Genomic DNA, 53,429 nt, shown 5'->3' with positions numbered 1-53,429 from the left:
AAGTTAGCTTTGAAGTTAAAGGTGAAATCCAAACTGTAGAAGCAGATTACGTATTAGTAACTGTAGGTCGTCGTCCAAACACTCAAGAGATCGGTCTTGAGCAAGTTGGAGTTAAAATGACTGACCGCGGCATCATCGAAATCGATGAGCAATGTCGTACAAATGTACCAAACATCTATGCAATCGGTGATATCGTTCCTGGACCACCATTAGCTCACAAAGCTTCTTACGAAGGTAAAGTAGCTGTAGAAGCAATTAGTGGCCATGCATCAGCTATCGATTACATCGGAATTCCTGCAGTATGCTTCACTGATCCAGAACTAGCATCTGTTGGTTACACTAAAAAACAAGCTGAAGAAGCTGGAATGACTGTAACTGTATCTAAGTTCCCATTCGCTGCTAACGGTCGTGCATTATCATTAAACAGCACTGACGGTTTCCTACAACTTGTAACACGTAAAGAAGATGGTCTTCTTGTAGGTGCTCAAGTTGCAGGTGCAGGTGCTTCTGATATTATTTCTGAGATTGGTTTAGCTATCGAAGCTGGAATGACAGCTGAAGATATCGCTCAAACAATCCATGCTCACCCAACATTAGGTGAAATCACAATGGAAGCAGCTGAAGTTGCTCTTGGAATGCCAATTCACATTGTAAAATAATTTAAGTAATGTAAATAGCCCTTCTCTTATTGTAAGAGAGGGGCTATTTTTATTTTCATCAAATGACTTGCAAGGTCTTTAAACGTACTTGTCGAATGAATATATAATACTTTAACAAATGATTCCGGCTTAACTTACTTCAAAGGTAATATATATCATCCTATAATATGTAATTGATTCAAACTTAACCCCATATATTAATAAAATAGAGCATGTCAAAGGAGAAGGTTCCATGAAAATATTACATGTTATATTTTATCATTTACTACTATGGAGTGGCTTTTCCACTGTATTAACATTATCGAATGGTGATAAGTTTCATTATAAAGTTATTCTTTTTTTCGTATTTCTATATTTAGCCTATGTAATAGCATATTTTGTATTGCACGTAAGAAAGCAAGCTTTATTTCTTACATGTTCGAATTGTATATTATTTTTAATCATATTATCTATTTTTTAAATTAGCGTTTATAAAAATACATTGTTCTTCCATTAAATAATTGTAACTCTCCTTCTAATTTCTTCGCTAAAAAACGGCAAAATTCATTTGCTTTCCCTTTGTCACCAAATGTTGCATTAGGTGGTAAAGAAACTTGGATGAAAGATTGTTCATTTTCTATACCAACACCAATATAAATTGAGTCATACCGGTCGTGAGTGGATTGAAGTTTTAATGTTGTTGTAGATGTATCTAAAATTTCATAAGGAAAAGCGGTATTTGTATACGTGTAATTAATTTGGGCACCAGTTTTAGAAGTAACTATTTTATAATAATGAAAAAGTTGTTTTATATCATCTATTGAAACTGATTGTTGGTTGGATTTCGGTACAAGCGTAATAAAGGCGTGTTGCATATAAGTTCCCCCTAACTTAGTAGAATACTATCATTCTACATCCTACTGAATTTTTTGACAATTAAAAGGAGTATGACATGTTTTGTTTAATATACTATTAATGAAACGTGATGTAGAAAGGTGGAAACCAATGTTTGAAAAATTGTATGATGAGCATGAAAGTGTGAAGGTACGATTTTTAGGGTTTATGACACATGATACACGTTATGATTTTGGTGTTATTTATACAAATATGTTTTTTGGAAAGCCGCTTATTGTTTGTATGCAAACAGGAAGGTCTACTTTACTCGGACGAGATGATGTAGAGAATATTCAATATATACAGGAGATTTTTAAATTAGGATCAGAAGAGGAAGCAAAGGAGTTAGCTCAGTTTTTCAAATTTCTAGTTCCGTCAACTTCTTTACATGCGGAATATGAAGAATAATTATTTTGAAACAGTCGTACTTATAAATATGGCTGTTTTTTATTTGAATATCGCATACTAATTTAAATTAAAAATATTTAATGTGTTATACTGAAAACCTATTGACGTAAAAAGTATAACATATTAAAATGAAGACAGAAAGTTAAGCGGTTACAAAAAGTTTTTGGGATTATAAACTTAGGGGGAAATGAAAAATGGGAACAATCGTATGTCAAGATTGTGAAGGTACAATTGCACACTTCGAAGATGAGAAAGTAACGGTACTTTACGGGAAATGTGGATCTTGCGGATGTGATCACACAGAGCATACAAAAGCCCAATAATTGATAGGAAATGGACAGCTAAAAGTTTTTAGGACCATAAACTTAGGGGGAAATGAAAAATGGGAACAATCGTATGCCAAGTATGTGAAGGAACAATCGGACATTTTGAAGATGAGAAAACGACGGTACTTTACGGAAAATGTGGAACAAATTGTGACTGTGCTAGAAAAGATAATGCGAAAGCTTAATGATAAATAAATAGATTACTATTAAAACTCAGGGGGAAATGAAAATGGGAACAATCGTATGCCAAGTATGTGAAGGAACAATTGGACATTTTGAAGATGAAAAATCAACAGTACTATACGGGAAATGTGGATCTCATTGCGAATGTGACCATAAAGAACATACAAAAGCTTAATAATAAGAAAAAGCGCCTACATGTGTAGGCGCTTTTTTAATAAATTGTAGTTGTATGACCAACTGTTGCAACGATTGCATCATCTCTAATTGGAATAAAACTTATGGATGTCTGTGGTGTACTAGAAGAAGCGTATTGGCTCATTATACGGCTATCGATACGGGTAATAGTATCAGTCAAGAAAGCTGAAATAAAAGCGTAAGGGACTCTTCGTTCATTTAATGAATAAATAATTTCTTCTTTTGTTTTTACACCCACGCCATGTCCGTAAAAAAAGAAATTTCCTAAATAGATTGTGTTTTCTCCTTGCCACTCAATCGTAGCTGGATTCACTTGTGGGTTTTTAAAGTAAACGAGGTCACCTGGAACAAGATCGCCACCGTTTTTTGTTATGAGCCTTAGATCTTGATCGTAGTCCCATGTATAAAGTAAAAGGTTTGCAAATAGACGATTGAAAGTTTCTTCCTCATACAATGATAGTAAAGCTTTATAAAAAATAATGATCATAGCGGTTGCGCATTCAGTTCCATATAGTTTTCCGTTTTTGAAAATATCCTGTATGGCAATAGAAGGTGGTATGTTTGGAAGAAGCTCGAATCCTCCAAGAGACGTTCTTTTCCAATACTGGGGGTTGCAAAAGGATTGTTGAAATGTACGAAACTGAAATCCACTTTGAAAAAGCTCTAGTGCAGAGATAATAATATTAACTCGTAAATTGAGATCAAAGCTGAGTTCATCAGCTGTTCGGAAGGAATAAACTTCTTGATTTCCTGCCATTATTGATAAAATTTGTTGTTTCTCTGCTGCAAATGGCTCATATTCATTTGTAATATAAGGATGTACAATAGAACGGCCTATTACAATCATAATAGTATCCCCACCTATACGTTACATTCTTAAGTATCGTATGAAGAAAAGGAAAAAAGGTGAAAAAAAAAGCCTATCAACTGATAGGCTTGTACTCTTTAATAACACGTAATGTTTGTAATGTCATATCTTCAGGACCTTGTACAGGTAAACCTGCTTCTAAGTTTTTACGAATATACTCTAAGTTTTCTTGTGTAATAATTTCCCCCGGAGTAAAGATTGGAATCCCTGGCGGATAAACCATAACAAAATCAGCTATAATACGACCCGCTGCATTTTCAAATGGAATGACTTCTGTTTCCGAATAAAAAGCATCTCGAGGAGAAAGTGCTAGCACTGGAATTTCTGGAATCTCTACTTGTACTTGAACACCTTTATCTGCCCTATTTCTAAATGTTGCTGCTAAATCGTGTAAAGCTGCAATAAGTGTATTTGTATCACTTTCTGTATCTCCCAAAGTGATAAGACATAGTATGTTGTATAAATCTGAGAGTTCTACTTCAATGTTATATTGCTCTCTAAGCCATACTTCAGCTTGGTGGCCGGTAATACCTAAATCTTTTACAGATACAATTATCTTTGTAGGATCATAGTTAAAGGTAGCATCTGTACCTAACATTTCTTTTCCAGGACAGTAAAGATGCTCAATAGAATTTATAGCATCACGAACATGTTCAGCTAATTGTATTGTTTGTTCTATGAGTGCTGTTCCTTCTGTAGCAAGACGTTTTCTCGCAACATCAAGGGATGCTAACAAGATGTAAGAAGTTGATGTAGTCGTAAGCATGCTAATAATAGATTGGACATGCTTTACATTCACTAAGCCTTCTTTCACATTAAGAATAGAACTTTGAGTTAAAGAGCCTCCTAATTTGTGAACACTTGTTGCTGCCATATCTGCACCAGCTTGCATCGCTGACATGGGTAATTCATCGTGAAAATGAATATGAACACCATGAGCCTCGTCGACTAGTACAGGGATGTCATAAGAATGTGATAATTGTACAATCTGTTCTAAGTCTGCAGCAAACCCAAAGTACGTTGGGTTAATAACAAGTAAGCCCTTTGCATCTGAGTGCTCTTCAAGTGCTTTTTTGACAGATTGAATTGTGATTCCATGAGAAATACCGAGCTTCGGATCGATTTCAGGATGCATGAAAATCGGTTTTGCGCCTGAGAAAATAATAGCTGACATTACTGACTTATGCACGTTTCGTGGTACTAGGATTTTGTCACCAGGACCGCAAACGCTCATCACCATTGTCATAATAGCACCACTTGTACCTTGAATAGAAAAGAAAGTATGATCTGCACCGAATGCAGCGGCTGCTAAATCCTGTGCTTCTTTAATCATACCTTTGGGATGATGTAAATCATCGAGTGGCGCAATATTAATTAAATCAATTGCTAATGCATTATGCCCAATAAATTCGCGAAATGTAGGATCCATGCCCTGTCCTTTTTTATGACCAGGAATATGGAATTGAATTGGATTTCGCTTACTGTGCTCAACTAAAGCGGTAAACAATGGTGTTTCGTATTGGGACAATCTATACACCCCTTCTTCTTCATAATATTTAGTGTAATTTGTTTTATATAATCCTGCTCTAAAAAAGTTTAGTCTTTTTTAGAATAAGGCTTGTTTTTCTGCCATTCAAAAAATCGTTTTTGAGATGGTAGCTTCACTTTATTTTCTATAAAACAAAAGCATTATATCACCAATAATTATAGATGTATAGAAAAAAATGTTTTTAAGGTGAGTATGTTTAATAGTTAGCCTCAACTAATGAATAGAGGAAGACAATTCCATTAAAATGAATAAATAGTGTATAATGCAGAGTGGCTATAATGAAGAATAAAATATTCTCTTTAAGATAGCATAATGAAACAAGAAGAAATGATAAATGAGGTGCGAAATGGAATATCAATATCCGTTAGATTATGATTGGTCAAATGAGGAAATGGTTAAAATTGTTAAGTTTTATGAAGCGATTGAGAAAGCTTATGAAAAAGGGATTATAAGAGAAGAATTAATGGGTTTATATCGTCGTTTTAAAGAGATTGTTCCATCGAAAGCAGAAGAAAAGAAAATTGATAAAGAATTTGAAGAAGTAAGTGGATACTCTATATATCGTGCTATTCAAAGGGCAAAAGAAGTCGAAGAACAAAAGCTTGTAAAAATGTAAAAAATATTTTGAAAAATAAAAACTGAAGTGATATAATGTGATAACAACTAAAAACGGACAATATAAATTGTCCGTTTTCTACTATCGATTACAAAGTGCATATAAAGGAAGGAGTGATTGCATCGTAGATTCAATCTTAGCAAGGAATTGTTCGTTGGTCATTGCTGAAAACTCCTCTGGTGATATATGAATACCAACTAATAATTCTGCCTTTTTTACAGTAGCTAATCGTTCAATCATCTTTTGTAAGTCTTCGGTTTCAAGTGTTTTATGTAATTTCACACTTGGTTTAGTATGGTCAATGGACCAAACGAAGTCATTTGGAATATTTGTTTTTAAATCATTTAAATGTTCTAAGAAGGCATGAGCCGTCTCAACTTTTTGTGGACACTCATAGATTAAACCAAAGTATATGAAGGCATGAGTACCCCATAAGCCGATTTGGAAATGCGGTAGCATTTTATATCCTCGTTTATTTGTTGAAAAAGCAACCCAAGTATCGTTTGGTGGATTGACTTTGCGGCGTGCGTGTTTTGCAACATGATAAAAAAAGTTCTCATCAGTTTGTTTGGATAAGTATTCTGCAAATTGTTCCCCTAAAGCTTCTAGCTTAGGATGAATGTTCGTTTTAATTGCACTCATTCGTTCTTCGAGACCATCAACTGTAAAGACATCAAAATCAGTTGACTTGAATGTTTGTATTGTCATGATTGTTCCTCCAACTCCTATTTTGCTTTTATTTTAGCATAGCTTGTACTATTCATAAAAAAAACAGCACAAAAAAATTTAAATAAAAAAATATAATTTTGTTGCATAGATGATTTATCCAACATAGTATAGTATAAAACAAAAAATCAGAAAATTGAATTAATTCTAGTCCGAGGGCAGACGAATATTGGGAGGAGGCAAATAATATGAGACAGGTGATTAATGCGTTAAAGAGAACAGATGCTGAAAAGAGAATACCGGTGCTACGTTTGGAGCTAGATTATGAATTAGCAACTTTATATGATGCGATGATGGAAGATGATAAACAGAAAAAAGAAGAGTGTGTACAAAAGTTAGAAGTGTTAAGACTTGAAATGATTCGTTTAGAAGCGTAATAATAGTATATGTATAAAAAATTAGTTGGTGCGAACCTTATAAAGGGTTCGTTTTTTCTGTGAACAGTATAGATCGGAGTGTTTAAACATGCAAGAAGTATGGAAAGACATTGATGCACACGCCAAACGGTGGATTCGGGATGCAGGAGAGCATTTAATGGCATCAATGAAAAAAGCACTTATTATAGAAACAAAATCAAATGCAGCTGACTTAGTTACAAATATGGACCGAGAGATAGAACAGTTTTTAATTGGGAAAATTAAAGAAACATTCCCGAATCATAATATTTTAGGAGAAGAGGGTTATGGAGACGAGATAACGTCTTCTGACGGGGTTGTTTGGTTAATTGATCCAATTGACGGCACGATGAACTTTGTTCATCAAAAAAGAAATTTTGCGATTTCAATTGGGATTTATGAGAACGGTATCGGAAAGATTGGACTTATATATGATCCAGTGCATGATGAACTATATCATGCAGTCAAGGGATCTGGAGCTTTTTGTAATGATATATCAATTCCTCCATTGAAAAAAGGAACTGTAGAGCAAGGTATTGTAGCTTTAAATGCGATATGGCTTACAGATAATCCATTGCTTAATATGGAAAGTATGATGGCACTTGTTAAGAAAGCAAGGGGCACAAGATCATATGGCTGTGCAGCGTTAGAGATGGTATACGTTGCAACAGGAAGAATAGATGCATATGTAACGCCGAGATTATCACCATGGGATTTTGGCGGAGGACAGATAATTGTAGAAGAAGTTGGAGGTAAGGTGACGACATTCTCTGGAGCGCCACTTTCTATCATAGAGAAGAGCAGTGTGTTAGTTGCAAAACCAGGAGTGTATGAAGAAGTGTTATCGTTTATATGAGAGCAACAAAAAAAGTAAGAGGCTGTGTATAAGCTTCTTACTTTTTAGCGTTATTGTGATTTGCGCATTTTTCTTTTTGTTACAAAACCGTATCCAACTGTAACAAATGTGCCGATAATGCAAATAATAATACCGATTGGACTATTTTCAGCAATCATAATGCCGATACCGATTAAGAAAATAACACCGATAATTGCAGTTAATAAAAAGCGATATTGAATGTGTTCCATTTCTTCACCCTCCAATCTCATTTTACTTTCACAAAAGTAAGAATACAACTATATTTTCATTCTTGCTTTTATTTTAATTGCTATTGTATCCCCTTCGCTCTTATAATAGAGAAGGATTAAAAAGACATTAGGAGTTGGACATGTTGAAAAAACGACAAGATTTACGTAATATAGCAATTATTGCCCACGTTGACCATGGTAAAACAACACTTGTTGACCAGTTATTACGTCAAGCGGGGACTTTCCGTGCGAACGAACACGTTGAAGAACGCGCAATGGATTCAAATGATCTAGAAAGAGAACGCGGTATTACAATTTTAGCGAAAAATACAGCGATTCACTATGAAGATAAAAGAATTAACATTTTAGATACACCTGGTCACGCTGACTTCGGTGGAGAAGTAGAACGTATCATGAAAATGGTTGATGGTGTTTTACTTGTTGTTGATGCATATGAAGGTTGTATGCCACAAACACGATTTGTTTTAAAGAAAGCTCTTGAGCAAAACTTAACTCCAATCGTAGTTGTAAACAAAATTGACCGTGACTTCGCTCGTCCAGATGAAGTAGTTGATGAAGTAATCGACTTATTCATTGAGCTTGGTGCAAACGAAGATCAATTAGAGTTCCCAGTTGTATTTGCATCAGCAATGAACGGAACAGCAAGCTTAGATTCAAACCCAGCAAATCAAGAAGAGAATATGAAATCATTATTCGATACAATTATCGAACATATTCCAGCACCAATTGATAACAGCGAAGAGCCACTTCAATTCCAAGTAGCACTTCTTGATTACAACGACTACGTTGGACGTATTGGAGTTGGTCGTGTATTCCGCGGTACAATGAAAGTAGGACAACAAGTTGCTTTAATGAAAGTTGATGGAAGTGTAAAACAATTCCGTGTAACAAAATTATTTGGTTACATTGGATTAAAACGTCAAGAAATTGAAGAAGCAAAAGCTGGTGACTTAGTAGCTGTTTCTGGTATGGAAGACATCAACGTTGGTGAAACAGTATGTCCAGTTGAGCATGAAGATGCGTTACCATTATTACGTATTGATGAGCCAACACTACAAATGACGTTCCTTGTAAATAACAGCCCATTTGCAGGTCGTGAAGGTAAATACATTACATCTCGTAAAATTGAAGAGCGTCTTCGTTCACAATTAGAAACAGATGTAAGTTTACGTGTAGATAATACAGATTCTCCTGATGCGTGGATCGTATCTGGACGTGGGGAACTACATTTATCTATCTTAATTGAAAACATGCGTCGTGAAGGTTATGAATTACAAGTATCTAAGCCAGAAGTAATCATTAAAGAAGTTGATGGCGTAAGATGTGAGCCTGTAGAGCGTGTACAAATCGATGTACCTGAAGAATACACTGGTTCTATTATGGAATCTATGGGTGCACGTAAAGGTGAAATGTTAGATATGGTGAATAACGGAAACGGTCAAGTTCGCCTTACTTTCATGGTTCCAGCACGTGGTTTAATTGGTTACACAACAGAATTCTTAACATTAACTCGTGGTTACGGTATTTTAAACCATACATTCGATTGCTACCAACCAGTACACGCTGGACAAGTTGGTGGACGTCGTCAAGGTGTTCTAGTTTCACTTGAAACAGGAAAAGCATCACAATACGGTATTATGCAAGTTGAAGACCGTGGTGTAATCTTCGTTGAACCAGGTACAGAAGTATATGCTGGTATGATTGTAGGAGAACACACTCGTGAGAACGACTTAACAGTTAACGTTGTGAAAATGAAACAACAAACTAACATTCGTTCTGCGACGAAAGATCAAACTTCAACAATGAAGAAACCACGCCTAATGACTTTAGAAGAATCATTAGAGTACTTAAACGATGACGAGTTCTGTGAAGTAACTCCAGAATCAATTCGTCTACGTAAAAAGATTCTTGATAAGAGTGAGCGCGAAAGAGCTGCTAAGAAAAAGAAATCTGTTGAAGCGTAAAAATAAAAAAACAACGCCCTTTATAAAGGGCGTTGTTTTTTTATTTTGTTTATTTTTTAGAATATTTACTCATTTTTGTGGACAGTATTTTTTTTGCGAGTTACTCTTGTATTAAGTGTATAAAGAAAATTGCATTTTACTGCTAGGGGGGAAGAGTGTGTTAGAAAGGATGTCTTTTTTTGCAAAATTGTGTAAGGTAGATGAAAATCCAGAGTTAGGAATGTGGTTACTTTATGGGACGATTATTATATTAAGTGCTCTCGTTTATAATTTAGGATTTGCTAGAAAGTTGTCTGTACTAAAAAATATTGTGATATACATATCATTAGCAATTGGATGCACAGTATTAACCTTTTTTGCTGTGTTTTTACCTGTTGGAGAAGGACTTGTTGTAGCGGCAATTGTACTTGGAATTTATAGATTGCGTTTGCGTCAAGCGAAACAACAAAAAGCAGGATAAGGAAGGGGAGTTTTCATGCGTTCAGTACAAGATGCACTATATAATTGGTTAACAATTAAAACAGTTGCGGAAGCACGTCCAGATGATAGTGCTGCAAAAGAAACATATTTGTTATTTCAAAATATGATATATGAAGAACATAAATTAAGAAATGTGGAAGTCGAAAAGAACGAGGAAATGTATTTAATTACATATGAAATGAATGGAGAACGGAAATCTGCAAGGTTTCCGTTAGAAGCCATTGATTGTTTTTTGGATCAGATGAATCGTGAACCAGAAAAATATAAATAAGTCCTTATCTATATGAGTAAGGACTTATTTACATTTTACCAATCATCTTCGATTTTTTTATCACGATATAATCGGAAATTACCACTTGCATGACGTTCCATTGTACGCTCTGCAATTCGTTCCGAACATTCCATGCACATATATGTATGAATAGGGCGATTACGCAGTTTTTTTGCCATAGGATTTTCATCATCTAACATATCTTTTTTATCACAAATCATACATTTGACTCTCATTTCGTCACCTCAATACGAATTCTATCAGTATAAGTATATCATGGAAGTATAATGTTTTTGAATAATAGCGGGAAAAAATAATATTTTCGCAATTCAAAAAATAAGTTATGATAAGGATATACCAAGTATGTTTGGAGGTGAAAATATGGCGAATGTAGTAGAGCCTACCTTAACAGAGGATTTAGTACAAACGTTGCGTAAAGAATGTATCGTTATGATAGCAACGACAGATTTCGAAAAACAAGTTCCTAACGTAAGTGCTATTTCTTGGGTGTATGCAGTGAGTAAAACTAGTATTCGATTTGCAGTAGATCAACGTTCACGTATTGTGGAAAATATACAGCATAATACAGGTGTGGTATTGACTATAATGGCGAATGAATCCGTATTTTCTATAAGTGGTGCAGGTGAAATTTTGACAGATAGAATGGAAGGTATTTCTCTAAAATTAACTGTAATAGAAGTAAATGTGCAAGAAGTGCGTGATGTTATGTTTTATGGAGCGAAACTTGCAATTGAACCAACATATGAAAAAACATATGATCTTCGGGCAGCGAAAAAGCTGGATAATGAAGTGTTAGTAGGGATAAGAGAATTATAAAGATGCTAAATAGGAAATTTGTTTATTCACTTTTGTAATCGGTTATTGTGATTTAACGTTAATAATTATAATAAAAAGTAATATATTGAATAGAAATGAATAAAGAATAAATAAAAGGTTTAATGACTATGATTTTCGATTCTACCTCGTTTACACGGTACATATAATTATAACAATGGTTCGTCCATATTTTATGGATGAAACCCTTGTTCTACAAATTTAAAAGTGGAGTCAGGGGGTAACAGGTTGGATAAAATTTATGTGTTAGATACGAATGTACTTTTGCAGGATCCTTTATCTATTTTTTCATTTGAAACCAATGAAGTAGTGATTCCAGCAGTTGTATTAGAAGAGGTTGATTCGAAAAAACGTTATATGGATGAAGTAGGACGAAACGCTCGTTATGTATCTAAGTTAATAGATAAATTTCGTGAAATAGGAAAGCTGCATGAAAGTATCCCGCTAGAAAACGGCGGAACATTTCGTATTGAATTGAACCATCGTTCATTTGTGCAACTACAAGATATTTTTGTAGAAAAAACAAATGATAATCGAATTTTAGCTGTAGCAAAAAATCTATCTTTAGAAGAACAGGAAAAAGAGGACGGGAAGTCTGTTATTTTAGTAAGTAAAGATGTACTCGTAAGAGTAAAAGCTGATGCAATTGGTTTGAAGGCTGAAGATTATTTAAGTGATCGCGTAATTGAAGTAGAAAATATATATTCTGGTTTTTTAGAAGGATATATATCAAAAGAACAATTGGATTATTTTTATGAGAAAGGTGAATTGCCTCTATCTGAAATTGCGAATCATCCTTTTTATCCAAATCAATTTGTAGTGATGAAAGATGCATTAGGGGGCTCTAGTTCTGCTCTTGGCATTGTGGATCACTTAGGTAAGAAGGTAAAGAAACTTATTTTTCACAATGAACAAGTGTGGGGGATACGACCACGAAACGTGCAGCAAATTATGGGATTAGAATTGTTGCTTCGTGAAGATATTCCGCTTGTAACGTTAACGGGGAAAGCCGGCACAGGAAAAACGTTACTTGCGTTAGCTTCGGGACTTATGCAAACAGAAGACTTAGGGTTATATAAAAAATTACTTGTGGCAAGACCAATTGTTCCAGTCGGAAAAGATATCGGTTATTTACCAGGAGAAAAAGAAGAAAAGTTAAGACCATGGATGCAGCCAATTTTTGATAACCTAGAGTATTTATTTAATACGAAAAAGCCAGGAGAGTTAGATGCTATTTTAGCTGGAATGGGTTCGATTGAAGTAGAGGCCCTTACTTATATACGCGGGAGAAGTATTCCAGATCAGTTCATTATCATTGACGAAGCACAAAATTTAACAAAGCATGAAGTGAAGACGATATTAACTAGGGTAGGGGAAAAGAGTAAGATTGTATTGATGGGAGATCCTCAGCAAATTGATCACCCATATTTAGATGAATATAATAATGGCTTAACATATGTTGTAGAGAAGTTTAAAGAACAGCGTATTAGTGGTCATGTGAAGTTTGTTAAAGGGGAGCGATCTAATTTAGCTCAACTAGCAGCAGATTTATTGTAAAAAGGAGTGAGCTTAAGCTCACTCCTTTTCTTTAAATAATTGTAAATTTACGGATGTTACGGATTGGATTTTGTTGATTAGATCCATCATTGAAATAGAGATGAACAGGTCCGTCTTCTTTTAATGGTTTTCCTTCTTTTGAAAAGCCTAGTATAGCATTTTTGACAGTTTCTAATGGAAGTGTCATTGTATGATCCACCGTTTCAATTTCAACTTGCGTAGCGTCCTCTAAAATTTCAGCGTTAGCAAGAAATGGATGAAATGGTATACCAAATGTTCCAGTAATCAGCTGTTCTTTTTTATATTTCTTCACACTTTGTTGTATTGGAGGAAAAGCGGCACCATCACGGATTTCGCGATCCCAATGTTCTGAAGTGTTTTTTAAATAAGTTTCTAGTTCAGACGTGTTTTCTCTAGTTTCATCAAAGTAAGTTGTCAAATCTACTTTTCGATCATCAAAGATCCAAACAGTTGGATCAATAGTGATTGGAAAACGTACTTTTCCGTTAATAAATAAAATTTCGCTCATTGTTGTTCCCCCATTTGTGTTATACTCCCACTTTTCAGTATAATAGTATTAGACACTGTTGTCACAAAAAATGTTTCTATTGCAATTTATTAAAACTATCGCTAATATTAATAGATAGGATAGAGGAGAGTAGGACGGAAACGGAGGGAATCAATTTGGCGTCTGAGACAGTAGCAAATCATCAGGAAAAGGCACTAGCCCTTCTACAAGCGGATGCAGAGAAGATTTTAAGACTTATTAAGGTGCAAATGGACCATCTTACAATGCCGCAATGTCCATTATATGAAGAAGTGTTAGACACACAAATGTTTGGACTATCCCGCGAGGTCGATTTTGCAGTTCGCCTTGGTCTTATTGCAGAAGAACAAGGGAAAGCAATGTTAGGTGAGCTCGAACGTGAGTTATCTGCACTTCATGAAGCATTTACAAACAAACAACAATAACGGGTTCAAATAAGGGGGCTCAAACTAAATTAGTTTGAGCTTTTTATTTGTATAATAAAGCAGGAAGAATCAATGTACATATGGAATACAACAATAATTAAATTGAAACAGAAAGAGGAAATGAAATGAAAAAAGTATGGAAATCAATGGATTATTCATTGTTACTTCCTCTTGTTATTTTATGTGTGCTGGGGGTAATAATGGTATATAGTTCGAGTTCCATTGTTGCGATTTCGAGATTTGATAAACCAGCAAATTTCTTTTTTAAAAGACAATTAATTACTTTAGTTGTTGGGACAATGGTATTAATAATTATTGCTACTATCCCATATAAAGTTTGGAGAAAACGAATTTTTTTGTTGGGGAGTTACGGTGCTAGTGTTGCCTTATTAGCTGCAGCTGCCTTTTTCACTAAGAAAGTAAACGGTGCAAACGGGTGGATATTTGGAATACAGCCTGCAGAATTTGTTAAGATAACAGTTATTCTCGTCTTAGCTCATTTTTTTGCGAAAAGACAAGAAACGAATACACCTGTTTTCAAAGGGTCAGGTCCAGTACTTATTGGTGTTGGAATAATCATGTTTTTAATATTAAAGCAAAATGATTTAGGTACTGATTTGTTAATTGCAGGAACAGTAGGAATTATGTTTCTTTGTTCGGGAGTACAGGTTAACTTATGGATTAAACGAATTGCTTTAACTTCTATAGTATGGATTCCGGCACTATATCTTCTTGGTAATTATGCATTAAATCCATATCAAAAGGCACGTTTTTCTGTTTTCCTTGATCCGTTTAATGATCCTCAAAAGGATGGATTCCAATTGGTAAATTCATTTATTGGAATTGCTTCTGGAGGGCTTAATGGTAGGGGATTAGGAAATAGTGTGCAAAAGTATGGTTATTTACCAGAACCACAAACGGATTTTATTATGGCAATTATATCGGAAGAACTTGGTTTTATAGGCGTAGCAATCATTTTGATTTGTTTATTGCTTATAATTATTCGATCATTTAGAGTCGCACAAAAGTGTACAGATCCATTTGGAAGTTTAATAGCTATCGGAATTGCAAGCTTGTTTGGAGTTCAAACGTTTATTAATGTTGGTGGTATGTCTGGAGTAATACCACTTACCGGAGTACCATTACCGTTTGTCAGTTACGGTGGTAGTTCTTTATTAGCTAATCTACTTGCGATGGGGATACTACTCAATATTGCTAGTCACGTGAAACGACAAGAGAAACAACAGAATGGATTAATGAAAGAAAAAGAACAAAATGGACCACATCTTGTAGTTGTAAAATAAAAACACATTGTGCTTTAGAGCATGATGTGTTTTTTATTTTTAAGTAGTTCCAAATATGATGTACTAATTTCTTTTTCAGTTAAAAGATATATCACATTAAGTTAAATGTGATATACAATTAAGTTGTTAGAAAAGGAAGAGGTATGCTATACTATTTTTGTGAAACAAATTGCACAGAAAACTTATCATTTGTTAGAAAATAAGGTATGATGGATAAAAATAAAGTGAAGCTTTCTAAGTATAATATAATGTGGAAAGTGAAGAACTTCACGCTTTTTAAGGTGTGTGTATATTTTATCTCTAGAGTGGTAGGAAAGTAGAGGGGGAAAATCATGACAAAGCTGCAACGTATTCAAAAAGTATTGGTAGCTAACCGTGGAGAGATTGCAATTCGTGTGTTTCGAGCTTGTTCGGAACTTGGATTAAAAACAGTTGCAATCTATTCTAAAGAGGATAGTGGTTCTTATCATCGCTATAAAGCCGATGAGTCCTATTTAGTTGGGGAAGGAAAAAAACCAATTGATGCTTATCTAGATATTGAAGGCATTATTGAGATTGCAAAAAGTAATCATGTAGATGCAATCCACCCTGGATATGGTTTCTTGTCAGAAAATATTCAATTCGCTAAACGTTGTGAAGAAGAAGGAATTATCTTTATCGGTCCGAAAAGTAAGCATTTAGATATGTTTGGAGATAAAGTGAAAGCAAGAACACAAGCGCAGCTAGCACAAATTCCAGTTATACCTGGTAGTGATGGTCCAGTAAATTCATTAGAAGAAGTCGAAAAATTTGCTGAAAAGTATGATTACCCGATTATTATTAAAGCATCCCTTGGGGGTGGCGGTCGTGGTATGCGTATTGTGCGTACTAGTGAGGAATTAGGAGAATCATATAATCGAGCGAAATCAGAAGCGAAAGCAGCTTTTGGTAATGATGAAGTTTACGTCGAAAAATTTGTTGAAAAACCTAAACATATAGAAGTACAAATTTTAGCAGATGAAGAAGGCAATGTTGTTCATTTATACGAGCGTGACTGTTCTGTACAACGTCGTCATCAAAAAGTTGTAGAAATTGCACCGAGTGTATCACTTTCAGATGATCTGCGTCAGCGTATTTGTGATGCTGCTGTGAAGTTAACGAAAAATGTAAACTATTTAAATGCAGGAACAGTAGAATTCCTTGTAAAAGATGATGAGTTTTACTTTATTGAAGTAAATCCACGTGTTCAAGTAGAACATACGATTACAGAAATGATTACGGGAGTAGATATTGTTCAATCACAAATTTTAATAGCGGATGGACATTCATTACATAGCAAAATGGTAGGTGTTCCGAAGCAAGAGGAAGTAGTTGTACATGGATTTGCAATTCAATCTCGTGTAACAACTGAAGATCCGCTAAATAATTTTATGCCGGATACAGGAAAAATTATGGCGTATCGATCAGGTGGTGGTTTTGGTGTGCGTCTTGATACAGGAAATAGCTTCCAAGGTGCAGTTATTACACCGTACTACGATTCTTTACTTGTAAAAGTTACAACTTGGGCACTTACTTTTGAGCAAGCTGCTGCAAAAATGGAACGTAACTTAAAAGAATTCCGTATTCGTGGTATTAAAACAAATATTCCATTCCTAGAGAATGTAGTAAAGCATAAAAACTTCTTATCAGGAGAATATGATACTTCATTTATCGATGCGTCACCTGAATTGTTCTTGTTCCCGAAACGTAAAGACCGTGGAACGAAAATGTTAAATTACATTGGTACAGTAACAGTAAATGGTTTCCCAGGAGTAGGGAAAAAAGAAAAACCAATATTCCCAGATGCTCGTATTCCATGTTTAAAACATTCAGAGCCAAACCAAAATGGAACGAAACAAATTTTGGACGAGCGTGGAGCGGACGGATTAGTAAAATGGGTACAGGATCAAAAACGTGTACTTTTAACGGATACAACATTCCGTGATGCACACCAGTCATTACTTGCAACTCGTATTCGTACAAAAGATTTACATCAAATTGCGGAGCCAACAGCGAGAATGTTACCGAACCTATTCTCAGCAGAAATGTGGGGCGGTGCAACGTTTGATGTTGCGTATCGTTTCTTAAAAGAAGATCCATGGGAACGATTACTAGATCTTCGTGAAAAAATGCCGAATGTGTTATTCCAAATGTTACTTCGTTCTTCAAACGCAGTTGGATACAAAAACTATCCAGATAATTTAATTCAAAAATTTGTGGAATGTTCTGCTCAAGCAGGCATTGATGTATTCCGTATTTTTGATAGTTTAAACTGGGTGGAAGGCATGAGAGTTGCAATTGACGCTGTACGAGACACTGGTAAAATTGCAGAAGCAACAATGTGCTACACAGGGGATATTCATGATCCACTGCGTAGTAAATATGATTTAAATTATTATAAAAATTTAGCAAAAGAGTTAGAAGCATCAGGAGCTCACATTTTAGGTATTAAAGATATGGCGGGCTTACTAAAACCAAATGCAGCATATGATTTAGTTTCTGCATTAAAAGAGACAGTGTCGATTCCAATTCATCTGCACACGCACGATACGAGTGGAAATGGTATATTAACGTATACGAAGGCAATTGAAGCAGGTGTTGATATCGTCGATGTAGCAGTGAGTTCTATGGCTGGTCAAACGTCACAACCAAGTGCGAACACGCTATACTATGCGTTAGGCGGAAACGAAAGACAACCAGATGTTAATATAGATTCTTTAGAAAAACTATCTCACTATTGGGAAGATGTACGCAAATACTATGCACCATTTGAAAGTGGTATGAATGCGCCTCATACAGAGGTATATATGCATGAAATGCCGGGTGGGCAGTATAGTAATCTTCAGCAACAAGCGAAGGCGGTTGGTTTAGGAGATCGCTTCGATGAAGTGAAAGTAATGTACCGCCGTGTGAATGACATGTTTGGAGATATTGTAAAAGTAACACCATCATCAAAAGTTGTTGGTGATATGGCATTATTTATGGTTCAAAACCATCTGACAGAACAAGATGTTTTAGAGCGTGGACATGCGATGGACTTCCCAGGGTCTGTTGTTGAAATGTTCTCTGGTGATTTAGGTCAACCGTACGGTGGTTTCCCGAAAGAATTACAAAAGATTATTTTAAAAGGGAAAGAGCCATTAACAGTAAGACCAGGTGAATTACTAGAGCCAGTAGATTTCGAAGCGTTAAAAGAAGAATTATTCCATAAACTTGGACGCGAAGTAACGATTTTTGATGTAGTAGCATATGCTTTATATCCAAAAGTATTTATGGATTATGAAAAAGTTGCTGAGCTTTATGGAAATGTATCTGTACTTGATACACCGACGTTCTTCTATGGTATGAGACTAGGTGAAGAAATTGATGTAGAAATTGAACAGGGTAAAACATTGATGGTTAAACTAGTATCAATTGGAGAACCTCAGCCGGATGGAAATCGTGTTCTTTACTTGGAATTTAACGGTCAACCACGTGAAATTATCGTGAAAGACGAGAGTGTAAAAGCAACAGTTGCACAACGTGTGAAAGGAAACCGTGAGAATCCAAATCATATTAGTGCAACGATGCCAGGAACGGTAATTAAAGTAGTTGTAAAAGAAGGCGACGAAGTGAAAAAAGGCGATTCTATGGCAATTACAGAAGCGATGAAAATGGAAACGACAGTTCAAGCGCCGTTCAATGGTAAAGTGAAGAAAGTATATGTTAACGATGGTGATGCAATTCAAACGGGTGATTTACTTATTGAATTAGATCACTAAAATAAGAAAAGAGCTGTGTAAATACAGCTCTTTTTTATTGCAAAAAATCCCTTGCCGAATTGGCAAGGGATTTTAGTTTTAAATTATTTTGTTTGTTTAGAAGTTGATTCGGCTTCTTTGGCATTCACTTTACTTCTTGTTCCTAACATAACTAAATAGCATAGTACGGCAAACAAGCAAGAAATGAATAGAGAATGTAACAATGCCATCGCTAAACTAGCGTTTGTAAATACAACTAAAACTCCTACTACAGCTTGAAGTGTAACGAGGATAAATGAAATGATCCATCCCCAATATACTACAGGTTGCTGCTTGTAATGGCGAATAGCGAGAATCATGGCGTATAGTATCCAAGCGAAAATTAACATCGCTGCAACTCTATGGCCCATTTGAACCCATTCATGTAGTTGAGTTGGCATAGGTCTGTTTTTGCTACATAAAGGAAAGTCTGGACAGGCTAAGCTAGCTCGTTCGTGACGTACTAAAGCACCTGTGTAGACGACAATATAACTGTAAATTGTTACACCATAAATATGAAATTTCATTTTTTTGTCCATAATAAGTGAACGTGCATCAAATTTTTGGTCAATTTCAAAGATAAGACACGTTAATAAAATGACAGAAGCAAATGAAATTAAGGAAATACCGAAATGGATAGCAAGTACAGCTGGCATTTGTCCCCAAACAACTGCTGCTGCTCCCATTAATGCTTGTGCAACTAAAAATACGAAGGATAAAATTGCTAACGTTTTTGTTTCACGCACATGTTTATAATATTTCCAGGACAAAATACAAAGGAGAGTGACAAGAATTCCAGCTGATCCTGATGTTAATCGGTGGCTAAGTTCAATAATAGTTTCCATTGATAAATTAGATGGAACAAATTCACCGTTACAAAGTGGCCATGATTTACCACAACCTTGACCAGAACCTGTTTTTGTAACTAAAGCGCCTCCTAATAAAACTATTAATAAATCAAGGCTTGTAATGACTGCTAACCATTTAATAAAGCGTTGCAATCTCTTTCACCATCTTTCTGCTATGAAGTTATTGCGAAATATTTTCATTCCATTATGTATAGAATAAAACGCGCTAGTTCCTATGATATATAAAAAATAATAAAATAGCAAAGAAATGGAGGGGGAAGGAAAGGGAGAGAAAATAGGTGTAAAAACAGGGTTTGAAAGGAAAAAATTAGGTGAAAAATAGGCTGTTTTGAAAAGAAATGGGGAGAATACGTGTTAAATAGGACAAAATAGTTTATTATAGAAGGTAACATCATGTTATGATAAGGACAAGTCAGAATGAAGTTTTTTATATCCGACACAAAAAGTTCATGTTTTCTTCACAAAATGTTCGGGAAATATGATTTAATATATTGGAGTATGGGCGTAGATTAGTAGTAGAATGGGTTAACAATGTTTCTACTGTAATAATATTGCTATATAGAAGCGAATTATTTCATTTGAAATAAGCGCAAAAAGAAAGATGAAAGTTTTAAGAGGGGGTTAGAGTGATGAACCATGCAACAAGTGAGCTGCATGATGAGTCCGCTGTTACAAGTGTACCGGAAACAACTCGGTTACAAGATTTATCAGCACTCGTTAAAATGGGGATTGTAAACTCAAATACACTTACTGTATTTACAGGATTTTGGTTGGCGTTACACTTTAATGGATTAAGTGTGATGGACAATCTGGATAAGCTATTTTTTACAATCGTTGGTTCAGGATTAATTATGGCGGGGGTATGTTGTTTAAATAACTACATCGATAGAGACATCGATCCGTTAATGGAAAGAACAAAGACTCGTCCAACGGTTACTGGAAAGTATAAACCAGGATTTGCACTTACATTTGGACTAGTTATATTACTTCTTGGATTTGTATTCTTATTATTAACAACACCAATGGCAGTTTTAATGGGATTTATTGGTGCTTTCACATATGTTGTCCTATATACTTTATGGACAAAGAGAAAGTATACACTAAATACTGTTGTAGGTAGTATATCTGGAGCAGTTCCACCTTTAATTGGATGGGCAGCAATCGATCCATCTTTAGGTCATCCAATTGCTTGGATGTTATTTTTAATTATGTTTATTTGGCAAATCCCACATTTCCTTGCATTAGCGATGAAACGTGTTGATGAATATCGAAATGCAGGAGTTCCAATGCTTCCTGTAGTTCATGGATTTGAAATTACGAAACGCCAAATTATGATTTGGACAGTATGTTTATTACCACTCCCATTTTATATGAGTGGACTAGGGATAACATTTATGGTAATTGCAACACTGCTTAACATCGGATGGATCGTTTTAGGATTTTATGGCTTCCGTAAGAAAGATGACATCAAATGGTCCGTGCAAATGTTTGTTTATTCCCTAAATTATTTAACAATCTTATTTGTATCAATGATTGTAGTTACATTCTTCTAAGACAACGACATAATTGGATTTCTTTACGTTGAGATTTACTTTACTTAACTATAAAGTACAATCTAATTCACAAGGAAAGTGGGGGTTGTTTGTATGAAGAAACAGTGGCGACTGCTTTCGTTCGTTTCACTGCTGGCTTTACTGTTAGGGGGATGCGGTAAAGCCTTTCAATCTACTTTAATTCCGCAAGGAGAAGTAGCAAAAATGCAATATGATTTACTTCTACTGGCTAGTGCAATCATGGTAGGAGTAGTACTAGTAGTTACTATTATTTTCTTGTATGTAATTGTGCGTTTCCGACAAAAGAAAGGTCAGGAAGATTATATTCCAGAGCAAGTTGAAGGGAATCACAAGCTAGAAATTATATGGACAGTTATTCCGATTATTCTTTTACTAATCTTAGCTGTTCCAACGGTTACATATACATTCAAACTTGCTGATGTAAGTGCGATGGAGAAAAAGAATATTGATAAAGATACTATCGTTGTTGATGTAACAGCGAATCTTTATTGGTGGGAATTTTCTTATAAATCAGAAAAGATAGTAACTTCGCAAGATTTGGTCATCCCCACAGGTAAGAAAGTGTATTTAAATTTGAAGGGTGCCGATATTAAACACTCATTTTGGGTTCCATCTTTAGCAGGGAAAATGGATACAAATACAGACAATGTGAACAAAATGTGGTTAAAGGCAGATAAATCGGGCACTTATAATGGTTTTTGTACAGAATTTTGCGGTCCATCACATTCTTTAATGCAATTTAAAGTGAAAGCTTTAGATGAAAGCGAGTACAAAAAATGGCTTGCTGATATGAAGAAGATTGATGGAAAAAAAGAAGTAGCTTCAACAAAGGCGCAAGAGGGCCAAGAAATATTTAATAAAAGCTGTATTGGTTGTCACGCAGTTGGATCTAATGATAGTAGACCACCTTCCGCTCGTATCGCACCAAACTTAGCAAACTTTGCGGATCGCGATATGGTTGCCGGTATTGCCGAAAACAATGAAGAAAACTTAAAAAAATGGCTGAAGGATCCTGAAAATATGAAGCCAGGAAACAAAATGACTGGCAAATATGGCAACTTAACGGATGATCAAATTGATGCATTAAATGCATACTTACAAACGTTAAAAGTTGAAAAGTAAAGAGGGATTATTCGCGAAGGGGAGGTTGAAAACGTGAGTTCTGTAGCAAAAAAACAGGGGATGGGTGCTGTCATATGGGATTATTTAACGACAGTAGACCATAAAAAGATTGCCATTCTCTATTTAATTGCAGGTGGATTGTTTTTTGTAATAGGCGGAATAGAAGCTCTATTTATTCGCCTTCAATTAGCAATTCCTAACAACGCTTTTCTTGTTGGGGATGCTTATAATCAAGTATTAACGATGCACGGTACAACAATGATTTTCCTCGCAGCTATGCCACTCGTGTTTGCATTTATGAACGCCGCTGTACCACTTCAAATTGGTGCACGTGATGTAGCGTTCCCGTTTTTGAATTCACTCGGATTTTGGTTATTTTTCTTTGGTGGAGTATTTTTAAATTTAAGTTGGTTTTTAGGTGGAGCACCTGATGCAGGATGGACATCTTATGCATCTTTAGCTTTAGCCTCTAAAGGTCATGGTGTTGATTTCTATGTACTCGGCTTGCAAATCTCAGGTATTGGTACATTAATTGGAGGAATTAACTTCCTTGTAACCATTATTAATATGCGCGCGCCAGGAATGACGTATATGCGTATGCCGATGTTTACATGGACAACATTTGTAACATCTTCGCTTATATTATTCGCTTTTCCGCCGTTAACTGTAGGATTAGGACTTTTAATGTTAGATCGTTTATTTGGAACAAGTTTCTTTAATCCGGCATTGGGCGGGAATACAATTATATGGGAGCATTTATTCTGGATTTTCGGTCATCCAGAAGTATACATTCTTATACTCCCAGCTTTCGGAATATTCTCAGAAATCTTCGCGACATTTTCGAAAAAACGATTGTTTGGCTATTCATCGATGGTGTTTGCGACGGTATTAATTGGATTTTTAGGATTTATGGTATGGGCGCACCATATGTTTACTGTTGGACTTGGTCCAGTTGCTAATGCTATTTTCTCAGTTGCAACAATGGCGATTGCGGTTCCGACTGGTATCAAAATATTCAACTGGCTCTTTACAATGTGGGGTGGAAGTATTCGTTTTACGACACCAATGATGTGGGCAGTAGCTTTCATTCCATCATTCGTAATGGGTGGAGTTACAGGGGTTATGCTAGCATCTGCACCAGCTGATTATCAATTTCATGATAACTATTTCGTAGTAGCGCATTTTCATTATGTAATCGTTGGCGGTGTTGTATTTGGTTTACTTGCAGGAGCCCATTATTATTGGCCACTGATGTTCAATAAAGTATTAAATGAAACATTAGGAAAGATAACGTTTTGGCTATTCTTTATCGGTTTCCATTTAACGTTCTTTATTCAGCATTTCCTTGGCTTGATTGGTATGCCACGCCGTTACTACACATATCTTGAAGGGCAAGGGTTGGAAATGGGGAATATGATTAGTTCTATCGGAGCGGTGTTTATGGCTCTTGGAACGATTGTTCTTCTATTCAATGTAATTAAAACGACAGTATCAAAAGAAAAAGCTGGTCGTGATCCGTGGGATGCACGTACATTAGAATGGACAATGCCAGCACCGACACCAGAATATAACTTTAAACAATTACCATTTGTTCGCGGATTAGATCCGTTTTGGATTGAAAAACGTGAAGGTAATAAAGAGATGACAGCAGCGGAACCAGTTGGTGATATTCATATGCCAAATCCTTCGTTTTCACCATTTGTCATTTCTTTCGGATTGTTTATAGCGGCATTCGGTGCGATGTATATGCAGGGCGGAAAAGATAAGTTCTGGTTATTAGTAGCAATTATTGGTTTAATCATTACATTTGGCGCAATGTTCCTACGTTCAGTAATTGATGATCATGGGTATCATATTCATAAAGAAGATTTAGAGGATAAGGGGGGCAAGGCATAATGCATGTAGATGAAAAATTAACGAATGAAACATTTCCAGCAGAGCCTGAAAAAGCAACCCTTGAAGGGAAAAATAAGTTTGTCGGTTTTTGGTTATTTCTTGGAGGCGAAACAGTGCTGTTCGCTTCCTTATTCGGCACATATTTAGCGTTAAAGAATTCTACAAATGGTGGACCAACATCTCAAGAGATGTTCCAAATGCCACTCGTTTTTATTATGACGATGCTTTTATTAACGAGTAGCTTAACGAGTGTATATGCGATGTATCACATGAAAAACTTTAACTTTAAGAAAATGCAGCTTTGGTTACTAGTAACAGTATTGCTAGGTTTAGGGTTTTTAGGATTTGAGATATATGAGTTTTATCATTATACACATGAATTTAAGCATACTATGAGAAGTAGTGCGTTTGGCTCTGCGTTTTATGCTCTTGTTGGTACACATGGACTCCACGTATTGTTTGGGTTATGTTGGATTTTAACATTAATCTTTAGAAATGCGAAGAGAGGTCTAAATTTATACAATGCACCGAAGTTTTATGTTGCATCGATTTATTGGCACTTTATTGACGTAGTTTGGGTGTTTATTTTCACTGTAGTATATTTAATGGGAATGGTGGGATAAACAATGGCGATAAAGCAAACGAATAATCCTAAAGTTGATCTTGTTTATCGGAAGAGAAAAAGTGCGGAGGAAATGAGGCATCAAGTTATTACGTTTGCATTAATGATTTTTTTAACATTAGTTGCATTTGTAGCAGTGGCGTATCCAAAAACTTTTAGTCCGATTTTCTCTGTACCGTTTATTTTACTATTAGCAGTGGTACAAGTAATTTTTCAATTGTATTATTTTATGCATATGAGTCATAAAGGACATGAAGCAGCAAGTTTCTTTCTTTACTCTGGTCTGCTAATAGGATTAATTACAATTTTAGCTTTTATGACAATCGTGTGGATTTGAAAAGTGAAAAATAAGGGAGCTTGTGTTGTCACAGCTCCCTCTTCATATTATGAGATAACCTTACGAAGGTAGGTGTGAAAATGAGTAACTTGTGGATATTTGGTTTTCAGGCTTTATGGAGTCCAATCTTTTTATTATTTATGCTTTCAATTCTTATTGGGTACTTCTTAATTATTGGGCCATATAGAATGCGATTTGAAAATGCGACGAAGGTAAGTAAGAAGCAAATTTTTTATTTTACGACTGGTATTGTTCTTTTGTATTTTGTAAAGGGAGGACCTATTGATTTAATTGGCCATATTATATTTAGTGCTCATATGTTTGAAATGGCAGTCATGTATATTGCAGTTCCACCGTTACTGTTGCTTGGTATACCAATTTGGTTATATCGTTACATTACTTCTTTTAAGTTCGTTCAAATTATATTAAAGGCATTTGCTAAACCACTTATTGCGTTGTTTGTATTTAACGGCCTGTTTTCTTTTTATCATTTACCAGTTGTTTTTGATACAGTAAAACAAAGTCAAATAGCTCATCCTATTTGTCTCGCTATATTGTTTTTTACAGCAATCATGATGTGGTGGCCGATGTTAAATCCATTACCAGAATATCAAACGTTAAGTGATATAAAGAAACTTGGTTATATGTTTGCTAACGGCATATTATTAACGCCTGCCTGTGCGTTAATCATTTTTGCGACAGCGCCGTTATTTGCAACGTATACGGATCCAGCTGCTTGGATGAAAGCGATGGAACTATGTGTACCAGCGGACACTTTATCAGATTTGAATATAACGGGACCAGAATTTTTGCACTGGATGCCAGTCGTACAAGACCAGCAAACTGGTGGTATTATAATGAAAATTGTCCAGGAAATAGTATACGGTACAATTATAGGCTATGTATTCTTTAGATGGGCACGTAGAGAACGTGAAAAGGATAAGGAGCAGTTGCAACAATTGCCGCCGTATTTACAGACTAAGTAAAAAAGTGTATGGGATTCCATGCGCTTTTTCTTTTTTAGTTTTAGCTACCTTTAAAAAGATTGAATTTTCTAACTTTTTATGTTAAGTTAGTGTAGGCGTGTACTAAAAGTGGAGATAAAATTTACTACTAGCTTTCATGCGTAATAATTCCATATGTAGTGCAAGTTTTTTAGAGAGTTACAAATATATATTGTTATCTTTAATAAACACGAACTATTTTAAGGGGGAGTTTAAATGGGTAGTAGTGGAAGTATGGTAAAGCCGATTAGTGGTTTTTTGACAGCACTAATTCAATATCCAGTACCAGTAGTAGAATCGCGTGCAGACATTGATAAACAAATTCAACAAATCATAAAAACAATTCATTCGACCAAATCAGGTTACCCTGGTTTAGAATTGATAGTATTTCCTGAATATAGTACACAAGGGCTCAATACAAAAAAATGGACTACAGAAGAATTTTTATGCACAGTGCCTGGGCCAGAAACAGACTTATTTGCTGAGGCATGTAAAGAATCTAAAGTATATGGTGTTTTTTCAATAATGGAGAAAAATCCTGATGGTGGAGAGCCATATAATACAGCAGTTATTATTGATCCACAAGGTGAAATGATTTTGAAGTATCGTAAGCTAAATCCTTGGGTGCCAGTCGAGCCTTGGAAAGCTGGAGATTTAGGCTTACCTGTTTGTGATGGACCTGGAGGAAGTAAATTAGCTGTTTGTATTTGTCATGATGGCATGTTCCCTGAAGTAGCTCGTGAAGCGGCCTATAAAGGTGCAAATGTCTTAATTCGTATTTCTGGATATAGTACACAAGTTAGTGAACAATGGATGCTAACCAATCGCTCAAATGCATGGCAAAATTTAATGTATACATTGTCGGTAAACTTAGCGGGTTATGATGGTGTATTTTATTACTTTGGTGAAGGACAAGTATGTAACTTTGATGGGACTACTTTAGTACAGGGTCATCGAAATCCGTGGGAGATTGTTACTGCTGAAGTATATCCAGAACTAGCAGATCAGGCTAGATTAGGATGGGGATTGGAAAATAATATATATAATCTAGGTTCAAGAGGATATGTAGCAACTCCTGGTGGGGTGAAAGAAAATCCATATACGTTTGTAAAAGATTTAGCTGAAGGTAAATATAAGGTTCCTTGGGAAGATGAGATTAAAGTAAAAGATGGATCTATTTATGGATATCCAGTAAAAAAAACGATTCATTCTTAGGGAAGGGAAATAAAACAAGCGCATCATATTGATGCGCTTGTTTTTGTTAATCAATAATTTGAAATTCTTTTAACTCTTTTTCGACATTTTGTAGGAGTTGTTCGCTTTTTTGAAGTACATTCGTTGGGAAAGTCTCATCATCACCATATTCAACGCCGTGAGGATAATAATGTTTTCCTAATAAGGGGGGAAGTAGTTTTACTTCAGCGTGTCTACTGCCGATGTCACCTTCAACAGCAACTCCTTGCACTCGTAAATAATAAACATCCTTTAATATTTCAAATTTATAATCGTATGTAACTCGTTCATAATCCCACTGTCCGGCAAGTACGAAGTGGTTGTTTTCCATGATTTCAGTTAAAAGAGTTAATTCAACGACGGCTCCATTAAATTTCGTATTTGTAAATTGCATATAATACCTCCTTTTTTAATGTTACACCATTATTTTTATAATAGTATGAATAATAAGAAAGTGCAATTCATATTGAGAGAAAAGGGATAATCCAGACTTTTTTCACAAAAATATGATATAGTGAAAAGAGTACGGTACACACAAAAAGAAAGAAAAGGATTTGTGTATATCTCAATTTTATGTTTTGTTCAGGAGGTATATCGTTTGAAGAAATTATTGCGTATCGTAATGATTACATTTTTAATTTTAGCTGTTGATTTATACGGGAAATTACTCGTTTCACAATATATATTAACCCCATCTCAATCAAAGCAAGAAAATAAAATTGTGAAAAAGAAAAAGCAAATTAAGGAAGACTCCTCAGACACTGTTTTAAATATGATTGGTGAAGACTCTGAAAACTTATTAGCGAAGTGGGGAGAACCCTCTCGAATAGAGCCATCTGCATACGGATATGAATGGTGGGTATACAACCAGGATTTAACTCAGTATGTTCAATTTGGAGTTTCTGAACGTAAAGTTGTAACGGCATACGCAGCTGGTGAACAAGTTAAGGTTCCACCTTATTATATAAATGAAAAATATGAAGAAGTATATAAAAAAAGTCCGCTTTCGCATGAAATTTCATTAAAAAGAGGGAAAAATAGTTATCAATTTGAGCTATCTGATACCGAAGTCATGGAACAACCGTTAATACCTGTAGAAGATGGATGGGCGCAATTGTATTTTGATCAATTTACACATGAGCTTGTTGGTGTTCGTTATATGGATGATGAAACTTTATTACGCCAAAGACCGTATCAGCTCGTTTATTCAGGTGAATTAATAGCAGAACAACCATTGACTCCAGAAAAAATAAAACAAGTAGAAAATGGGAATATGCAACAAATTTTTGATTTAACAAATATCATTCGAAGTCGTCATAAATTACCGTTATTAACATGGGATCAGGAAACAGCAGATGTTGCTGTTGGTCACAGTAAAGATATGAAAGACAATAATTATTTTTCTCATGACTCACCTACATTAGGTACACTAGGAGATCGTTTGCAGCGCGGGAAAGTAGGATTTCAACTTGCTGGTGAGAACATAGCGGCGCAACATAGTGATGGAATTGCGGCAGTGCAAGGTTGGTTAAATAGTGAGGGGCATAGAAAGAATTTATTAAATGAACAATTTACAGGATTAGGTGTTGGTGTATACGATAAATTTTATACACAAAACTTTATTCGAAAATAAAGCGAAACTGTAAGCGGTGGGGTGTCACATTACCAAATTAGTTACTTCGTATTCACTGAATTGTAGGTGGGAATCTGACCGTATGCAAATAGCAGAAAAAAAGGTGCATGAATCGTCTAAAAATAGGCGAACCATGCGCCTTTTTTTTCTTACTATATAGTAGATATACATGGAGAGGTGAGGATTATGCCAACAACAAAAGGACCGTTACATCCATCGATTCAACAGTTTAAAGAATTTGTAAACCATCACCCTAAAATGGTTCATGAGGTTAGAAGTGGTCATAAAACATGGCAACAATTTTATGAAGAATGGTACTTACTTGGTGAAGAAGATCCAATATGGGCAACTTATAGACCGGATGGAGCGCCTGCGTTTTCTTCGGTAAAAGAAAATAAAAAAGAAAAAGATAATCGAACTGAAGAGGAAAAAACTGCTGATGTGATGGGGCAAATGCTTTCTTTTTTTAAAAAGTTGGACGTGGAACAAATGCAGAACCATTTAGCCAATGTGACGAGTGCAATTGGGAGCGTGCAACAAGTTATTCAGCAATTTCAAGGTAACCGTACGCAGCAAGAGCAAAGTACTTCAGAAAATAACCCGTTTTTCTTTCAAAAGGATTAGGGGGAAAGATGATGAGAGCAGAAATTATGGAGTTTATAAAGGCTGATGAGGATTTATCTCGCTATATTAGAGAGCAACCGTACTGGTATAGAAAATTAACACGAAATCCTGAAGAAAAAGAGGCTTTTGAGTTAGCGGCGATGCAACATTTCAAAAAAACGATACCAGATAAAGTGGAAAAGTTTCAAAATCAATTGGCCGTTGCTTCGATCATGATTGATATGTTTCAGTATATGAAGCAACAAAATGCAACCTAATTGGAAGTGAAAAATATGTCCGTCATGCAGAACTTTTGTTACAATAGAAGTTGATTATTTAAAAAGGAGTTGCAGCATGACGGAAATTTGTTTAGTACGACATGGACAAACTGATTGGAATTTTCAAGAAATTATTCAGGGGCGAGAAGATATTCCGCTTAATGAAGTTGGTAAGAAGCAAGCGAGTCAAAGTGCAGCTGCTTTACAAGAAGAAACGTGGGATATCATTATAAGTAGCCCGTTAATTAGAGCGCAAGAAACGGCTAATGAAATCGCAACGGCAGTTGGATTACAATCGATTTTATTAGATGAGCGATTTGTTGAACGGAATTTTGGAGAAGCTTCAGGGAAGCCGGTTGCGGCTGTTAGAGAGTTGATTGCTGAGGGTAAAGTAGAAGGTATGGAGCGAGATGAAGAGATTGTAGCTCGTTGCTTTGCTGCTTTAGAAGATGTTGCGACAACTCATTTTGGCAAACGTATTATTATTGTTGCTCACTCACACGCGATAAAAGCGATTTTACATGCCATTGAACCAGATGAAATTACATTTAAGACACCATTAAAAAATGCGTGTATTAGTTATGTGAAACAAAATAGTGGAAAATGGGATGTTCTTAAATATAATATAGCGGAACATATTAATGTATAAGTGTGTACGGATATAGTGTAAAAATAGTTACGTTATATCTTTCTTTTGAGTAAGTCACTTCAATTAGTAGTTCTAATCTAAATGTGGTATGATGGATACTCGGAGGTGTCTCTCATGATTGTAGCGACGCTAGAAAGCGTATTAATATTAGATAAGGCAGAGCAGCTTGCAAAAGCGATTATCTGTTCAGATATAGCAGAAGATTATCGTAAGTATTATAGAGAATTACATGAAGATATGGAACTTCAGACGCTAATTCAGCAATTTACAGCGATGAAAGAACGGTATGAGGAAGTACAGCGTTTTGGAAAATACCATCCTGACTATACTACCGTGTCGATGAAAATGAGAGAATTAAAGCGTTCTGTGGACTTACATGATAAGGTTGCAGCTTTTAAAAGAGCAGAAACTGCTTTGCAGAAGTTATTAGACGAAGTTAGTGTAGCAATCGGTTCGGAAGTGTCTTCTTCCATTAAAGTGCCAACAGGAAATCCATTCTTTGATGCTGGTGGCTGTGGTGGAGGTTGTGGTACTGGCGGAGGTTGTGGTTGTAAAAAAACGGGGTGATGTACCCCGTTTTTTAGAAGTTGGAAGAAAACGTATACAGAGTTTGTCCTGTAATGTTATAAATTTCTGATTGGTTTTCATAGAATATAAAATATATGTTTTTAAAAGGAGAAGATGGAGAAGATTATGTTCGGGCAACGACAAAGTATGATTGTTTATTTACATTCATTGAAACATGCCAAGATTTTAAGGAAATATGGTAACATACATTACATATCAAAACGATTAAAATATGCTGTAGTATATTGTGATATGGAACAAATTGAGCATATGATGCATAAGTTGAACAAACTTCCTTTTGTGAAAAAGATAGAACAGTCGTATCGCCCGTATTTAAAAACGGAATTTGAAAATTCCCGTCCTGATCGAGCAAAAGAATACGATTATAGCTAATAGAAAAAATCCCCTGCTAAATTTAGCCGGGGATTTTTCACTTGAAATAACACGTTATTTCATCGGAGGAATGAAATTGTTCATTCGTAAAATACCAATTAAATGATTAAAAAATAGTTCTTTTTCTGGGAAAGTTGTAGATGGTTTTACAGTAAAGGTAGCCACTTTTTTTCCGAGTTGTTCTGCCGTTTCTTCAAATAAAATGACACGTTTACTTTTTTTATTTTCAAATACAGGAATGCCTTCACGACATATGTATAATGGTTGGAAATCACCAGTAGTAGTTGGTTTTAATATTACAACAAGCGAACACACTTTTTTATCGTTTTTTATCGTTTCAAATTGTAACATATGTGCTATACGTTCTTGATTTGTTTTGGCAATTTCAAGTAATTCATATAAATCAGAGTAGCCTTCTCCAAGTTCTATAAAGCGTTGAATCATATCTTTTCCTCCTCTTTCTTTTACTGTACCATTTCACTTTTTAAATGAAAAGCACACAAAGAAAAAAAAACCCTGCATAGCAGGGCCCTTCTTATACTAGCATGTACTAGTAAGAAGGCAAAGGGAGAGGAGAAACCGGAGGAAGAACTTATGGGGAAACGTAAGTCTTCTCCGCGGTTGGCAACAACATCGAAGGTGATGTTGTTATAATTATTTATGTCCAATCTAAATGAAGATATACATAATGAAATTAAATTTTATGTTGGGCTTTTTATTTTTCTTTTTTTTATTTTGTGATAGGATAAAAAAGATAAAGTGGAACTAATATACATATTGGGTTCATATTAGTGAATGATGAGATGAATACATAAAAATAACGAGAGGTTATTTGAGGCCGAGTTTTTCTATAGTTAGGTGAATGTGGTTTGTTAACTGTTACCGAAGTGGGAATGGCTTTCTATAATCGCTCGATAGATTGAAATAAAGGTAGTGACAACAGATGAGAGTAGTTTCAGGAAAATGTAAAGGACACCCACTTAAAGCGGTTCCTGGTAATACAACACGTCCAACGACAGATAAAGTAAAAGAATCTATTTTTAATATGATAGGTCCTTATTTTGATGGTGGTATCGCCCTTGATTTATTTGGTGGTAGTGGTGGTCTTGGAATTGAGGCTTTGAGCAGAGGGATCGATAAAGTAATTTTTGTTGATCGGGATAGTAAAGCAATAAAAGTAATTCATCAAAATTTAGAAAGTTGTAGAGTACAGGAACAAGCTGAAGTATATCGAAATGATGCAGAACGCGCGGTAAAGGCTCTTATAAAACGTGAAATAGCATTCGATCTTATATTAATTGATCCGCCATATAAAGATCAAAAAATTGTATCTTTAATTAGTGTGATGGATCAACATGGATTGCTACATAGAGATGGATTAATTATGTCAGAGCATGGTAATGATGTAGTTTTACCTGAGTCTATAGGAAGACTTGTAAAAGTGCGAGCTGAGAATTACGGCATTACAGCAATATCGATCTATAAGTATGAAGGTGAGGGGACAGAATGACTAGTATAGCTATTTCGTCGGGAAGTTTTGATCCAATTACCCTTGGGCATCTGGATATTATTAAAAGGGGAGCAAAAGTATTTGACGAGGTATACGTAGTAGTTTTAAACAACTCGTCAAAAAAACCGTTCTTTTCAGTTGAAGAGCGTTTAGACTTAATTCGAGAAGCAACAAAGGAAATCCCGAATGTAAAAGTAGATTCACATAGTGGACTATTAGTAGAGTATGCGAAAATGCGTAATGCAAATGCAATTTTACGTGGGTTACGAGCAGTTTCTGATTTTGAATATGAGATGCAAATTACTTCTATGAATCGAAAATTAGATGAAAACATTGAAACCTTTTTTATTATGACAAATAACCAATATTCATTTTTAAGCTCGAGCATTGTGAAAGAAGTTGCGAGATATGGCGGAAGTGTAGTAGATCTTGTACCTCCTGTTGTAGAACGTGCTTTAAAAGAAAAGTTTCAAACCCCGTTAAAGTGAACGGGGTTTTTCTTTGTTGCTACGGAAAAATAATAAAATAACATATACGTATAAACAAAATAAAGTAAATATCGGTCCATAGTGTATAAAAGATGTCCAAATTTCATGCAGTATAAAAGAAGAATTGGAAAAAAATACGGGAATATCTTTTTGCATAGGTGAAAAAGAGCTTACTTTTTCATAAAATGGTTTCCAAAATATAAAGGTAAAAATAGGAGCGAGAATACTTTGGATAATTCGTGCGAAAAAATAGGGCTTAAATCGTATGTCTGTTTCAGCTAATATGCTAGCAACTTGTGCCTGAATAGAAAGGCCGCTAAATGCTAAAATGAAGCTTGTTACCATCGCTTGCTGCAGGAGGGGTGTTTCATTTATTTGACTAATCATTTGGCTCCCGAGTGTCATTTCGAAAATGCCTGATAAAATGGGAATACTAAATTCAGTAGTTAGTTGGAAGAATGATAAAATATGTTGCATAATAAAAGAAAGAGCTGCTGTAATGTGGAATACAGTAATCATTTTATTTAACACAGAGAATAAAATAATAAATCCGCCAATCATAAGTAATGTTTGAATAGAAGAAACAATGGCATCCCCAAGTAATTTACCAATTGGTCTTTTTTCTTGTAAGCGTGTCTCGTGAAGAATTAAAAAAGGGTTTTGAAAGCGACGTTTTTTTGTAGTGTGTGTATTATTTTTGTAAGCGGTATTATCGCCGTAAAAACGCATAATTAATCCGACAGCAAAGTTACTGAAATAATGGGCAGCGGCTAATATAATTCCTAATTTCGGATTATTAAAAAAACCGATAGACACAGCACCGAAAATAAAAAGCGGATTGGAAGAATTTGTGAAAGAAACGAGGCGCTCCGCTTCAATCTGAGTTAAAAGATTGCTTTTTCGTAGTCTAGCGCTTAATTTGGCGCCTGCAGGGAAACCAGAAGCCATTCCCATCGCCCAAACAAATCCGCCTATCCCTGGAACGCGAAAAAGTGGGCGCATGAGTGGTTCTAATATAACGCCAATAAATTTTACAACACCGATACTAATTAGAAGTTCCGCAATGATGAAAAACGGTAGTAGTGAAGGGAATACAACTTCCCACCATATATTTAACCCGCGAATAGAAGCTTGCAAAGCGGCTTGGGGGTGGAGTACAAGAGAAAAGGTTAAAAATAGCGTTGATATGGTAAGGAAAGCGGTTTTCCATTTTTCATACATGTAAGTAAATCCCCCTTTGTCCCAAAAAACGTTCATTTCAGTATACGTGGATACGTAGTGAATTTAGACCATAAGTATGAAAAAGGAATGAAAAAAATTAAAGGGTGAGAAAAATGAAAGAACCAAAGATTGGTTTAGCACTTGGGTCTGGAGGAGCGAAAGGGTTTGCTCATATTGGTGTAATAAAGGTTTTAAGGGAAGCCGGTATCCCTATTCACATGATTGCAGGAAGTAGTATGGGGGCGCTAATAGGTACGTTTTATGCGGCAAGTAGTAACGTTGAAAGATTGTATAAATTGGCATCTGTTTTTAAGCGGAAGTATTATTTAGATTTCACGGTACCGAAAATGGGATTTATTGCTGGAAAACGTGTCAAAGATATGATTAAAATGTTTACATATAATAAAAATTTAGAAGAGTTAGATATCCCGACGGCTGTTGTGGCTACTGACATATTGAAGGGGGAAAAAGTGGTTTTTACAAGTGGGCCAGTTGCAGATGCGGTGAGGGCTAGCATATCTGTTCCTGGAGTGTTTGTACCAGAAAAAATAGATGGAAGATTATTAGTGGATGGTGGAGTCATTGATCGCATCCCAGTATCGGTTGTGAAAGAGTTAGGGGCCGATATTGTTATCGCTGTTGATGTATCTCCAATTAAGGTGAATGGCGATGTTACGTCCATTTATGACGTAATTATGCAAAGTATTGAAATTATGCAGCATGAGCTTGTAATGAATCGGCAAATTGCATCGGATTTAATGATGCGACCAGCTGTAGAGCAATTTAGTTCACGTGCTTTTACAAACATTGAAGACATTATTCGAGTTGGAGAAGTAGAAGCAGAAAAACATGTTTCAAATATTTATTTATTAATTGAGCAGTGGAAGGAGAAACATAATGTTTAAGCGTTTTCGGTTTATATATGCAATCTTAATAGGGGTTATATTGGCGATGTTACTTGTTTACGTGCGTTTACCGTATTATGTAACAAAACCAGGAATGGCTGCCAAATTAGAGCCTTATGTTCAAGTTGAGGGTGGAACGAAAGAATCTGGTGATTTTATGCTTGTTACGGTTTCAATGGGACCAGCAAATGTGGTGAATTTAATAGCGGCACAGTTTAATAAATATACACATATTTCGAAAGCGGAAGAAATATTGCAAAAAGGTGAGAGTGATGAAGAATATCAATTTCGCCAAAATTATGCGATGAAAGATTCGCAAAATGCAGCAATTTATAATGCATATAAACGTGCAAATCGCTCAGTATCTTTTGAAAATAAAGGTGTATTAGTTGCTGGTGTGGCAAAAGGAATGCCGTCAGAAGGAAAGCTTAAGCTTGGTGATGTTATTATAGCTGTTGACGGAAAAATATTTGAAAAGACGGAGCAATTTATTGAATATATGACAGGGAAAAAAGAAAACGATGCTGTAAGTATTGAGTACATGAGAAATGGAAAACAATTGAAAGAGAATTTAAATGTAAAGACGATTCCTAATGGGAATGGACGTGTCGGTATAGGTGTTTCTATCGTTACGGAAAGAGAATTAGTGGTCGATCCGAAAGTGAAAATTAATTCTCATGAAATTGGTGGACCATCCGCAGGTTTAATGTTCACATTAGAAATATATAATCAACTTGTGGAAGAAGACTTAACGAAAGGACATGAAATAGCTGGAACAGGTACAATTAATGAAAAAGGAGAAGTGGGCCCAATTGGTGGTATAAATCAAAAAGTGGTGGCTGCTAGCGATGCCGGGGCTGAAGTGTTCTTTGCGCCAAATGAAAAAGGTGCGGAGAAATCGAACTATAAAGATGCACTTGAGACTGCAAAGGATATTAAAACAAAAATGAAAATTGTACCAGTAGATACGCTGGATGATGCGTTAATATATTTAGAAAAGATGGATAAGGAAAAAACCTCTCTGAAATAGAGAGGTTTTTTATAGGAATTTTGTAGTTGTTTCATCATAGCGAATAGGATGGTGTGTTATATCCTGTTTTAATAGTTGTGTGCGTAACGGTTCGTGCATGATGGAGAAATATACAGAGTTTGCTTTTTTCTCTATATCTAAAGCGGCATGGTCGAATGTTTTTGTATGAGTAAGGATTGGAAGTTCGATTTTTTTCTTGTTTTTTGAAAGGTAAGTTTGTCCTTTTTGTGACATGCCTAGCAGGCGAATATATGGTGCGTGTTGTTCTATATTTGCGCTACGTATTTCCTCTTTTGTTGTGTTTGTTAAAATGTGTGTACAAGCTCTTTGTAATCTAGTCCATGTATAACGTTTTGTTTTTAATGCTTCCATGAATGAATAGAAGGAGGAACTGTTTTGTATTTTTGATAAAATACGATGCTCTAAACCTTCTTCTATTTCATATATATGTCGTAAGTCCCCTGGAGACATCGTCATGAGTCTATATTTAAAAAATGAAAAGTATTGTTCCCAATTATGTAATATCCCGTAGTTTTGTTTGTAATTTGCTAAAAGCGAAGTGGTTGCCTGTGGGAGAAAAGGTTTAATTGTTGTAAATGATCCTTCTTCGCTAAAGAGTTGTTTTCGGATGCTTGTTGCGCTTGCAATATGTTGGTCATTAAATGTTTCATCATGATAATGAGAGGCAAATCTTTTTATAGTTTGAGCTTGTATAGAGCTATTTTGTGACAGAATTGCTTTCATATATTGGAAGCCTAAAATATTATTTGGTTGTGACATATCTATGTTTTTTTCAGATGTTAAAATGTGTGAGAAAGCATCCGATGTTGCTTTTGCATAACTATTACCAGCGTCCATGAATTGTTTTACAAGGTAGTTAAAAGTCTCTTCTTCGTTTTTTTGTACGGAGATGGTATTATAAAAATTTTCGATTTGTCCATCCTCACTACCGAAACAAATTTCAGAAACACGTAGGGCATTTAAAATGGAAATAGCACCATTTGCGAAGGTTTCAGCCTTTTGTGTTGCAAAGACGTATGGAAGCTCTACAACAAGGTCTACGCCGTTTGCTAAGGCCATTTTAGTGCGATACCATTTGGAAATGAGTGCGGGCTCACCACGCTGTAAAAAAGGACCACTCATAACGGCAATTATTATATCAGATTGTGTTAACTTTTTTGTCTGTTGCACATGATAAAGATGACCGTTATGAAAAGGGTTATATTCAACAACAATACCACCAGCTTTTATGGTAATCTCTCCTTTCGATGTAGCATCTTTTTGAAAAACGTGATACTCTATATATTATTTACTATGATGACTTCATTATAGTGTAAAGAAAAAACTTACACTATAAATGCATTATATCACTTATACCGTGGGGTTTAATCCTCTTGTTTTTCTTCAATGACCACTTTTTGACCACTTCGACCACTTTTTAGTACATTTCCTAGCATTTCAGTTACCTCAATTTGACGTTCTTCATAAACATCAGTATAAATATTTAAAGTTGTAGAAACATTTGTATGACCAAGTAATTTTGAAACAACCTTTGCATTTGCGCCAGAATCGATTAAAATAGTTGTAAACGTTCTTCGGATATCGTGGAATCTAATATACGGTACGTCAATTGCTTCGCACAAAGCTTTCATTTGGTAACGTATCGTATATGGATGCACGATTTTTTTATTTCTTGTACAAATTAATAGGTCGAAAGAATTATCTTTTTTATGACTTTGATATTCTAACAGCTCTCCCATTAATTCTTCAGTCATTGGAATCATTCGATTAGATGCTTCGGTTTTTGTTTCACCTAATTCATACTTACCATCCACAAGCGTTAACGTTCTTTGTACATGAATGATCTTGCTTTCGAAATTAATATCCTTCCATTGTAAAGCTAATACTTCGCCGATACGCATACCTGTATGCAAAGCTAAAACAAATGCAATATAATAGCTTCCTTGAATTTTTGCATACTCCATAAACTTCATTGCTTCTTCAATTGTCCAACTAGCTTGTGCTTTCTTTTTAACCTTTGGCCGCTTTGCTTTCTTAGCTGGATTAGAATTAATCATTTCAAGCTCGACGCCTTTATCAAGGATTTGTTTTAACATAACATCAACGGATGAAATGTATTTCGTAGTAAGACCCTCTTTAAGTAGCTTCTGATGAAAATTATGAACAGTTAGAGGTTTTATATCTGATAACCTCTTTTCACCAAATTCAGGCATAACACGGGAGCGTAGAATGCGTTTGTATTGATACAATGTTGATGGTCTACATGATGATTCTTTCTCTTGCATCCAGATTTCTACGAGCTGAGAAAAGCGAATATCACTATTCTCATAATCCCCATTTGCTAAATCATTTGTAACTTTAGCCACTTCTTCTTGAGCAGCTTTCTTTGTTTTAAAACCACCTTTAGTGATTTGTTTCCGTTTACCTGTGATAGGGTCTTTCCCGACATCCATAGTAAAAGACCACTTCTCACCACGTTTACGAAAGTATGCCATGATTTTTCACCTCGTCATAATCGTTTTCTAGATACAAGCTGTGATATGTGGTAGTGGTATAAGAAATGATAGCATGTAAGCCTAATTTCTGTAAAAGGAAATTTACAGATATAAAAGAAGTGAGCTACAATATTTGTATATTAAATAAAGGAGGGGAAAATATGGAGGAATTCACAAAGGAACCTGGAGGCCACAGAGTAGCTGATCCTGGTGTAGGTTGGCATAACGAGCCAGGCGGTGGTGGCTGGCAATACAACGAAGACCCAGGAACAGGATGGAAAGTAATTTTTGATCCTGGAGTAGGTGGAGGATACACAAAAGACCCAGGTACAGGAATATAAAAAAAGAGAGCTAAGTGCTCTCTTTTTTTGTTGATAAAAATTTGTTAATTTTTACCGTTGTTATTGGAAATATTTTCTACTACAATCGATTCATAACAGCTCGTTATGAGTTTTAAGGAACTTTGCATATAAAACGAGTTGTTTACAGAACTGCTCTCGTTGGGATTCATCCAGGCCTGCGAAAACCGTTTGAATTTCATCGAGGGCATTTGCTATGTTCTTTTCATATGGTGTACTCGTTCTACCCATTAACGCATCAACAGATACACCTAAATATGTTGCAATGCGATCGAGAGTGTCGAGATCAGGTTGATTATAATTGATTTCTAGATTGCCAACTTGACTACGACTTAACTGCACTTTTTCACCGAACTCTGATTGAGTAAGGGAACGACTTGATCTAAACTTTTTTAAATTTTCTCCAAATGTATTCATAGTTTTAGTATAAATACATGAGAATTTTTAGACTATACATGTCACAGAATTTGTCTTTATAATAGTAAATATCACGTAAATTGACATTCGGGCGAAAGTGTATAGAACAAATGTTCTTTTGGTGGTAAAATATTCTTAATGAAAAATAGAATTTTTGAAAAAAACTTTCTCAACATGATTTGACCATAATCGGAACGAACATTCTAAATCTTATGATAAACTGAATTAAGCGAAAGAAGGAATAAAAAAAGACCCACGGTGTTATAGATGTGAGGCCACACAGCTATAACATTTAACCCTAGCCTAGATAGGGAAAGTTTCCATGAGTCAGTACATAGTATAGCATACTTCATAAGTGTAAAGAAAATTATGATTCATTTTCCTATTGAGAAAAAAGGGATATGTTTTGGGTTCTGATTTGGGAGGGAATTTTAGAATGAAGAGCTTTATCAAGAACTTACAGGAGCATATCAATTACCTTAAATTGGATGTTGGTACATTAGCTAAAAAAGCAGAGATTGATAGAACTAATCTTACTAGGATTTTAAATGGGAAAATTAAAGAAATGAAGTTAGAATCATTTTTATTAATTGCTCCTGACTTGTATCCAAAATGGACAGAACGTAGAAAGAAGATTAGAGAGTTTATATCGCTTTGCGAGAGTGATTTAAACATAAAAAAGTCACTGTCTTACTGTCAAACAGTTGGTGAATATCAATTAATGAAAAAATTAATAAAAAAACATATTAGCAGTGATAAAAAAGGGAAAATAAACAAATATCTATATTTGTATGATTTATACAACCAAAGAAATTTGAATAAATTAGAAGGAGAAAAATTACAAAGGAAATTAGATGAATTGCCATACTCTAAAAATGCTGACTATCAAATAATAGTAGACATGTTACACGGTTTTGCGCTGTATGATAGTAGTAATTTCATGGCTATGGTCCCGTATTCTAAAAAGATTGATCAAAACCTACCATTAGTAGAGAATACATTTATAAAGAAACATTTGGATTTGCAACATGATGATCGTAAGTCTCATATTAATTTGTTTAGTAATAAAACAAAAGAATGCAGGGAAATTTGTAATAATATAATAAAATCCGCTCCGGAATATTCAGTTATAAAGGCTAAAGCTTTGAGTTGCTTAGGGGAGTCCTTTATATTTGAAAATCCTTTTCAGGCGGAAACCTACTTTTTGGAAAGTCTAAAGTTAATAAAAAAATTAGGAATTACTACTTATAGTAAAATGTATCGTGCAGTTCATAGTACATTAGCTTTTTTGCGAATTGAGTACGGAATAAATGTAGATAAAATAGATTGGGACTTTGTAGGAGAAGCGGAAAAAGCTTTCTTTGATGCTAAATTCGGTTCAGGAGTTAAAGCTAGAGCTTATTTTGAAGACTTAAAAAAACAAGGAAAAACTTTGTCCGCATTTAAATTATATTATTTATTTTTTGTAGATAGAAATGATATAATGGTTCTCAAAGAGGCTTTAGAAAAATTCGCTAATAATGGGAATGTATTCTATTCAAATTTGGTAACACGTCTTTTAATTAAAGAGGGAGTGAAGTAGGTTGAAAAAAATTATTCTTACAATGGTATGTGTTTTAGGATTACTAGGAGCAGTTGAACAAAACAAAGATACTTCACAAACACATTCAAGTAAAGTAGAAGCTAAATATCTAATGGTTGACCCAGGAACTCATTAAAAATTTATAAATTATTTTTCAAGACGCTACTAATAAGTAGCGTCTTGAGTGCTTTTTAAGGGGTATGCATTTTTGAAAAGCATTACAAAAATGCACAGTTTGTTAAAAAAATCACATAGTTATTGGGATGGAGGAGTTCGTATTGTTAATAAGTGGCGAAGAAAAAATAAAATCCATGATTAAATATTTATTAGGGGATAAAGTCTCAGAAAATGACACTCTTCATGCTTTGAAAGAAATACATAATCAAGGATTTATTACTGATAATGAATTAAGTGAAATCATGCAGCAAATGGAACCAAAAAAAGGACTAGCCTCATGCTAATCCTTTTTTTCCTGTTTTAACATTCTTTGGATAGCTACTTCTAAAAGTGCTTTGACGCTTTCGATCTCCTCAGGAGACAGCTTTCTTCCATCCCAATGTAATTCGTCATTTTCAAATATTTCTTTTATATTATTGCTACTTTTAATGGAATTATCGCTTTTCCCGAATAAGTAATCAGTGGGAACATTGAAGAAATCAGCTAATTTTTCAATGTTCTCACGTGAGGGGATTTTTGTCCCTTTTTCATATTTGGAAATAGTTTGCTTGCTGACACCAATATTTTCGCCTATTTTTTCTTGTGTTAGTTTCCGTTCTTTTCTTAACTCGAATATTCTCTCCCCAATGATATTCATCAAAAACATCCTTTCGCGCTACTTGTAAAAAAGTATCTAGTTTAAATGTAACAATGAGTAGCCCTAATGGCAACGTAAAAATAAAAAATAAATTTTTAAAAATAAAAAGTTGCCTTTGGGGCTACTTTTGGTTATACTAAGTTTAGAAGTTGAAGGTGGTGACTTAAAATGCTAAATACACAACTAATTAAATCTCTAAGGCAAAAAAATGGTTATTCTTTAGAATATGTTTCAAAGGCTTTAGGTCTGAAATTCAAACGTTCTTATCATAACGTTGAAAAAGGTGAATCAGGATTATCAGTAGAAAAATTAAAAAAACTTTCAGAACTTTATGGTGTATCAATTAGTGAACTAATAAAGTGAGAGAGATTTTTTTTACAATCCAAGTCGCCCTGTAGACTACATTCAAGGGCGACGTTATAAGATAGTATATCCATATTTAAACTTTAAAAAATGATTGGAGTGAAAAAACATGTACCAAATAAAACAACTACCATTCTCAATGAAAGCGGAGGATGTACAAGAATTCTTAAACATTTCTCGTTCATCGGCATACGCGCTGATGAAGCGAAAAGATTTTCCTACAATTACTATTGGTAAAAGTAAAAGAGTAAAGGCAGAAGATTTTCTTAAGTGGTTTGAAGCACAAAAGGAGGGAGCAAATGCTAGTTAAAACCGAGGTTTGGATTTTTAACAAAATTATCTTTTGAGATATAAGGAGGTGATTTAGTGGAAGATACAACATCGTTAGTTATATTCGCAATGTTTATCGCATGTAGTGCTTGGTTAGGATACATCACTTATGAGCCAATAAAACAATGGGCCTGGAGTGACGTAAAACAAAATAAAAAGACCCACGGCAATGGGTCCTCTAAGAAAAAACACTTGTTATAAGTATATCACGGAAAGTAGGGAAATAGTACATGCGTTTAACTGAATATCAAGTGCTATTACCTTGTAAATTCTGGAGCTTAGCAAAAAGCAAAGATGAATTAAAAAAAATGATTCAAAAGTATTTCAAGGTTGGTTATCCGCATTATGAAATTCAGCGAATTATTAAAAGTGGACAAGCATATGTGGCAGTTTGTACAAGGAGGTAAATTAATGGCTAAATACAGACATGTTCAAACTACATTCTGGTCAGATCCAAAGGTTACAGAAGAGATGACACCAGAAGATAGATACTTTTATCTGTACCTAATGACAAATGAACATACAACTCAAATAGGTGTATATCAAATTACAAGAAAACAAATGGCCTTCGAATTAGGTTATTCCATAGAAAGCGCCAAGGCTTTGTTAGATCGTTTTACGAAGCACCATGAATTAATAGTGTACAACGAAGAAACAAGGGAAATATGCATACTTAATTGGGGGAAATACAACCTGATTAAAGGTGGAAAGCCAATTGAAGATTGTATTCAAAAAGAGTTGAAAACGATAAAAGACTTATCTTTAGTAAAACTTGTATTGGATAGAACAAAAAACGAGAAGTTGGTTCATAAAATAAGTGCTTTTGCAGGGTTTAACGATACGTCTAACGATACGTCAACGATACGTGGACAAAAAGAAAAAGAAAAAGAAAAAGAAAAAGAAAAAGAAAAAGAAAAATTACAACAAGAAGAAATATTTCCAACAGCAGAAAACTTAGCAATCGATTTTTACATGAATAATTTCGGATTTATATCTCCTTTCATGGGAGAAGAAATAAATCAATGGGTAGATGATCTTAATCAAGATTTAGTAGTCGAAGCTATGAAAATTACACTTCAAAACAATACACGTAATTGGTCTTATACAAAAGGAATTTTAAAAGATTGGCATCAACAAGGATTTAAAACAATTCAAGATGTAGAAGCAGCACAAGCAACATTCCGAAGACAACAACAAAATAAAAAGCGTACTGGCAAAGGCTATGCTAACCGAACTGAAGCTGTACCAGATTGGTTACATCAGCAGGAAGAACATGAGCCAGTGCAACAACCGCAGCAAACTCCAAGTGATGATCTTGAAGATAGTCAGAAACGTTTTGATGAGATTTTAAACAAATATAAAAATACTAAGGGGGAGTAAGGTATGAAAAAAGTTCCGGACGATAAAAAGCGAGCTTTCATGGATTTTCTGTTAAGGAACGTCTTATCAAAAGGTGATGAAGGTTATCGACTTTTATTTACATTCAATAAATATGACCATTTCGCAAAGCGAGTTCAATTTGTTGAAGATGCTAAGGCGTATGCATATGCAATTAAAATTTCAGAAGAATCTTTAGGGGATAACGAGTTCATGTTTTTTAAACGGGATGAAATTGTTATGAGTAGTTTCAGTACATTTGAACATTTTGACGAGAATAGAGAGGACACAATTTACATTCAAATAAATTTCACAGGAAAATACAGCAATAAATTGTATCTGGAAGTAGTTGAAAATGAAGACTGTACATTAACGCCATATCTTAATGAAGAAGATCATGCTGAGATTGAGCGATTGCTTAAATATCAACTTATTGATCATGCACTTGATACAAAAAATGAACAAATGTTTCGTGAATTAGTTTCAAATTAAGGGGGAGTTAATAATGAAGAATACAGGTGTTGTAAGAAAAGTCGATGAGTTAGGTCGTGTAGTAATTCCGGTAGAGTTACGCAGAACTTTGGGGATTGCTGAAGGTACAGCGTTAGACTTTCATGTTTATGGAGAAAATATCATTTTGAAAAAACAAGAAAAGTCATGCTTTGTAACGGGAGAAGTGTCTGAATCTAACATTGAATTGTTAGGTGGCCGAATGTTTTTGAGTAAGAAAGCTGCAAGTGAGTTACTGGATCTCCTTCAAAAGAATGTGACGGAAAATGCCTAAACAATTAAATATTTTTGATGTAGAACCAGAAATTTGTCAGTTTGATGTAAATAAAGCAAATGTAAAGAGGGGACCTGGTCGGGTTACATATGCAGATGTACGCGTTCATGTTCCCAAGAACGCTAAATGCACGGATGAATTACCACGTACAACTAAACAAGATGATCGTTATGACATCTTTGAACACTATACAATGGCAATTTGGAGATTTCAAAGAGCTGTAGATAAATTTTTTAATTGGGATGCAGCCGAAGAATTGTGTAAGGCTGCAAGAGATAAAAAAGAAATAATTCCGGTACGGATTTACTTAGGAAGCGGTTTTAAACCTGATGTTGTCGAGTATATGAAGTGAGAAAAAGGGAGAGGAATATATGAATAAAGAAATCGATGTTACAAGTAATAAAGTATATGTGGTTACGGATGGAAAAATCCTTTCTTTTGACCCACCTGCAAGTGGATATGGTGAACAAGTTGTAATTTGGGTTAACGGTAAAGTTGGTCATGTTAAAACTACCTCCAATGAAATGATAAAGTAATTAGCTTTTTAAAGGAGTGTTTGAAATGTCGGCTTTTAAAGTTCGGGTTGCTTTAGAAGAAGTGGATTTCTTATGGGATCAAAGAGAGGTTTTCCAGTTTCGAGAGCTTTGGAATAGCAACTACACACTTTTAGAGATTTCGAAAAGGTTTAAAAGAAAGCAAATAGAAGTAGCAGCACTTATTTTAGATCAAGTAGATAAGTTTAAGATCCACAAAAGAAAAATGGGTTTAGGAGAAATTGGTGACAAAAAAGTTCGGAATAAAAAGAAAAAAGAAATGCCACTATACGTCTACATTGCTTTAGAAGAGGTAAATTTTATTTGGAATGAGGACGATATAGAGCTTTTTAAGGATCTATGGATGAAGCAGCTTGGTATTGAAGAAATAGCAAACAGATTAAGAAGGCATCAAATTGAAATAGCGACATTAATATTGGATCAGTTCGGTTTAGAATACATGCTTAATTGTTTAATAGATACGAAAAAAAGAGTAGCTTAATTAAATTAGTGAGGGAGCGAATGGAAATGAATTTAACTAAAATATTTGGAATGCAAAAGGTATTGGATACAAGAATTGTTAAGGAACATGGATTGGAAGGCAAAAATTTATTTTACAATATGATCCTTGCTCTACAAGTTGAAATTGGAGAACTTGCAAATGAAACTAGATGTTTTAAGCATTGGAGCAATAAAGGGCCAAGTGAAAAAGAAGTTATTCTGATGGAATATGTTGATGGTTTACATTTCATAGCCTCATTAGGCAACGGTATTGGCTTTAATCCTAATGGATATAGTGCGAAATTTTTAAATCACAACGCAAATGTTTTTTCTGCAAGTTCGTTAGTCAGTCAGTTTAACAATGTATATGAAGCTGTATCGGAATTTCGTGCAACTCAAGATAGGGAGTTGTACGAAGAATTGCTATATTCCTACTTAGGATTAGGTAAGAAATTAGGATTCACATTTAAAGAGATTGAACAAGGTTATTACAAGAAGAATGAAGTAAATCATCAACGTCAGAATAACGGGTATTAAGCAATGAAAGGTATGTGCATAGATGTGGATCATTCAGCTTTACTGGGAATAAATGAAGAATACTTTTTATTCCCAGCTAAGCCTAATCATTACTATGTCAGCAAATTTGATCGTAAGGAATCACATTTTGGATGTTATCCAGCAGAGAGATTTAAAGTGGTGGAAAACGAGGTTTGGAGACCAGAACCGCAAATTAACATGCCGAATTTAGATGAAAGTAAATTCTATAAAGCTCAATTGATTTGGCGAACAAAAGGCTATAAAGATAAACCACTTAAAGAATACATTATAAAGCCTAAAGGTACACATTGTTTCTTCTGGCATGATCGAGAACGTGAAAAATTATGTGGATGCTTTCCGATACATTGGTTTGCTAATTTTGAAGAATTAGCAGCAGTACCAGAAGAAGTTAAAGAAACGTCAAAACAGGAATCTGTTTCATTGTTAGAAAGACCGGATGGGCAACTAGCATTCTTTTAAAATCTGAATTTAATTAATAAATGAGGTTTGCAATGAAAAGAGCCATGAGTTGTGAAGGCTCATGGCTCATTGTATAAGGGTAAAGTCGTAATGACTTTATAAATAAATAATATCACGAATATCCAAATAAATACAATAAAAGTAAATTAAATGGTATAAAATTTGAATTTTGTATAAAAAGAAAGGGGTGAGTTTATGAAACGTATAGTTTTCTACTCTGGAGGGATAGGTAGTTGGTACACAGCTAAAAGAGTTATAGATAAATATGGAACAGAAAACGTAATCCTTCTTTTTAGCGATACTTTAATTGAGGATGAAGATTTATATAGATTCTTAGATGAAACATCAAACGATTTTGGGGTAAAGATAACAAGGATTGAAGATGGTCGTACACCATGGGAAGTGTTTAAAGATGTTAGATGGCTGGGTAATTCAAGACTTGCTCAATGTTCACATTTATTAAAACAGAAAACAGCAGAGAAATGGGTAAAAGATAACTTTCAGCCTGATGAATGTGTATTGTACTTAGGGATTGATTGGACGGAAGAACACAGAACTAAGTCTCCAGTAAAGAATTGGTCACCTTATAAAGTGGAGTTTCCTATGTGTGAGGAGCCATATATAAACAAAGAAGAAATGTTAGATGAATTAAGCCATAAAGGAATTGAGATCCCACGACTATATAAGATGGGATTTAGTCATAACAATTGCGGCGGAATGTGTGTAAGAGCAGGGCAAGCACATTTTATCAATCTTCTGAAAAAGTTGCCAGATAGATTCGAATGGCTAGAGAACTACGAAAAAGAAATGCAAGTTTATTTAGGGAAAGATGTAACTATTTTAAACAGAGTACGAAATGGAAAACGTGAAAACTTATCACTGGAACAATTGAGAATTGAATTTGAACAGAAAAACCTAGAACAAATTGATCTGTTTGATTTTGGTGGGTGCGGTTGTTTCGTGAATTACGCTTAATTTTGAACAAAAGCGTTATTTGGTTGGAAAGGGGAATGAAAGATGGAAACAAAAGGGTTATCAAGAGGAGAAATTCTGGTAGGCATGGAGGAAGGGCGTTTTAAGGATGGCGACAAGTTTAAACGTCAGTCAGATGGAAAAGAAATCGTAATTGTATTTCCTAGATTGCGATACATGGGCGGAAATCCTGTTGAAGTAGCTGTTGTAACTGAAGCGTGGGATGCAATCAATGAATTTGAAATTAATGATTGGGTATGTCATGAAGAAAATGAATTGATCGGAATTATAACTAAAAAAGATGGACGATATATCGTCTTAGATAATATGCGAGAGCGTGATGGTTTTTCAGCATATTGGGATGAAAGTTTAAGAAAAGCAACTCCAGAAGAAATTAAACAAGAAAAGCGTCGTAGATTATTCGAAAAACACGGACGTGGTATTGATGAGTTTAAAAGTGGTGATGTTGCAACACCTGCAGATAATGACAAAGCACTATTACTCATCGAGTCTTATTATTCACATAAAAATGCAGTTCGAATAGGTGGTACTTATTACAACGCATCAGATTTAAATCCTGCTTATTTTGTAGAAAGTAAGGTAGATATCGAAAACTAAACAAAATAGTTATTTTGGCGAAAGGAATGGAGCGAATGAGACGTACAAGGAATAGGCAATTAGCTAAGTTGCATAACGAGCCTATGTGGTTTTGGAATAAGGAAGGTACTGATGATATTCGTTCACAAAGACTTTGGATGAAGATGGGGTTGCAGCCTAAATTAGATCCAACTTTTAAATGGATTCGTTGTTATAACATGCCACCTTTTGCGATTTTTACAGGCGGAGAAGTTCTATCACGGAAGGGAAATATTAAAAGCAACAGATACCATAATAGAAATATTACAGGCTGGATAGAGGTTGATAGCAAAGGTGGATGGGCGATAAAAATAAAACTTTAAACAAAATTCTTATTTTGTAGAAAGGAGGGGATTGTAGTGAGCTCCTTTGATACCACTCTTACAATTAGACCATATAATCAGGAATTACCGTATGTAGGTAAAACGTATACGCATAAAGGGCAGCAAGTGACTGTCAGTAAGATTAATAAAATGGAGTGGGTTTATACTGATCTAAAAGTGCATATCACGGTTGAAAATACCGATATAAGTAATGATGATATTGAAATTACAAAAAAAGAAGCGGTACATGGACGGATAAAACTACATCTGGTATGTGGTTGGTGTGAAATGGAATTTGTAGTCACCGTTATGTCGGAGTTAATGGACGTAGCGTATTGTCCTCATTGTGCAGAATGCGGTTTGGAATATGCAGATTACAAATATAAGCAGGATGGTAATAGGTATGAGTATCGTCAAGATAACTGGTTCTATAAGGTTAGTGAAGGTGATGTCTGGTCAGTGGTTCTTAGGGAAAAGGCAAATAATAAAGAGTTTGTTATAGATATACAAGGCGTATCGAATGAAGAAGAAACCTATGAGAAAATGAAAGAATTTCTAGAAAAGAAAAATTACAAGATGCCGTATACCATTCTTAATATTAGGCAGGTCGGAAGGGCTTTAAAGATAGTTAAAACATAACAAAATCTTTATTTTGATGGGAGAAGGTAGCGTGACTAAGGAATGTAAGCATCTTTATAGAGAGTTTAGGGTAGAAAGTAGTAATGGGAAAGGTGATCGTGTTTGGTTTTATTGTCAGAAATGCCTAGAGATAGTAAGCAAATCAATAGACTCAGATAAGAAAAGACCGATGGTGCCGATAAAGCCAGTAAGTACTGTTACAGTCCAAAGAATTTGAAATAAAATCGTTATTTGAGAGAAAGTGAGGGGGAAACATGAGAGCGGAAGTTAAATGGTTTGCTGAACAGATGGAAAGCAAATTACAGGAAAACGACCATAAAGGCGGTTGGAAAGACTGTGACTGCTATTGGCTTCTCAATAGGGCAAAAGAAGAATGTCTGGAGTTATTACATGAACTTGATGTCCATAGAGATTTAGGTGGTAATAAGGAAAAAATTATTAAAGAATGCTCAGATGTTGCTAATTTTGTAATGATGATTGCGGATAAGGTAAGTGAAAAATAAACAAAAACGCTATTTTGCACAACAAAGCAGCTAGCTAAAGTAGCTAACTGCCTGCTGTAAATACTATTCCACATGGATACGCAAATTGTAACCACAAGTTACATTTATAGTATAAACAGATTTGAAAATGTTATGCAGGAAAGAAAACTAAATAAAAACTTCATTTTATTGAAAAGGGGGAATGGATATGTCTCTAGTAGGGAATTTAAAGGAACTCCAAGAAAAAGCCATTGATGAAAAGGTGTTGGAATTTGCGGAAGAAATGGAAATCGTAATAACTAAAAGTGCCGCAAGCGGATATTCAGGTCATAGATATAAAATTCATAATGAAAATCCAAATCGGCATATGATGTGTTCAAAAATATTTATAGAAAAGTTACAAGAATTATTGGACGGTGTGAAGGTTGAATTTAAGGAAGAAGAAAAGAAAAATATTTTAGGCGGATCTTACTACGAACATTACATCCGTTTTAAGTGGAATGACTAATTTCTTAATAAAAATTTCATTTTGTAGCAAAGGTTGGTGAAACGATGTTTATTAAAGAATTTAAAGTAAATGGCAGCATGATTGAAGGTCAAGTCATTGGTAATTGGTCCAATAAAAGTTATTACGCCCTCAAGATTGAGAAAATGAAAATGGCTAATTTAGACGTAAATGAATTAGATACATTAATAGCCGAGTTGGAAAACATAAGTGTAAAAATAAAAGAATCTAATGCAGAATACGAACGTGATTATAAATCTAAAAGAGCAGCTAGCAAAAGCTAACTGCTCACCCAAGAAAAACAGAGGAAAGATAACCATGTGTCTATAGTATTTACGGAATATTGAGTTTTATTCAGGGGAGGTATAAAAATGGATATGGAATTAGGGACTTGTAATTTCAGAGGGTGTTGGAAGGGCGCAACAACAGAAGGACATATTTACGGTCATTCCAAGAATGATACTAAAGATAGTTTTATTCCTGTAGTCGCTTGTGATGAACATGCAAAGGAAAAGGATTTTTATCGTTATATTGAGCAGAAAGAAAACACAACAAAATAATCCTTTTAAAATAAAAAAGAAAAAAGCAACTTGTATTGGGGACAAGTCACTTTTTTCGAATGGCAATGTTACATTCATTATAACAAGGCAGATGTAGCAGCTAAATAAATAAAAATCACAAATTTTAGACAAAATTCGAGATTACAAATGAATATAGTCCGGCTAGAAAACTAGAGGACACCAATTCACTAAAGCAGCAATTAAGGCTGTTTAAGGAATAGGTGTCCTTTTTATTTTAAACAAGGGAGATGGGGAAATGAAAGTACTAAAGGATCAGCTACGCGAGTGGAAAAAACAATCAAAAAAAGTAAAGAAGAAAAATAAGAAAAAACAAAAAGAGAAATTAAGCACACGCGACATTGAGGATTTAATGGGAATTCATGGTCCACGTTATGAACGAAGACGTGGGGCAGTAAGACAAAAATAATAACAATGGAGGAATTTAATATGAATAAACAACTATCATTTAAGATGCCAATTGTGGATGGAAAAAGAACAAAACAAGAAATCGAAAAAGTATTTAATGAGTATCGTAGATATTTAGCAACTATGCCATGTGATATGCTGCCAAAAGTGACAGCGTCGTATTCTATTGTTCCTCCATCGAATACAAATGAGTTTAATAGTTCGACTGAAAATATTGCAATAGAAAGAATAGAGTATGAACAAGAACGAAATAAATTTATGAGTTGGTTGTATGACGGTGTGAATCGTCTAAGAGATGATGAACGTGAAGTGATTGTGAAATTTTATATGGAACATGATTCTGGATATGATCAAGATATCTGGATGGATTTAGGTATAGGTAAAACAAAATATTATAAGTTAAAAGGACGAGCGATATTGCGTTTAGCTTTCAATCTAAAAAAAGAGGTGTTTCAAAAAACGCGTAAACAAAAAGAGGGGCAAAGTATATGAATATTGTACAGCCGATTCGAGATAAAGAAATAATACAAGAAATAAAAGAGTTCTATAAGGAACAGAATGAGAGGAACTACATTCTGTTTCTTCTTGGTATTAATACAGGATTCAGAATATCGGATATATTACGTTTACGTGTTCGTGATGTAGAAGGCTGGAATATTGTGATACGCGAAAAGAAAACAAGGAAGATCAAAGATGTGAAGATGCCTTCAGAGCTGAAGAGAGCTATCAGAAATTATACTGAAGGAAAGCCAAAGAATGAATACCTAATTAAGAGTAGAAACGGAAAAAATAAACCAATTACTCGTGCAATGGCATATGTAATATTGAATCAAGCTGCTGAAGAGTTTGGGTTGGAACGTATCGGTACTCATTCACTTAGAAAGACATATGGCTATCACCATTACAAACAATTTAAAGATGTAGTTGCCTTGCAAAAGATGTTAAATCATACAGATCAGAAAGAAACATTGAGATACATTGGAATGGAGCAAGATACATTAAATGATTATCAAAGGAAGTTTAGAATCTAGCTCCTTTATTTTTTTAACATTTATTGAATTAGCTTTAAACTGAAAGTGTCAAATTCATTTTTATAAAATGCGAAAGAGATTGGTATATCTAAGGTTAAACGGAATAGGTGAATTTAACACAATCCAGATTATAGCTAATTCATTTCCTAGGATTAAAGAACATATTTATTCAAAACTATGCGAAAAGAGGCTGAAAAACGATGTAAAAAAATGCATAAATAAA

77 protein-coding genes (1 of these 77 running past the window's edge) are annotated in these 53,429 nt (G+C 34.9%); 62 read left to right on the top strand and 15 right to left on the bottom strand.

Annotated features, from left to right (window positions below):
• Both lpdA and EBQ15_RS00370 read left to right on the top strand, forming a co-directional pair.
• On the top strand, positions 1-659 hold the 3' portion of the coding sequence (gene lpdA, locus EBQ15_RS00375; RefSeq protein WP_000260104.1) for a dihydrolipoyl dehydrogenase. The gene continues 754 nt to the left of window position 1, outside the view; only the last 659 of its 1,413 coding nucleotides appear in the window; the start codon falls outside the window, past its left edge; it ends in the stop codon at positions 657-659.
• A gap of 232 nt (positions 660-891) precedes the next feature.
• A complete protein-coding gene (locus EBQ15_RS00370; protein ID WP_000697469.1) occupies positions 892-1,119 on the top strand; it encodes a hypothetical protein in 228 nt (75 codons plus the stop codon).
• Between the two features lies 1 nt (position 1,120).
• On the opposite strand, the gene EBQ15_RS00365 is transcribed toward EBQ15_RS00370, so the two are convergent.
• On the bottom strand, positions 1,121-1,513 hold the full coding sequence (locus tag EBQ15_RS00365) for a DUF1885 family protein (protein WP_001163292.1): 393 nt from the start codon (positions 1,511-1,513) through the stop codon (positions 1,121-1,123).
• Positions 1,514-1,643: 130 nt separating this feature from the next.
• Here EBQ15_RS00365 and EBQ15_RS00360 point away from each other — a divergent pair, with 130 nt between their 5' ends.
• From EBQ15_RS00360 to EBQ15_RS00345, 4 genes are all read left to right on the top strand, one after another.
• Positions 1,644-1,940: a DUF3055 domain-containing protein gene (locus tag EBQ15_RS00360; RefSeq protein ID WP_033683945.1), complete on the top strand. Its 297-nt coding sequence runs from the start codon at positions 1,644-1,646 to the stop codon at positions 1,938-1,940.
• A 194-nt stretch (positions 1,941-2,134) separates the two neighbouring features.
• Positions 2,135-2,263 carry a GapA-binding peptide SR1P gene (locus tag EBQ15_RS00355; protein ID WP_000536778.1) on the top strand — a complete coding sequence of 43 codons (129 nt, stop codon included), beginning with the start codon at positions 2,135-2,137 and terminating at the stop codon, positions 2,261-2,263.
• 59 nt (positions 2,264-2,322) lie between these two features.
• The gene (locus tag EBQ15_RS00350; RefSeq protein ID WP_000536803.1) at positions 2,323-2,451 is read left to right on the top strand and encodes a GapA-binding peptide SR1P; all 129 of its coding nucleotides are present in this window, start codon (positions 2,323-2,325) and stop codon (positions 2,449-2,451) included.
• 44 nt (positions 2,452-2,495) lie between these two features.
• On the top strand, positions 2,496-2,624 hold the full coding sequence (locus EBQ15_RS00345) for a GapA-binding peptide SR1P (RefSeq protein ID WP_000536796.1): 129 nt from the start codon (positions 2,496-2,498) through the stop codon (positions 2,622-2,624).
• Between the two features lie 36 nt (positions 2,625-2,660).
• On the opposite strand, the gene EBQ15_RS00340 is transcribed toward EBQ15_RS00345, so the two are convergent.
• Positions 2,661-3,491, bottom strand: coding sequence for a protein-glutamine gamma-glutamyltransferase (locus EBQ15_RS00340; protein ID WP_000635337.1), 831 nt, complete (start codon positions 3,489-3,491; stop codon positions 2,661-2,663).
• A 76-nt stretch (positions 3,492-3,567) separates the two neighbouring features.
• A complete protein-coding gene (speA, locus tag EBQ15_RS00335; protein WP_000084905.1) occupies positions 3,568-5,040 on the bottom strand; it encodes an arginine decarboxylase in 1,473 nt (490 codons plus the stop codon).
• A 367-nt stretch (positions 5,041-5,407) separates the two neighbouring features.
• Here speA and EBQ15_RS00330 point away from each other — a divergent pair, with 367 nt between their 5' ends.
• Positions 5,408-5,677, top strand: coding sequence for a UPF0223 family protein (locus tag EBQ15_RS00330; RefSeq protein ID WP_000456547.1), 270 nt, complete (start codon positions 5,408-5,410; stop codon positions 5,675-5,677).
• 81 nt (positions 5,678-5,758) lie between these two features.
• Here EBQ15_RS00330 and EBQ15_RS00325 read toward each other — a convergent pair whose 3' ends face one another.
• On the bottom strand, positions 5,759-6,385 hold the full coding sequence (locus EBQ15_RS00325; protein WP_000155317.1) for a YktB family protein: 627 nt from the start codon (positions 6,383-6,385) through the stop codon (positions 5,759-5,761).
• 206 nt (positions 6,386-6,591) lie between these two features.
• On the opposite strand from EBQ15_RS00325, the gene EBQ15_RS00320 reads away from it, so the two are divergent.
• Together EBQ15_RS00320 and EBQ15_RS00315 are read left to right on the top strand one after the other, a co-directional pair.
• Positions 6,592-6,780, top strand: coding sequence for a hypothetical protein (locus tag EBQ15_RS00320; RefSeq protein WP_001250164.1), 189 nt, complete (start codon positions 6,592-6,594; stop codon positions 6,778-6,780).
• Positions 6,781-6,868: 88 nt separating this feature from the next.
• Complete coding sequence (locus tag EBQ15_RS00315) at positions 6,869-7,654, top strand: inositol monophosphatase family protein (protein WP_001158703.1); 786 nt, start codon at positions 6,869-6,871, stop codon at positions 7,652-7,654.
• A gap of 50 nt (positions 7,655-7,704) precedes the next feature.
• Here EBQ15_RS00315 and EBQ15_RS00310 read toward each other — a convergent pair whose 3' ends face one another.
• Positions 7,705-7,884, bottom strand: a complete 180-nt coding sequence (locus tag EBQ15_RS00310; RefSeq protein WP_000400127.1) for a DUF5325 family protein — start codon at positions 7,882-7,884, stop codon at positions 7,705-7,707.
• Positions 7,885-8,024: 140 nt separating this feature from the next.
• On the opposite strand from EBQ15_RS00310, the gene typA reads away from it, so the two are divergent.
• The 3 genes from typA to EBQ15_RS00295 all read left to right on the top strand — a co-directional run bounded on the left by typA (position 8,025) and on the right by EBQ15_RS00295 (position 10,620).
• The gene (gene typA, locus EBQ15_RS00305; RefSeq protein ID WP_000914759.1) at positions 8,025-9,869 is read left to right on the top strand and encodes a translational GTPase TypA; all 1,845 of its coding nucleotides are present in this window, start codon (positions 8,025-8,027) and stop codon (positions 9,867-9,869) included.
• A 157-nt stretch (positions 9,870-10,026) separates the two neighbouring features.
• Positions 10,027-10,329, top strand: coding sequence for a YlaH-like family protein (locus tag EBQ15_RS00300; RefSeq protein ID WP_000893662.1), 303 nt, complete (start codon positions 10,027-10,029; stop codon positions 10,327-10,329).
• A 15-nt stretch (positions 10,330-10,344) separates the two neighbouring features.
• Complete coding sequence (locus EBQ15_RS00295) at positions 10,345-10,620, top strand: hypothetical protein (protein ID WP_001258147.1); 276 nt, start codon at positions 10,345-10,347, stop codon at positions 10,618-10,620.
• A 35-nt stretch (positions 10,621-10,655) separates the two neighbouring features.
• Here the strand turns inward: EBQ15_RS00295 and EBQ15_RS00290 are convergent, their stop codons facing one another.
• Positions 10,656-10,856: a YlaI family protein gene (locus EBQ15_RS00290; RefSeq protein WP_002082250.1), complete on the bottom strand. Its 201-nt coding sequence runs from the start codon at positions 10,854-10,856 to the stop codon at positions 10,656-10,658.
• Positions 10,857-11,001: 145 nt separating this feature from the next.
• Between EBQ15_RS00290 and EBQ15_RS00285 the strand changes: the two genes are divergently transcribed.
• Both EBQ15_RS00285 and EBQ15_RS00280 read left to right on the top strand, forming a co-directional pair.
• The gene (locus tag EBQ15_RS00285; RefSeq protein WP_000024595.1) at positions 11,002-11,457 is read left to right on the top strand and encodes a pyridoxamine 5'-phosphate oxidase family protein; all 456 of its coding nucleotides are present in this window, start codon (positions 11,002-11,004) and stop codon (positions 11,455-11,457) included.
• A 246-nt stretch (positions 11,458-11,703) separates the two neighbouring features.
• Positions 11,704-13,032, top strand: a complete 1,329-nt coding sequence (locus EBQ15_RS00280) for a PhoH family protein (protein WP_000358083.1) — start codon at positions 11,704-11,706, stop codon at positions 13,030-13,032.
• 31 nt (positions 13,033-13,063) lie between these two features.
• Here the strand turns inward: EBQ15_RS00280 and EBQ15_RS00275 are convergent, their stop codons facing one another.
• Positions 13,064-13,561, bottom strand: coding sequence for a molybdopterin-binding protein (locus EBQ15_RS00275; RefSeq protein WP_001289809.1), 498 nt, complete (start codon positions 13,559-13,561; stop codon positions 13,064-13,066).
• Positions 13,562-13,716: 155 nt separating this feature from the next.
• Between EBQ15_RS00275 and EBQ15_RS00270 the strand changes: the two genes are divergently transcribed.
• From EBQ15_RS00270 to pyc, 3 genes are all read left to right on the top strand, one after another.
• Complete coding sequence (locus EBQ15_RS00270; RefSeq protein ID WP_000135694.1) at positions 13,717-14,004, top strand: Fpa/YlaN family protein; 288 nt, start codon at positions 13,717-13,719, stop codon at positions 14,002-14,004.
• 125 nt (positions 14,005-14,129) lie between these two features.
• Complete coding sequence (locus EBQ15_RS00265) at positions 14,130-15,308, top strand: FtsW/RodA/SpoVE family cell cycle protein (protein ID WP_000758403.1); 1,179 nt, start codon at positions 14,130-14,132, stop codon at positions 15,306-15,308.
• A gap of 332 nt (positions 15,309-15,640) precedes the next feature.
• Entirely contained in the window at positions 15,641-19,087 is a 3,447-nt protein-coding gene (pyc, locus tag EBQ15_RS00255; RefSeq protein WP_000164091.1) for a pyruvate carboxylase, read from the top strand.
• Positions 19,088-19,170: 83 nt separating this feature from the next.
• Here pyc and ctaA read toward each other — a convergent pair whose 3' ends face one another.
• Entirely contained in the window at positions 19,171-20,106 is a 936-nt protein-coding gene (gene ctaA, locus EBQ15_RS00250) for a heme A synthase (protein ID WP_001188744.1), read from the bottom strand.
• A gap of 497 nt (positions 20,107-20,603) precedes the next feature.
• On the opposite strand from ctaA, the gene ctaB reads away from it, so the two are divergent.
• From ctaB to EBQ15_RS00215, 7 genes are all read left to right on the top strand, one after another.
• Positions 20,604-21,527, top strand: coding sequence for a protoheme IX farnesyltransferase (gene ctaB, locus EBQ15_RS00245; RefSeq protein ID WP_001015064.1), 924 nt, complete (start codon positions 20,604-20,606; stop codon positions 21,525-21,527).
• Positions 21,528-21,620: 93 nt separating this feature from the next.
• Complete coding sequence (gene coxB, locus EBQ15_RS00240) at positions 21,621-22,670, top strand: cytochrome c oxidase subunit II (RefSeq protein WP_000745268.1); 1,050 nt, start codon at positions 21,621-21,623, stop codon at positions 22,668-22,670.
• A gap of 60 nt (positions 22,671-22,730) precedes the next feature.
• Entirely contained in the window at positions 22,731-24,566 is a 1,836-nt protein-coding gene (ctaD, locus tag EBQ15_RS00235; RefSeq protein WP_153579316.1) for a cytochrome c oxidase subunit I, read from the top strand.
• Complete coding sequence (gene ctaE, locus EBQ15_RS00230; RefSeq protein WP_000557861.1) at positions 24,566-25,189, top strand: cytochrome c oxidase subunit III; 624 nt, start codon at positions 24,566-24,568, stop codon at positions 25,187-25,189. The genes ctaD and ctaE overlap by 1 nt, the downstream gene beginning before the upstream one ends.
• 3 nt (positions 25,190-25,192) lie before the next feature.
• Positions 25,193-25,525, top strand: coding sequence for a cytochrome c oxidase subunit IVB (gene ctaF / locus EBQ15_RS00225; RefSeq protein WP_000985706.1), 333 nt, complete (start codon positions 25,193-25,195; stop codon positions 25,523-25,525).
• Positions 25,526-25,605: 80 nt separating this feature from the next.
• Positions 25,606-26,511 (top strand): cytochrome c oxidase assembly factor CtaG, encoded by a 906-nt coding sequence (gene ctaG, locus EBQ15_RS00220; protein WP_000069021.1) that lies wholly within the window; start codon positions 25,606-25,608, stop codon positions 26,509-26,511.
• Between the two features lie 234 nt (positions 26,512-26,745).
• Positions 26,746-27,744 carry a formamidase gene (locus tag EBQ15_RS00215; protein WP_000535802.1) on the top strand — a complete coding sequence of 333 codons (999 nt, stop codon included), beginning with the start codon at positions 26,746-26,748 and terminating at the stop codon, positions 27,742-27,744.
• A gap of 46 nt (positions 27,745-27,790) precedes the next feature.
• On the opposite strand, the gene EBQ15_RS00210 is transcribed toward EBQ15_RS00215, so the two are convergent.
• Entirely contained in the window at positions 27,791-28,156 is a 366-nt protein-coding gene (locus EBQ15_RS00210) for a YugN family protein (RefSeq protein ID WP_001160947.1), read from the bottom strand.
• Positions 28,157-28,360: 204 nt separating this feature from the next.
• Between EBQ15_RS00210 and EBQ15_RS00205 the strand changes: the two genes are divergently transcribed.
• From EBQ15_RS00205 to EBQ15_RS00180, 6 genes are all read left to right on the top strand, one after another.
• A complete protein-coding gene (locus EBQ15_RS00205) occupies positions 28,361-29,395 on the top strand; it encodes a CAP domain-containing protein (protein WP_000735378.1) in 1,035 nt (344 codons plus the stop codon).
• Positions 29,396-29,581: 186 nt separating this feature from the next.
• Positions 29,582-30,019 carry a YlbD family protein gene (locus EBQ15_RS00200; protein ID WP_001143324.1) on the top strand — a complete coding sequence of 146 codons (438 nt, stop codon included), beginning with the start codon at positions 29,582-29,584 and terminating at the stop codon, positions 30,017-30,019.
• A gap of 11 nt (positions 30,020-30,030) precedes the next feature.
• The gene (locus tag EBQ15_RS00195; RefSeq protein ID WP_001200990.1) at positions 30,031-30,276 is read left to right on the top strand and encodes a YlbE-like family protein; all 246 of its coding nucleotides are present in this window, start codon (positions 30,031-30,033) and stop codon (positions 30,274-30,276) included.
• A gap of 76 nt (positions 30,277-30,352) precedes the next feature.
• Positions 30,353-30,925 (top strand): histidine phosphatase family protein, encoded by a 573-nt coding sequence (locus EBQ15_RS00190; protein ID WP_000134947.1) that lies wholly within the window; start codon positions 30,353-30,355, stop codon positions 30,923-30,925.
• A 114-nt stretch (positions 30,926-31,039) separates the two neighbouring features.
• Positions 31,040-31,492, top strand: a complete 453-nt coding sequence (locus EBQ15_RS00185; protein ID WP_000634366.1) for a YlbF/YmcA family competence regulator — start codon at positions 31,040-31,042, stop codon at positions 31,490-31,492.
• A gap of 126 nt (positions 31,493-31,618) precedes the next feature.
• Positions 31,619-31,885 (top strand): YlbG family protein, encoded by a 267-nt coding sequence (locus tag EBQ15_RS00180; RefSeq protein ID WP_002082261.1) that lies wholly within the window; start codon positions 31,619-31,621, stop codon positions 31,883-31,885.
• A 54-nt stretch (positions 31,886-31,939) separates the two neighbouring features.
• Here the strand turns inward: EBQ15_RS00180 and EBQ15_RS00175 are convergent, their stop codons facing one another.
• Entirely contained in the window at positions 31,940-32,329 is a 390-nt protein-coding gene (locus EBQ15_RS00175; RefSeq protein WP_000616017.1) for a DUF7147 family protein, read from the bottom strand.
• A 499-nt stretch (positions 32,330-32,828) separates the two neighbouring features.
• Between EBQ15_RS00175 and rsmD the strand changes: the two genes are divergently transcribed.
• On the top strand, positions 32,829-33,395 hold the full coding sequence (gene rsmD, locus EBQ15_RS00170; RefSeq protein WP_001266980.1) for a 16S rRNA (guanine(966)-N(2))-methyltransferase RsmD: 567 nt from the start codon (positions 32,829-32,831) through the stop codon (positions 33,393-33,395).
• Positions 33,392-33,883: a pantetheine-phosphate adenylyltransferase gene (gene coaD / locus EBQ15_RS00165; RefSeq protein WP_000200599.1), complete on the top strand. Its 492-nt coding sequence runs from the start codon at positions 33,392-33,394 to the stop codon at positions 33,881-33,883. Before rsmD ends, coaD begins: the two co-directional genes overlap by 4 nt.
• Here the strand turns inward: coaD and ylbJ are convergent.
• Positions 33,875-35,104 carry a sporulation integral membrane protein YlbJ gene (gene ylbJ / locus EBQ15_RS00160; protein ID WP_000273085.1) on the bottom strand — a complete coding sequence of 410 codons (1,230 nt, stop codon included), beginning with the start codon at positions 35,102-35,104 and terminating at the stop codon, positions 33,875-33,877. The genes coaD and ylbJ overlap by 9 nt on opposite strands.
• 113 nt (positions 35,105-35,217) lie before the next feature.
• Here ylbJ and EBQ15_RS00155 point away from each other — a divergent pair, with 113 nt between their 5' ends.
• Positions 35,218-36,009 (top strand): patatin-like phospholipase family protein, encoded by a 792-nt coding sequence (locus EBQ15_RS00155; protein ID WP_000662590.1) that lies wholly within the window; start codon positions 35,218-35,220, stop codon positions 36,007-36,009.
• Positions 36,002-37,039, top strand: a complete 1,038-nt coding sequence (locus EBQ15_RS00150) for a SepM family pheromone-processing serine protease (RefSeq protein WP_000476294.1) — start codon at positions 36,002-36,004, stop codon at positions 37,037-37,039. The genes EBQ15_RS00155 and EBQ15_RS00150 overlap by 8 nt, the downstream gene beginning before the upstream one ends.
• A gap of 9 nt (positions 37,040-37,048) precedes the next feature.
• Here EBQ15_RS00150 and EBQ15_RS00145 read toward each other — a convergent pair whose 3' ends face one another.
• Together EBQ15_RS00145 and EBQ15_RS00140 are read right to left on the bottom strand one after the other, a co-directional pair.
• Positions 37,049-38,230 carry a nucleotidyltransferase gene (locus tag EBQ15_RS00145; protein ID WP_002000715.1) on the bottom strand — a complete coding sequence of 394 codons (1,182 nt, stop codon included), beginning with the start codon at positions 38,228-38,230 and terminating at the stop codon, positions 37,049-37,051.
• Between the two features lie 194 nt (positions 38,231-38,424).
• Positions 38,425-39,555, bottom strand: coding sequence for a site-specific integrase (locus EBQ15_RS00140; protein ID WP_000323191.1), 1,131 nt, complete (start codon positions 39,553-39,555; stop codon positions 38,425-38,427).
• A gap of 161 nt (positions 39,556-39,716) precedes the next feature.
• Here EBQ15_RS00140 and EBQ15_RS00135 point away from each other — a divergent pair, with 161 nt between their 5' ends.
• On the top strand, positions 39,717-39,896 hold the full coding sequence (locus EBQ15_RS00135; RefSeq protein WP_000390887.1) for a hypothetical protein: 180 nt from the start codon (positions 39,717-39,719) through the stop codon (positions 39,894-39,896).
• 90 nt (positions 39,897-39,986) lie between these two features.
• On the opposite strand, the gene EBQ15_RS00130 is transcribed toward EBQ15_RS00135, so the two are convergent.
• The gene (locus EBQ15_RS00130; protein WP_002000719.1) at positions 39,987-40,331 is read right to left on the bottom strand and encodes a helix-turn-helix domain-containing protein; all 345 of its coding nucleotides are present in this window, start codon (positions 40,329-40,331) and stop codon (positions 39,987-39,989) included.
• 436 nt (positions 40,332-40,767) lie between these two features.
• On the opposite strand from EBQ15_RS00130, the gene EBQ15_RS00125 reads away from it, so the two are divergent.
• The 3 genes from EBQ15_RS00125 (at position 40,768) to EBQ15_RS00115 (ending at position 42,374) form a co-directional block, all read left to right on the top strand.
• Positions 40,768-41,913 carry an AimR family lysis-lysogeny pheromone receptor gene (locus tag EBQ15_RS00125; protein ID WP_000834545.1) on the top strand — a complete coding sequence of 382 codons (1,146 nt, stop codon included), beginning with the start codon at positions 40,768-40,770 and terminating at the stop codon, positions 41,911-41,913.
• Between the two features lies 1 nt (position 41,914).
• Positions 41,915-42,049: a hypothetical protein gene (locus EBQ15_RS00120; RefSeq protein ID WP_000720665.1), complete on the top strand. Its 135-nt coding sequence runs from the start codon at positions 41,915-41,917 to the stop codon at positions 42,047-42,049.
• Between the two features lie 142 nt (positions 42,050-42,191).
• On the top strand, positions 42,192-42,374 hold the full coding sequence (locus tag EBQ15_RS00115; RefSeq protein ID WP_000908630.1) for a hypothetical protein: 183 nt from the start codon (positions 42,192-42,194) through the stop codon (positions 42,372-42,374).
• On the opposite strand, the gene EBQ15_RS00110 is transcribed toward EBQ15_RS00115, so the two are convergent.
• Positions 42,371-42,727 (bottom strand): helix-turn-helix domain-containing protein, encoded by a 357-nt coding sequence (locus tag EBQ15_RS00110; RefSeq protein WP_001021267.1) that lies wholly within the window; start codon positions 42,725-42,727, stop codon positions 42,371-42,373. The two genes, EBQ15_RS00115 and EBQ15_RS00110, sit on opposite strands and share 4 nt — an antisense overlap.
• Positions 42,728-42,895: 168 nt before the next feature.
• On the opposite strand from EBQ15_RS00110, the gene EBQ15_RS00105 reads away from it, so the two are divergent.
• The 24 genes from EBQ15_RS00105 to EBQ15_RS00005 all read left to right on the top strand — a co-directional run bounded on the left by EBQ15_RS00105 (position 42,896) and on the right by EBQ15_RS00005 (position 53,206).
• Entirely contained in the window at positions 42,896-43,090 is a 195-nt protein-coding gene (locus tag EBQ15_RS00105; protein WP_000935433.1) for a helix-turn-helix domain-containing protein, read from the top strand.
• Between the two features lie 109 nt (positions 43,091-43,199).
• The gene (locus tag EBQ15_RS00100) at positions 43,200-43,400 is read left to right on the top strand and encodes a helix-turn-helix domain-containing protein (RefSeq protein WP_000284336.1); all 201 of its coding nucleotides are present in this window, start codon (positions 43,200-43,202) and stop codon (positions 43,398-43,400) included.
• Positions 43,401-43,456: 56 nt separating this feature from the next.
• Positions 43,457-43,621, top strand: a complete 165-nt coding sequence (locus EBQ15_RS30985) for a hypothetical protein (protein ID WP_000390299.1) — start codon at positions 43,457-43,459, stop codon at positions 43,619-43,621.
• 29 nt (positions 43,622-43,650) lie between these two features.
• Positions 43,651-43,827 (top strand): hypothetical protein, encoded by a 177-nt coding sequence (locus EBQ15_RS30980; protein ID WP_001241119.1) that lies wholly within the window; start codon positions 43,651-43,653, stop codon positions 43,825-43,827.
• 4 nt (positions 43,828-43,831) lie between these two features.
• Complete coding sequence (locus EBQ15_RS00095; protein WP_001151933.1) at positions 43,832-44,800, top strand: DnaD domain-containing protein; 969 nt, start codon at positions 43,832-43,834, stop codon at positions 44,798-44,800.
• A 3-nt stretch (positions 44,801-44,803) separates the two neighbouring features.
• Complete coding sequence (locus EBQ15_RS00090; protein ID WP_000757651.1) at positions 44,804-45,289, top strand: YpiB family protein; 486 nt, start codon at positions 44,804-44,806, stop codon at positions 45,287-45,289.
• Positions 45,290-45,302: 13 nt separating this feature from the next.
• Complete coding sequence (locus EBQ15_RS00085; RefSeq protein WP_000799101.1) at positions 45,303-45,581, top strand: AbrB/MazE/SpoVT family DNA-binding domain-containing protein; 279 nt, start codon at positions 45,303-45,305, stop codon at positions 45,579-45,581.
• Positions 45,574-45,933, top strand: a complete 360-nt coding sequence (locus tag EBQ15_RS00080; RefSeq protein WP_001125976.1) for a hypothetical protein — start codon at positions 45,574-45,576, stop codon at positions 45,931-45,933. Before EBQ15_RS00085 ends, EBQ15_RS00080 begins: the two co-directional genes overlap by 8 nt.
• A gap of 19 nt (positions 45,934-45,952) precedes the next feature.
• Complete coding sequence (locus EBQ15_RS00075; protein ID WP_001031009.1) at positions 45,953-46,117, top strand: DUF3954 domain-containing protein; 165 nt, start codon at positions 45,953-45,955, stop codon at positions 46,115-46,117.
• A gap of 25 nt (positions 46,118-46,142) precedes the next feature.
• A complete protein-coding gene (locus tag EBQ15_RS00070; RefSeq protein WP_001272177.1) occupies positions 46,143-46,616 on the top strand; it encodes a hypothetical protein in 474 nt (157 codons plus the stop codon).
• Positions 46,617-46,636: 20 nt separating this feature from the next.
• Positions 46,637-47,152, top strand: coding sequence for a dUTP diphosphatase (locus EBQ15_RS00065; protein ID WP_002000728.1), 516 nt, complete (start codon positions 46,637-46,639; stop codon positions 47,150-47,152).
• A gap of 3 nt (positions 47,153-47,155) precedes the next feature.
• Positions 47,156-47,632: a hypothetical protein gene (locus EBQ15_RS00060; protein WP_000677543.1), complete on the top strand. Its 477-nt coding sequence runs from the start codon at positions 47,156-47,158 to the stop codon at positions 47,630-47,632.
• Positions 47,633-47,827: 195 nt separating this feature from the next.
• The gene (locus tag EBQ15_RS00055; protein WP_000822899.1) at positions 47,828-48,607 is read left to right on the top strand and encodes a hypothetical protein; all 780 of its coding nucleotides are present in this window, start codon (positions 47,828-47,830) and stop codon (positions 48,605-48,607) included.
• A 42-nt stretch (positions 48,608-48,649) separates the two neighbouring features.
• On the top strand, positions 48,650-49,222 hold the full coding sequence (locus EBQ15_RS31395; protein WP_000448275.1) for a hypothetical protein: 573 nt from the start codon (positions 48,650-48,652) through the stop codon (positions 49,220-49,222).
• A 35-nt stretch (positions 49,223-49,257) separates the two neighbouring features.
• On the top strand, positions 49,258-49,563 hold the full coding sequence (locus EBQ15_RS00045) for a hypothetical protein (RefSeq protein WP_001255044.1): 306 nt from the start codon (positions 49,258-49,260) through the stop codon (positions 49,561-49,563).
• 36 nt (positions 49,564-49,599) lie between these two features.
• A complete protein-coding gene (locus tag EBQ15_RS00040) occupies positions 49,600-50,202 on the top strand; it encodes a hypothetical protein (protein ID WP_000093801.1) in 603 nt (200 codons plus the stop codon).
• Between the two features lie 31 nt (positions 50,203-50,233).
• Positions 50,234-50,419, top strand: coding sequence for a hypothetical protein (locus EBQ15_RS00035; protein ID WP_000159246.1), 186 nt, complete (start codon positions 50,234-50,236; stop codon positions 50,417-50,419).
• Positions 50,420-50,456: 37 nt separating this feature from the next.
• Positions 50,457-50,705, top strand: a complete 249-nt coding sequence (locus EBQ15_RS00030; RefSeq protein ID WP_001201004.1) for a hypothetical protein — start codon at positions 50,457-50,459, stop codon at positions 50,703-50,705.
• A gap of 187 nt (positions 50,706-50,892) precedes the next feature.
• A complete protein-coding gene (locus tag EBQ15_RS00025) occupies positions 50,893-51,192 on the top strand; it encodes a hypothetical protein (RefSeq protein WP_000060543.1) in 300 nt (99 codons plus the stop codon).
• A 44-nt stretch (positions 51,193-51,236) separates the two neighbouring features.
• The gene (locus tag EBQ15_RS00020) at positions 51,237-51,473 is read left to right on the top strand and encodes a hypothetical protein (protein ID WP_000470014.1); all 237 of its coding nucleotides are present in this window, start codon (positions 51,237-51,239) and stop codon (positions 51,471-51,473) included.
• A gap of 93 nt (positions 51,474-51,566) precedes the next feature.
• On the top strand, positions 51,567-51,749 hold the full coding sequence (locus EBQ15_RS00015; protein WP_033683942.1) for a hypothetical protein: 183 nt from the start codon (positions 51,567-51,569) through the stop codon (positions 51,747-51,749).
• 256 nt (positions 51,750-52,005) lie between these two features.
• Positions 52,006-52,176 (top strand): hypothetical protein, encoded by a 171-nt coding sequence (locus EBQ15_RS30975; protein WP_000866143.1) that lies wholly within the window; start codon positions 52,006-52,008, stop codon positions 52,174-52,176.
• A gap of 20 nt (positions 52,177-52,196) precedes the next feature.
• Positions 52,197-52,667 (top strand): ArpU family phage packaging/lysis transcriptional regulator, encoded by a 471-nt coding sequence (locus tag EBQ15_RS00010; RefSeq protein ID WP_001041469.1) that lies wholly within the window; start codon positions 52,197-52,199, stop codon positions 52,665-52,667.
• On the top strand, positions 52,664-53,206 hold the full coding sequence (locus tag EBQ15_RS00005; RefSeq protein ID WP_001028515.1) for a tyrosine-type recombinase/integrase: 543 nt from the start codon (positions 52,664-52,666) through the stop codon (positions 53,204-53,206). The genes EBQ15_RS00010 and EBQ15_RS00005 overlap by 4 nt, the downstream gene beginning before the upstream one ends.
• Positions 53,207-53,429 lie beyond the last annotated feature (223 nt).

Source organism: Bacillus sp. 2D03 (genome assembly GCF_003946765.1).
GTDB lineage: Bacteria > Bacillota > Bacilli > Bacillales > Bacillaceae_G > Bacillus_A > Bacillus_A cereus.
Note: the sequence above shows the minus strand (reverse complement) of the source record. Positions and strands in the feature narration are given on the sequence as shown.

Excerpts from the sequence above, each read along its gene's own strand:
- EBQ15_RS00350 (WP_000536803.1), top strand. The coding sequence starts at position 2,323 with ATGGGAACAATCGTATGCCAAGTATGTGAAGGAACAATCGGACATTTT.
- EBQ15_RS00125 (WP_000834545.1), top strand. The coding sequence starts at position 40,768 with ATGAAGAGCTTTATCAAGAACTTACAGGAGCATATCAATTACCTTAAA.
- EBQ15_RS00275 (WP_001289809.1), bottom strand. The coding sequence starts at position 13,561 with ATGAGCGAAATTTTATTTATTAACGGAAAAGTACGTTTTCCAATCACT.
- EBQ15_RS00175 (WP_000616017.1), bottom strand. The coding sequence starts at position 32,329 with ATGATTCAACGCTTTATAGAACTTGGAGAAGGCTACTCTGATTTATAT.
- ctaG (WP_000069021.1), top strand. The coding sequence starts at position 25,606 with ATGAGTAACTTGTGGATATTTGGTTTTCAGGCTTTATGGAGTCCAATC.
- EBQ15_RS00200 (WP_001143324.1), top strand. The coding sequence starts at position 29,582 with ATGCCAACAACAAAAGGACCGTTACATCCATCGATTCAACAGTTTAAA.
- coaD (WP_000200599.1), top strand. The coding sequence starts at position 33,392 with ATGACTAGTATAGCTATTTCGTCGGGAAGTTTTGATCCAATTACCCTT.
- EBQ15_RS00070 (WP_001272177.1), top strand. The coding sequence starts at position 46,143 with ATGTCGGCTTTTAAAGTTCGGGTTGCTTTAGAAGAAGTGGATTTCTTA.
- EBQ15_RS00215 (WP_000535802.1), top strand. The coding sequence starts at position 26,746 with ATGGGTAGTAGTGGAAGTATGGTAAAGCCGATTAGTGGTTTTTTGACA.
- EBQ15_RS00195 (WP_001200990.1), top strand. The coding sequence starts at position 30,031 with ATGAGAGCAGAAATTATGGAGTTTATAAAGGCTGATGAGGATTTATCT.
- ctaD (WP_153579316.1), top strand. The coding sequence starts at position 22,731 with ATGGGTGCTGTCATATGGGATTATTTAACGACAGTAGACCATAAAAAG.
- coxB (WP_000745268.1), top strand. The coding sequence starts at position 21,621 with ATGAAGAAACAGTGGCGACTGCTTTCGTTCGTTTCACTGCTGGCTTTA.
- EBQ15_RS00100 (WP_000284336.1), top strand. The coding sequence starts at position 43,200 with ATGTACCAAATAAAACAACTACCATTCTCAATGAAAGCGGAGGATGTA.
- EBQ15_RS00085 (WP_000799101.1), top strand. The coding sequence starts at position 45,303 with ATGAAGAATACAGGTGTTGTAAGAAAAGTCGATGAGTTAGGTCGTGTA.
- EBQ15_RS00365 (WP_001163292.1), bottom strand. The coding sequence starts at position 1,513 with ATGCAACACGCCTTTATTACGCTTGTACCGAAATCCAACCAACAATCA.
- EBQ15_RS00180 (WP_002082261.1), top strand. The coding sequence starts at position 31,619 with ATGTTCGGGCAACGACAAAGTATGATTGTTTATTTACATTCATTGAAA.
- EBQ15_RS00015 (WP_033683942.1), top strand. The coding sequence starts at position 51,567 with ATGGAATTAGGGACTTGTAATTTCAGAGGGTGTTGGAAGGGCGCAACA.
- EBQ15_RS30975 (WP_000866143.1), top strand. The coding sequence starts at position 52,006 with ATGAAAGTACTAAAGGATCAGCTACGCGAGTGGAAAAAACAATCAAAA.
- EBQ15_RS00030 (WP_001201004.1), top strand. The coding sequence starts at position 50,457 with ATGAGAGCGGAAGTTAAATGGTTTGCTGAACAGATGGAAAGCAAATTA.
- EBQ15_RS00065 (WP_002000728.1), top strand. The coding sequence starts at position 46,637 with ATGGAAATGAATTTAACTAAAATATTTGGAATGCAAAAGGTATTGGAT.
- EBQ15_RS00045 (WP_001255044.1), top strand. The coding sequence starts at position 49,258 with ATGAGACGTACAAGGAATAGGCAATTAGCTAAGTTGCATAACGAGCCT.
- EBQ15_RS00320 (WP_001250164.1), top strand. The coding sequence starts at position 6,592 with ATGAGACAGGTGATTAATGCGTTAAAGAGAACAGATGCTGAAAAGAGA.
- EBQ15_RS00210 (WP_001160947.1), bottom strand. The coding sequence starts at position 28,156 with ATGCAATTTACAAATACGAAATTTAATGGAGCCGTCGTTGAATTAACT.
- EBQ15_RS00295 (WP_001258147.1), top strand. The coding sequence starts at position 10,345 with ATGCGTTCAGTACAAGATGCACTATATAATTGGTTAACAATTAAAACA.
- EBQ15_RS00330 (WP_000456547.1), top strand. The coding sequence starts at position 5,408 with ATGGAATATCAATATCCGTTAGATTATGATTGGTCAAATGAGGAAATG.
- ctaF (WP_000985706.1), top strand. The coding sequence starts at position 25,193 with ATGGCGATAAAGCAAACGAATAATCCTAAAGTTGATCTTGTTTATCGG.
- EBQ15_RS00285 (WP_000024595.1), top strand. The coding sequence starts at position 11,002 with ATGGCGAATGTAGTAGAGCCTACCTTAACAGAGGATTTAGTACAAACG.
- EBQ15_RS00020 (WP_000470014.1), top strand. The coding sequence starts at position 51,237 with ATGTTTATTAAAGAATTTAAAGTAAATGGCAGCATGATTGAAGGTCAA.
- EBQ15_RS00370 (WP_000697469.1), top strand. The coding sequence starts at position 892 with ATGAAAATATTACATGTTATATTTTATCATTTACTACTATGGAGTGGC.
- EBQ15_RS00010 (WP_001041469.1), top strand. The coding sequence starts at position 52,197 with ATGAATAAACAACTATCATTTAAGATGCCAATTGTGGATGGAAAAAGA.
- EBQ15_RS00090 (WP_000757651.1), top strand. The coding sequence starts at position 44,804 with ATGAAAAAAGTTCCGGACGATAAAAAGCGAGCTTTCATGGATTTTCTG.
- EBQ15_RS00025 (WP_000060543.1), top strand. The coding sequence starts at position 50,893 with ATGTCTCTAGTAGGGAATTTAAAGGAACTCCAAGAAAAAGCCATTGAT.
- rsmD (WP_001266980.1), top strand. The coding sequence starts at position 32,829 with ATGAGAGTAGTTTCAGGAAAATGTAAAGGACACCCACTTAAAGCGGTT.
- ylbJ (WP_000273085.1), bottom strand. The coding sequence starts at position 35,104 with ATGTATGAAAAATGGAAAACCGCTTTCCTTACCATATCAACGCTATTT.
- EBQ15_RS00080 (WP_001125976.1), top strand. The coding sequence starts at position 45,574 with ATGCCTAAACAATTAAATATTTTTGATGTAGAACCAGAAATTTGTCAG.
- typA (WP_000914759.1), top strand. The coding sequence starts at position 8,025 with ATGTTGAAAAAACGACAAGATTTACGTAATATAGCAATTATTGCCCAC.
- EBQ15_RS00075 (WP_001031009.1), top strand. The coding sequence starts at position 45,953 with ATGAATAAAGAAATCGATGTTACAAGTAATAAAGTATATGTGGTTACG.
- EBQ15_RS00130 (WP_002000719.1), bottom strand. The coding sequence starts at position 40,331 with ATGAATACATTTGGAGAAAATTTAAAAAAGTTTAGATCAAGTCGTTCC.
- EBQ15_RS00105 (WP_000935433.1), top strand. The coding sequence starts at position 42,896 with ATGCTAAATACACAACTAATTAAATCTCTAAGGCAAAAAAATGGTTAT.
- EBQ15_RS00325 (WP_000155317.1), bottom strand. The coding sequence starts at position 6,385 with ATGACAATACAAACATTCAAGTCAACTGATTTTGATGTCTTTACAGTT.
- pyc (WP_000164091.1), top strand. The coding sequence starts at position 15,641 with ATGACAAAGCTGCAACGTATTCAAAAAGTATTGGTAGCTAACCGTGGA.
- EBQ15_RS00060 (WP_000677543.1), top strand. The coding sequence starts at position 47,156 with ATGAAAGGTATGTGCATAGATGTGGATCATTCAGCTTTACTGGGAATA.
- ctaB (WP_001015064.1), top strand. The coding sequence starts at position 20,604 with ATGAACCATGCAACAAGTGAGCTGCATGATGAGTCCGCTGTTACAAGT.
- EBQ15_RS00185 (WP_000634366.1), top strand. The coding sequence starts at position 31,040 with ATGATTGTAGCGACGCTAGAAAGCGTATTAATATTAGATAAGGCAGAG.
- EBQ15_RS00150 (WP_000476294.1), top strand. The coding sequence starts at position 36,002 with ATGTTTAAGCGTTTTCGGTTTATATATGCAATCTTAATAGGGGTTATA.
- EBQ15_RS00310 (WP_000400127.1), bottom strand. The coding sequence starts at position 7,884 with ATGGAACACATTCAATATCGCTTTTTATTAACTGCAATTATCGGTGTT.
- EBQ15_RS00190 (WP_000134947.1), top strand. The coding sequence starts at position 30,353 with ATGACGGAAATTTGTTTAGTACGACATGGACAAACTGATTGGAATTTT.
- EBQ15_RS00140 (WP_000323191.1), bottom strand. The coding sequence starts at position 39,555 with ATGGCATACTTTCGTAAACGTGGTGAGAAGTGGTCTTTTACTATGGAT.
- EBQ15_RS00360 (WP_033683945.1), top strand. The coding sequence starts at position 1,644 with ATGTTTGAAAAATTGTATGATGAGCATGAAAGTGTGAAGGTACGATTT.
- EBQ15_RS00155 (WP_000662590.1), top strand. The coding sequence starts at position 35,218 with ATGAAAGAACCAAAGATTGGTTTAGCACTTGGGTCTGGAGGAGCGAAA.
- EBQ15_RS00110 (WP_001021267.1), bottom strand. The coding sequence starts at position 42,727 with ATGAATATCATTGGGGAGAGAATATTCGAGTTAAGAAAAGAACGGAAA.
- EBQ15_RS00315 (WP_001158703.1), top strand. The coding sequence starts at position 6,869 with ATGCAAGAAGTATGGAAAGACATTGATGCACACGCCAAACGGTGGATT.
- EBQ15_RS00355 (WP_000536778.1), top strand. The coding sequence starts at position 2,135 with ATGGGAACAATCGTATGTCAAGATTGTGAAGGTACAATTGCACACTTC.
- EBQ15_RS00135 (WP_000390887.1), top strand. The coding sequence starts at position 39,717 with ATGGAGGAATTCACAAAGGAACCTGGAGGCCACAGAGTAGCTGATCCT.
- EBQ15_RS00005 (WP_001028515.1), top strand. The coding sequence starts at position 52,664 with ATGAATATTGTACAGCCGATTCGAGATAAAGAAATAATACAAGAAATA.
- EBQ15_RS00055 (WP_000822899.1), top strand. The coding sequence starts at position 47,828 with ATGAAACGTATAGTTTTCTACTCTGGAGGGATAGGTAGTTGGTACACA.
- EBQ15_RS30980 (WP_001241119.1), top strand. The coding sequence starts at position 43,651 with ATGCGTTTAACTGAATATCAAGTGCTATTACCTTGTAAATTCTGGAGC.
- EBQ15_RS00340 (WP_000635337.1), bottom strand. The coding sequence starts at position 3,491 with ATGATTGTAATAGGCCGTTCTATTGTACATCCTTATATTACAAATGAA.
- EBQ15_RS00265 (WP_000758403.1), top strand. The coding sequence starts at position 14,130 with ATGAAAAAAGTATGGAAATCAATGGATTATTCATTGTTACTTCCTCTT.
- EBQ15_RS00290 (WP_002082250.1), bottom strand. The coding sequence starts at position 10,856 with ATGAGAGTCAAATGTATGATTTGTGATAAAAAAGATATGTTAGATGAT.
- ctaE (WP_000557861.1), top strand. The coding sequence starts at position 24,566 with ATGCATGTAGATGAAAAATTAACGAATGAAACATTTCCAGCAGAGCCT.
- EBQ15_RS00095 (WP_001151933.1), top strand. The coding sequence starts at position 43,832 with ATGGCTAAATACAGACATGTTCAAACTACATTCTGGTCAGATCCAAAG.
- EBQ15_RS31395 (WP_000448275.1), top strand. The coding sequence starts at position 48,650 with ATGGAAACAAAAGGGTTATCAAGAGGAGAAATTCTGGTAGGCATGGAG.
- EBQ15_RS00345 (WP_000536796.1), top strand. The coding sequence starts at position 2,496 with ATGGGAACAATCGTATGCCAAGTATGTGAAGGAACAATTGGACATTTT.